This is a genomic window from Syntrophus buswellii, assembly GCF_046097065.1.
Classification (GTDB): Bacteria; Desulfobacterota; Syntrophia; order Syntrophales; family Syntrophaceae; genus Syntrophus; species Syntrophus buswellii.
In genome coordinates this window covers 1,726,384-1,783,783 of the sequence record NZ_CP175563.1, presented here as the reverse complement: position 1 = coordinate 1,783,783, position 57,400 = coordinate 1,726,384, and the positions used below count along the sequence as shown (strand labels likewise).

Genomic DNA, 57,400 nt, shown 5'->3' with positions numbered 1-57,400 from the left:
GGGAAAGGGTGCCTGCCGAACCCGCCCTGGTAATCATCGCCGTATACGCTTGGATCTGGCTTCGGTTCCGGCCGAGCCGGTTTGTCGTCCATCGCAGTGGAATCGAGGTGTGCTGGCCCCTCAAACGCAGAGGGATTCCGCGAAGGGACATCTCGAATGTGCGGCTGATCGACGGGGAGGAACTGAAGACGGAAACCGGCTGGTGCGTGCGGGTCGGATCAGGCGGACTCTGGGGAGGATTCGGTTGGCTGTGGACGAGGCGCCGGGGTGTCGTTCAGATGTATGTCTCGCGCACCGATGGTTACGTGTGGATCGAGCGTTCCGGCAAGCGTCCGTGGTTGATCACACCGGAGCAGCCCGAAGAACTCGTTCGTGCGTTGATGCGTTAGTGCGCGCTGGCATTCCCAGCCGGAGAATGCCTGTGCGCCGGTATAACCAGTGAACCGATACCGTCGCTATGGTGGGGATATCTGAGCCTGCAGGGGATATGAACCGCAATGTTCAGTCGGCCATCCGGGATTCGAACACACGATACTGGCGTTTGGTCCAGAAAAGGATAAAAAGAAAGGCCAGGGCATTGGCGAGGGGCTGGGCCATCCACACGCCGGTGATGCCGAAAAGGTGAGGCAGGCCGAACAGAAGGGGAAACAGGACCAGGGTGTCGCGGGCAACCAGGAGAAGCATGGCCGTGATTCCACGCCCGAGGCCGATGAACATGTTGATCCACATCAGGCTGGGGGCGGCGGTCAAAAGCATTAAAAAGTTGATGCGAAGGGCCGTTTCCGTCAGGGCCTGCAACTGCGGGTCGGGAGAGAAAAACGTTGCAATCGAATGTGCGAAGACTTCTACAGCCAGGCAACTCAGCACGGCGATGCCGACGGAGATTCTGACGGCGACCTTGACGGTCTCCAAAAGCCTGGAATAGAGGCTGGCCCCTTCACTGAAGCCCACCAGCGGCATCAGACCCTGCCCGAAGCCGTAGAGCATCATCATGATCAGACCATTTGTCCGGAAGATAATGCCGAGAGTGGCGACGGCCAGGTCGCTGTACCCGGCGAGGATGGAATTGTGCAGCAGCATGCCCAGGCTGACCACCAGATTGATGACGATAGAGGGAAATCCTGTCGAATAAATGGAGTAAATGATGGGGAGATTCGGGCGTAGATGTTTCCATTTCAGCCGATACTTTGAGCTTTTCTGCTGGAGGTAATAAAAGGACAGCAGAGCGCCCGAGATCTGGGAGATCACCGTGGCCAGGGCGGCCCCCTGTATTTCCAGGCGGGGGAAAGGCCCCAGCCCGAAGATGAGCAGGGGTTCAAGGATGGCGCTGACCGCGGCAATAAAAAAAACGGAAAGCATCGAGGCATTGGGCCTGCCTTCCGCCCGGAGGAGATTGTTGATCATCATGATCAGAAAAAGAAAAGGGACGCCGGGCATGACCGTGACGAGATAGAGGCGTGAAAGGGGGAGGATTTCGTCCGTGGCGCCGAAGAGTTTCAGAATCGGAGCCGGAGCGGCTAGAATCACCCCGGCAAGCAGAACGCCCAGAGCGGCTGAAAGAAAAAAGACCTGCCCCGCCGTCTGGCGGGCCTTGAGAAATTCCTCCGCTCCGAACATCCGGGCGGCGTAGGAACCGGCGCCTATCCCCGTTCCTACTCCGATGCCGCCAAAAACCAGCAGGATGGGAAAGCAGATGGTTAAAGCCGCCATGGCTTTAGAGCTTAAACGGGCCAGCCAGAAGGCTTCAATGAGGTTGAAAAACGCCATGATGAGCATGGCGGCAATGGACGGTCCGCTCATTCTGAGCAGCAGAGGCACAATGGGACCTTTTCCCAGATCAAGGATCTTGTCATTCATGGCGCTTTGATTTATAGGCAGAATCTGTTCAAGACAAAGGAAGCAAGGGGAGGAATCGCACGACGGGACATTCGGCCGTAATTTCTTTCTTCTCTTGCCCGGAGAAAGGTACCTGCTAACATTGAATACTCCAAAAGATCAAGATCATTTATTGACATGAGCAAAAATCTCATCGTCATCTTGGGCCCTACGGCATCGGGAAAAACAGGGCTGGCGGTCCGCCTCGCCCTTGACCTGAATACGGAAATCATTTCCGCGGATTCACGGCAGGTCTATCGGGGAATGGATATCGGAACGGGCAAGGATCTTGGGGATTACCGGATCGACGGAAGAAACATCCCCTGCCACCTGATCGATATCGTGGATCCTGATTACGATTTCAGCATGTTTGAGTATCAGGCCCGCTTTTACCGTTGTTTTGCGGAGATCTCGTCCCGGGGGATGATCCCCATCCTCGTGGGCGGTACCGGATTATACCTCTCCGCCGTTCTCGAAGAGTATCGAATGGATGCCGTTCCGGAAAACATCGAGTTGAGGGAATCCCTGAAGGAGAAATCGATCGAGGAACTTCGGCAGCGACTGCTGGCGCTCAATCCGACCTTGCACAATACAACGGATCTGCTCGATCGCTCCCGCATTCTTCGCGCCCTTGAAATCGCTGAATTCCCGCGGAACAGGGAGGCAGGCTCCACAGGGGAACGACCAGCCATCGATCCCCTGGTGATCGGTATCCACTGGGATCGGGAGTCGCTCCGCAGACGGATCACCCTCCGGCTGAATGAGCGGCTGGCCATGGGTCTGATCGATGAGGTGAAAGAGCTCAACCGGTCCGGGATCTCCTGGGAGAGGCTTCATTCCCTGGGCCTCGAATACCGGTATGTCGCGCTTTATCTTCAGAGGAAAATGTCCTGCACAGAAATGGTGCGAACCCTTACGAACCGCATTTTCCAGTTCTCAAAAAGACAGGGCACATGGTTTCGCCGAATGGAACGGCACGGCATCAAAATTTTCTGGGTTGAGGGAAGCGATTACGAATCCTTGGAAAAACTGACCCGCGGGATTCTGACCGCATGACTCAGCCCGGCTTCGTTTTCGACTACCTGACAAAGTGTCGCTACGAGTCCTCACACACCTTGAGCCCCGGTGAAGATTGTCTTCAGGGCATTCTGCAGGCCGTGGTCATTCCCGTTTTGGCTGAAAGGGGCCATCTTTTTTCGACACTGGCCAGCCTGGCCGGCAACGCCCCCGACAAGCTGGAGCGGACGCTGGTCATCTGCGTCGTCAACAACCGCCCCTGTCCCTACACAAGCGCGGAGGCGATTGAAAACAATCAACGGACCCTGGAGATTCTTCGGGAACTGGGAAGAGGGCGACTTCCCCCTTTCGAAGAGGGCGGAGGCTTCCTCATCGAAGACTGCCGGCGGATTCTCCAGGGAAGGCTGCGCCTGGCCTATGTGGATGCCTCTTCACCGGGAAGGGAGCTGCCCCTGAAACAGGGTGGGGTCGGTCTTGCGAGAAAGATCGGTCTCGATGCGGCGCTTTGCGTCATGGATTTTACCGGTTCCGATCCTGGTCTGCTCCTGTGCCTCGATGCGGATTCCCCCGTGGATCGAAATTATCTGTCCGCCGTACGCCGCTTTTATGAAGGCCGGAAACCGGGAGCTGCCGTCGTGCCCTATGCCCATCCCCTTCCCGCAAACCCGAAGCTGCTTGCCGCCATTGTCCGGTATGAGCTCTACCTCCGCTATTATGTCCTCGGGCTGAAATTTGCAGGATCCCCTTACGCCTTCCACACCATCGGTTCCACCATGAGCTGCAGCGTCCGCAGCTATGCTGCCGTCCGGGGGATGAACCGCCGCGAGGCGGGGGAGGATTTCTATTTTCTGAACAAGCTGGCGAAGCATTCTCCCGTGGGAACCATTTCAGGCACACAGGTGTACCCGTCTCCCAGGGTTTCCCGGAGGGTTCCCTTCGGCACGGGACAGCGGATGAACAGTTCCCTGGAGGGAACGGACCGGGAGGACATCTTTTATGATCCCCGGGCCTTCCGGGTTCTGAAGTCCTGGCTGAAGGGGATGACAACATGCATCGGTAACGGTGGGGATTTTACCCTGCGGATGGCAGAGGAGATCTCACCCCTTCTTCCCTCTTTCCTGGAACGGAATCAGTTCCCCCATGTCTGGACGAAGATCTGCAGGACGCACAGGAGTCCGGAAAAACGTCTCGAGCATTTTTCGGAGTGGTTTGACGGGTTCAGAACCATGAAATTCCTCCACCACCTCTCGGACACCGCCTATCCAGCGTGTACGATGGGACGGGCTTTACCGCTGCTACTGGAGTCGATGGAGCATCCTCTCGAGGAAGTCTGGCGGGCAAAACGAGACGGGAGCGATCCCGGGCTGGACGTGCAGATCGAAATGCTAAATAATCTGAGGCATTATGAGTTTCAGGGCGAAAAATAATCTTCGGAAATTTATTCGAATCACCTCTTGACCTTTACAGGCACTTTCCCTATACTTCGCCCACTTAATTGAAAAATCTGTCTTATCAGCATTAATGCATGAACATTCAAAGGAGATCATATGTCATCACCAAAGGACAAGGGAGTACGAGCCATTTTTTCAACAGCAATACTTTGCCTGAGCTTTTTACTGGCCTTCGGATTGACGGCCTGCCAGAAACAGGGGGAAAAAGAGACCGCTCTTAACGAAACAACCGGAAAGTCCAACGCATCCGATCCATCGAAACCTGCGAAGGATACATCGGTCGCCCTTGGACCCGGTGGGGCCGTCATTGAGGTGGATGGGGCGAAAATGACCAAGGCGCAGCTGGATGCGGAAGTGAACAGCAAACTGTCGGAGATTCAGGACAAAATACCGGCTGAAAAGCTCGACCAGGTCAAAGCCAACATTCAGAAGGGACTTGTTGAGGATTTTGTTGTCAAAACCCTGCTGAACAATGAGGTAAACCGCCTGAAAATCACCGCGACGAACGAGGAAATCGATTCGGCGATTGAAAAACTGAAATCAACCCTCCCCGCCAATATGACCCTGGAAGACCTTATGAAGAAGAACCATCTGACCAGGGAAAAAATGCGGGAAGAGATTCAGCTTGGAATCCGCATCAACAAGCTCATTTCCCCGCAGATCAAGAATCTGCCCGTGCCAACGGAGAAGGAAATCTCCGATTTCTACAAGAACAACCAGAATCGCTTCAAGGTGCCTGAGGCCGTACACGCAAGACATATTCTGATCGCCAAGGCCCCCGGAGACAGTGCTGCGCTTCTTGCCCAGAAAAAGGCAAAAGCGGAAGGCCTGAGAAAGCAGATTTCGGCAGGAGCCGACTTTGCCGAGCTGGCCAGGAGTCATTCAGACTGTCCAAGCAAAAGCAAGGGGGGAGACCTGGGTAATGTCACCCGGGGACAGATGGTAAAGCCCTTTGAAGACGCGGTTTTCGCATTGAAAAAGAATCAGATCGGTCCGGTTGTGGAGACGGAATATGGATTCCATGTAGTGCAGGCCCTGGGTGTGCGGCCGCCAAAGACCATCGCCTTTGACGAAAAGACCAAGGCGATGATTTCGGCTTATCTTCAGCAGCAGAAACAGCAGGATGTTTTCAAGAACATGATCAGGAGCCTCAAGGAAAAAGCAAAGATCGTGTCCTATCTCTCCTGAGGCACGCAGACAGATAGACAGAGAAATGCAGGGGGCCTCTCATCTGTTCCTGGATGAGAGGCCCCTTTTCGTTTCGAGAACAATCCGCGGATCGCCCATGAGGTGATTTTAGCGCCTTCTCTCTACATCTGATCGGTGTCTACCCCCCGCAGCAGATTCTTAAGGGCTTCGGCGCGTTCAGTCGAAAGACTCCCTTTCTCCACACCCAACTCTACGGTTAGAACGCCCATCTCCTGGTAAATGCGCAGAAAGTGGGGCAGCTTGAGGTAAAAGGCGTCCAGATGCTTCTGGACCGTACCCGTATCGCCGCGGGCGATGGGACCGGTCAGGGCCGAGACGGTGCCCTGGCGCTCGATGTTCCTGATCGTTCCCAGGACCAGGGGCCAAAAGGCCTCGATGGATTGTTCACGGGTCAATCCGAAAGAGGCATAAATGGTTTCCACAGTGTGCAGCAGCGTCGTCAGATAGTTGGACGCCATGCAGGCGGCGGCATGATACAGGGGCTTGTCCGCCTCACGGACCAGGAAGGGCTTCCCTCCAAGATCCCTTACCAGTTTTTCGGCCCAGCCGACGAGCTCTTCCTGGGCCGTAACGCCGAACGCGCTGCCCGGCAGGTTCTCAATAGCTCCCCCGATATCTGCAAAAGACTGGATTGGATGAATGCTGGCGACCAGCGCGCCTGAACGGCGGGCCGACTCCAAGAGATCGAGCCCCCCGGCGCCGCTCATGTGCACAACCTTATTCCCCGGCAAAATGGCCCCGGAATCGCTCAGGGTCCGGCATGTTCCGGCAATTTCGTCATCAGGGGTCGTGATCAGGATGACATCGGCCTTTCGGGCTGCTTCTTCAGGGCTGGAACAAGGCTGAGCCGACGTGTAGGAGAGAATGTCCACCAGGGCGGAGGGATTCCGATCCGAAACGGCAGCAACGCCGTAACCGGCCTTCTGAAGGAGATAGGCCATGGCCGTACCGACCTTTCCTGCTCCGATAATCGCTATTTGCTCAATGGAACCGTTCATGAATTTGAAGGAATCAGAAAATGTTCGCCATAAAAAACCCCGGAAAAGGATCTGCAAGACCGATCGATGGGTTTTTGGCCATCCGAGTTTTCATGCATTCAACCCCTTTCGTCTCAGTCCATTCCGTTGTGGATCCAAACGAATGTATTTCTAACACAGGGTAGAAAAAAATCAACCGAAATGACGTTTCTGCAGGCAGTCAGGCAGAGGCGGATCATGCCTTGTCATTCCGCAGCAATTTGGATATAGTTCGAACCATCTGCAACAGGAAGGATTTAGACGAACATGAAAGCCGTAGAGCTGATGATTTTCGATTTTGACGGCACGCTGGTCAATTCCGGCACCGATCTGGTGAATGCGGTCAATTACACGCTGAAGAGACTTTCGCTGCCCGAACTTCCCGGCGGGAAAATCATCAGCTTTGTTGGGGATGGAGTTCATAAGCTTCTGGAGCGCTCTCTGGGGCGCTTTTTCCCGGAATACTTCGATGAGGCGATGAAAATCTTCGACCTTTACTACACGGAACACCTGCTGGACCATACGGCAACCTATCCGGGAGTGGAGGCTGTCCTCACTCACTTTTCCGACAAAAAAAAGGTCATCATGACCAACAAGCGGCATCATTTTACCGTGGAACTCACGGACGCCCTCCATCTGACCGAATATTTCGACGAGATCATCGGGGCGGACAGCAGGCCTTATTGTAAACCGGACAGGCGTCTCGTCGATCCTCTTCTCGATCTCTACGGTATCCCTCGGGAAAAAGCCGTCGTTGTCGGTGACGGGATCAATGATGTTCTTCTGGCCAAAAACGCCGGCCTGATCAGTTGCGCTTTCTTGAATGGCCTGGGAAACCGGGAGGAACTCCTGTCCCTGCAGCCCGATTTTGTCTGTGAAGGCCTGCTTGAGATGATTTCGTTCTTCTGTTGAGGAGGGGCAGAGGGCGATGCTGAACAAGATCCGGCACAGCGTGCAAAAGTTCGGAATGCTGCAGGGTGGTGAGCACGTGGTCGTCGCCGTTTCGGGAGGGCCGGATTCCGTTTCGCTTCTGCAGGTTCTTGCGCTTCTAGCACCAGAGTACGGCCTGACGTTGACTGCAGCCCATCTCAACCATGGACTGAGGGGGGCGGAATCGGATGCCGAAGAGAGGCTGGTCTGCCGGTTATGTGGGGAAAGGGGGATTTCCTGCGCCGTCAAAAGGGTAAACCTCACGGAGCTTCGACAAAGGGGGCGCCGGAGGCGCTCCCTGGAGGATCTTGGGAGGGAGGAGCGCTATTCCTTCTTTTCGGCGCTGGGGGAAAGGGTCGGCGCTTCCCGGATTGCCCTGGGGCATCATCGGGAGGATCAGGCAGAGACCGTTTTGATGAATCTAATCCGGGGCAGCGGCCTGGAGGGGTTGAAAGGCATCCTGCCCTTTAGGGACGGGATCTTTATCCGCCCGCTCATCGAAGTCAGCCGGGAAGAGATTCTGACGTTTCTCCTGACACAGGGTATTCCCTTTTCCGAGGACAGCTCCAACACCCGGGATGTCTTCCTTCGAAACAGGATCCGTCACCAGCTGATTCCCCTCTTGCAGGCGCACTACAATCCCCGGATCGTCGATGCCCTGAACCGGACGGTCTCGATCGTCCGCCGCGAGGATGACTGCCTGGAGACGACGGCTCGCCGGATTCTTGACACCTGGCAGATTCCCGATTCAATGGCGGGGGAGGGGGCAGCGCTCGATATTTCCCGGCTGACGGGGATACCCGAAGCGCTTCAGCACAGAGTGGTAAAAGGCCTGCTTGAACATTTGCTCTCCGGCTCGTTCCGGATAACCTCACGGCATATCGGGGCGGTCATCGATCTCTGCAGGGGGGAGAAGCCAGCCGGCGATGTCCACCTGCCTGGACAGGCCGTGGTGAGGAGGGAATACGGGCGACTGATCCTGTCGCGCGGAAGGGAAGACACCCCGCCGGCAGAGACGGCGGGCACGGGGGGGAGGATCCCCGGCCAATTCTGTTATCCCATTGAATTTCCAGGTTGTGTCGAGATCAAGGAGCTTGGCAGAATCGTCAGAACCGCCTTTGTAGAAAAGGCTCACCGGGAAGCTGCAGGGGAAGGAAGCCTTGCCGTCTGCCTGGATTTCGACAGGGTGCAGATGCCCCTGACCATCCGGAATCGACGGGAGGGGGATCGCTTTCAGCCATCCGGCATGAAGGGAACAAAGAAATTGAAGAACTATTTCATCGACGAAAAGATCCCGCGCCGGCGACGGGATTCCATACCGCTGCTGGCGGATCGCCAGTCCGTGGTCTGGATTGCGGGGCATCGACTCAGTGAGCGTGTTTCGGTAAATAAAAATACGAAGCATATCGCAAAAATAGAAATTATTTGAAATTGTAAAAGGATTAATGTAATTGTGGCCGGAAACTTGATTTCTTGGACAATCTGCTTGATGGAAAGAACCTAACGTAGCCACTGGGAAATAAAAAGGAGCATCTTTATTGAATTCTTTGCAGAAAAATATTGCACTCTGGCTGATCATCAGCCTCGTCTTTGTGCTTGTGTACCATCTTTTCAGCCAGCCAAAAGGCCAGGAGGAAACGATCGTTTTCAGCGATTTTATCTCCTATGTCGACAAAGGTCAGATTACAGAAGTGACCATGCAGGGGGACAACATCACCGGAAAGATGACAAGCGGAAAAAAATTCAAGAGTTACGCCCCCAATGATCCGAGTCTCATTCCACTGCTGAAATCCAAGGGGGTGCGTATCACGGCCAAGCCGGAGGATGAATCCCCGTGGTTTGTGACGGTTCTCGTGTCATGGTTTCCCATGCTCCTGCTCATCGGCGTTTGGATCTTCTTTATGCGGCAGATGCAGGCCGGTGGCGGAAAGGCCATGGCCTTTGGCAAAAGCCGGGCGCGACTGATGACAGACAAGACAAAGAAAGTGACCTTTTCCGATGTCGCAGGGATCGATGAAGCCAAGGCGGAACTGGAGGAGGTCATCGAATTTCTCAAGGATCCCAAAAAATTCACCCGCCTGGGCGGGCGGATTCCCAAGGGTCTGCTTCTGGTAGGCCCTCCGGGTACAGGAAAAACGCTGCTTGCCAAGGCGATCGCCGGTGAAGCCGATGTGCCTTTCCTGAGCATCAGCGGGTCCGATTTTGTCGAGATGTTTGTCGGGGTTGGCGCCTCGCGGGTGAGGGATCTCTTCACCCAGGCCAAAAAGAATGCCCCGTGCATTATCTTCATTGATGAAATCGATGCTGTGGGTCGGCACCGGGGTGCCGGTCTCGGGGGAGGCCACGACGAGCGGGAACAGACGCTCAATCAGCTCCTCGTGGAAATGGACGGCTTTGAATCCAATGAAGGCGTCATCCTCGTTTCCGCGACCAACCGTCCCGACGTGCTCGATCCGGCGCTGCTCCGGCCGGGTCGGTTCGACCGGCAGGTGGTTGTCCCCCTTCCCGATGTCAAGGGGAGGGAAATGATTTTTCAGGTGCATTCCCGTAAAACAACCCTGGCGGATGACGTGGAATTTTCGATTCTCGCCAGGGGAACGCCGGGGGCGTCGGGAGCGGATATAGAAAACCTGGTGAATGAAGCGATTATTCATGCCTCACGCCTGGGAAAGGATAACGTGGAGCTTGCGGACTTCGATTTCGCAAGGGATAAAATCCTTATGGGCGCCGAGCGGAAAAGCATGGTCATCAGCGATGAAGAAAAACGGAACACCGCCTATCACGAGGCGGGTCACGCCCTGGTCGCCCGATTGCTGCCGGGAAGCGACCCCATCCACAAGGTGACCATCATCCCCAGGGGAAGAGCCCTGGGTCTGACGCAGCAGCTGCCCGTCGATGAAAAGCACACCTATCCAAAAAAGTTTCTCCTGACGAACATTACGATTCTCCTGGCAGGCCGGGCTGCAGAGGAGCTCACCCTCAATGACTTTACCACGGGTGCCGGCAACGACATCGAACGGGCCACCCACATAGCCCGAAAAATGGTATGCGAATGGGGCATGAGCGATGTCCTCGGGCCGCTCAGTTACGGGGGAAAAGAAGAGCAGATTTTTCTCGGCCGGGAGTTTGCCACCCACAAGGATTACAGCGAAGAAACAGCACGGCGGATCGATGAGGAGATATCCGCCATCGTGACAGGCTGCTATGAAAATGCCAAAAAAATTCTTCTGGATAACAAGGATACGCTCAATCGGCTTGCCAGTGAGCTGCTGGAAAAGGAAGTTCTGAACACCGCCGAGTTGGATGCCATCATCGGAATTCCGACGGCGGGGGTCGAGAAGGAAGGAGAACAGGGCAATCCTGCCGATGGGGAAGCCTGAGTCGCAGTGTTCCCTCCGCATTTCATCTCTCCAGTCGGCGTTTCAAGGGTAAGCTAAATGGGCAAAGCTCAAGAAGCAAAACGGTTCCGCCATCCCCTGAGATCCCTTTCCGGCTTCTCGCCGTCAGAGCTTGCAGCGCTTATGCAGAGCATGGGCGTCGATCCCTACGGGATCGACGCCATGCTTCCTAAAATGAGGCATCTCAATATCCTCATTGAGGGGCTGGAGTGCAAGGTTGCCAATATTCTCAAGCAGGAGATGCTTTCCGTAGGCGGAGATGCGGCCGTGTCGCGACAGTCCGTATCCTGTGCCGTTGAACGGACCGATGCCATCCTCATGGGAACGGAAAAGCAGCTGAGACGCCTTGCGGAGAAGATCTCCTGCCAGCCTTTCGGACTGCGGGCGATATCCGGGCGCCTGAAGGATCTTCTGGCCCGGGAGGCCCTGGAGTGGATTTCCCTGAAAACGGCAAAACGGGAACTGGTTTTCGGTGGAAAGACCCACATCATGGGTATTCTCAACGTGACCCCCGATTCATTTTCCGATGGGGGAAAATACCTTCCCCATGATCTGGCTGTCGCGCATGGGGTTCAACTGGCAGAGGCGGGGGCGGACATCCTGGATATCGGAGGGGAATCGTCGAGACCGGGTGCGGAGGCGATTTCGCTGAAGGAAGAGGCGGAGCGGATTCTGCCGGTAATCAAAAAACTGGCGCAGGAAATCGACATCCCCATATCCATTGACACAACGAAATCCGAAATCGCCCGGGAAGCCCTGGCGGCGGGAGCGGAAATCATCAACGACATCAGCGCAATGACGTTTGATGAAGCCATGAGTGAAGCGGTGAGGGATTCGGGGGCGGCCATCGTCCTTATGCACATGCGTGGGAAGCCGAAGGATATGCAGCTCGGCGACCTGACATACCGTTCCGTACAGGGAGATGTTTTCGCCTACCTGGAGGAGCGCATTGACCAGGCGGTTTCTGAAGGGCTCAGAAAAGAGCAGATGATCATTGATCCGGGATTGGGATTTGGAAAAACCCCTGCGGATTCTCTCAAGCTTCTAAAGCACCTGCGTGAGTTCCGAGCCCTGGGGCGGCCGATTCTCGTCGGGCCCTCAAAAAAGCGCTTTGTTGCCCTTGGGTCAGGCGGCCCGGAGTTCCTTTCCGATCCGCAGCAGCGGCTTGAGGGAACGGCTGCCGCCGTAGCCGCAGCCATTATGAACGGGGCCCACATCGTCCGGGTGCATGATGTCCCTGCGATGAAAAAAGTGGCCGCCATGACGGATGCCCTGCTCTCTGCGTAGCATTTCAACCCCCGGTATTTTCTAAGGAGACAAGAAAGGCCTTCAGGATGATTCATGGAACGGGAATTGATCTGGTCGATATTGATCGGCTGAAAACGATCATCGAGAAATGGGACAGACGATTTCTGGAAAAGGTTTATTCTCCACAGGAAATAAGCTACTGCATGAAAAGGGCCGTGCCGGCCGTTCATTTTGCAGCCCGGTTTGCGGCAAAGGAAAGCTTTCTGAAATCTCTGGGCCTCGGCCTAGGCATGGGAATCAGGTTGAAGGACATCGAGGTGCAGAACGACAGCCAGGGAAGGCCTGTTATGAATCTTTACGGAGCGGCAAGGGCCATCCTCAGTGAACGCGGCGTCACGACCACCCATGTCAGCCTTTCGCATGGCCGCATGCAGGCCTGTGCCATTGTCATCCTGGAGAAATGAGCTACCGGAATGGCAATGAAAAGGAATCGCCGGATCACCGGGGGGAGTATCGAGGAGCGGTCATGAAGAAGTGCATCCTTTCTCGCAGCAATGAGGAAACGCTCCTGATCGGAGAAATCATCGGCCGATGCCTCGTATCGGGAGATATTGTGGCCCTGATCGGGGACCTGGGAGCCGGAAAGACGTGCCTTACACAGGGTATCGCCCGGGGCTTGGGTGTGCCGAAATCCTATGCCGTTGCAAGCCCAACGTTTACCCTCATCAATGAATATCCGGGACGCCACGTCCTGTATCATCTCGATGTCTACCGTCTTTCAGGGTCAAAGGACCTGGAAGAGATGGGCTATGAGGATTATTTTTATGGAAAGGGAGTGTCCGTGATCGAGTGGGCGGAAAAAATAGCGGATATTGTTCCGGAAACCGCAATCACAATTTGTTTCGCATTTGTGGATGAGCATTTGCGCAGAATAGAAATTTCCGCACCGGAAAAGCGCTTGGCGGAAATTGCATCAGCTCTGACTGGGGGAGGATTTTAATTTATGGCGCTCGTTGTTCAGAAATATGGCGGTACCTCTGTTGCCAACCTGGAGAAGATTGAAAACGTGGCCAGAAGGGTCATTAAGGAACGGCAGGCAGGCAACCAGGTCGTCGTTGTCCTTTCGGCCATGGCCGGCGAAACGAACCGTTTGATCGAACTGGCTCAGCAGGCTGCGGAAGATTATGACATCCGGGAGTACGACACCCTGATCTCCACGGGGGAGCAGGTGACGGTTTCCCTGCTGGCCATGGTTTTAAAGGGGATGGGCTATCCCGCCCGATCCTTCCTGGGATTTCAGGTCAGGATCATGACGGATCAGGCTCACACTCAGGCGAGAATCCTCAGCGTCGAAGACGCCGCATTGCGCCGTGAGCTGGAGAAAGGGGTCATTGCCGTCGTAGCGGGATTTCAAGGCGTCGATAAGGACAATAACATCACGACACTGGGACGAGGCGGATCCGACACGAGCGCCGTGGCGCTTGCGGCGGCCCTTCAAGCCGATGTGTGTGAAATCTACACGGATGTCGACGGGGTATACACAACGGACCCAGGCATCTGCAGCAATGCGAGACTGCTGACGAGGATCTCCTATGACGAGATGCTGGAGATGGCAAGGGCAGGGGCCAAGGTGCTGCAGCCGCGGTCGGTGGAGTTGGCAAAGAAGTATGATGTGCCTGTGTATGTTAAATCTTCGTTCAAGGATGATGTGGGAACGCTGGTGACAAAGGAGGATAAGGAGATGGAGAGGGAAGTCGTATCGGGGGTAACGTATGACCGGGATCAGGCGAAGATCACGGTTATCCGCGTTCCCGACAAGGCGGGTGTCGCGTCGCGGCTGTTTACACCCCTTAGCGAGCACAATATTGTTGTCGATATGATCATTCAGAATGCGAGCCTGGAAGGATACACGGATCTCACCTTTACGGTATCGAGAAAAGATGTCAAGGAAACGAAGCGCCTAATCGAAGAGGCGGCCAGGGAGGTCGGCGCCGCCAGTGTGGAAGTGGACGATCAGGTAGCCAAGGTGTCCATCATCGGCGTGGGAATGATCAGCCATTCAGGCGTTGCTGCAAAGATGTTCTCCGCCCTGGCACAGGAGGGGATCAACATCATGATGATCAGTACCTCCGAGATCAAGGTGTCCTGTGTCATTCAATCGAAGTATACGGAACTGGCGGTAATGGTTTTGCATGACGCCTTTGGTCTGGAAAAGACGCCCTGAAAACCGCCCGGACTCAAAAAAATCCATCCCGGTCGTCATGAAGCGAGGCATCAGGAACAATCTTGGAGATAGCCAATGGCATGGGGCTGTTCTTGTTGCCTTGTCCGCACTCGTCATTCCTGCGCTGATCCATTTTTATCAGGAACATATCCGCCCGGCGCCGGTCATCCTCTCTGGACTGCCGGCTGAGGGCTGTCTTGCCGTTGAAGTGGACGGCGACGTTGAACAGAAGGGGATCTATTTCATCCGCAGGGGACAGAGGCTTTCCGACCTGTTAAGCATGCTGGGCATCGGCAGGTCTTCCCAGGCGCGCGACGCTTCGAGTCCCGATCTCTCCATGCCGCTGGATGACGGGATCAGGATCCATGTCACGACGGGAAACAGCCAGAGGTCTTCGATCGCCGTAGAAAGAATGGCGGCTTCAAAGAGGCTTGCCCTGAGCAGGCCCATTGATGTGAATCGCGCTTCTCTTGAAGAATTGATCCTAGTTCCCGGCATAGGAGAGAAGACAGCCCTGAAAATCATCGCGGCGAGAAACAGATCGGGAGGGTTCCGCCGGCTGGAGGATCTCATGAAAATCAAGGGGATAAAACGCAAAAGGCTGGCACGATTGAAGACGTACCTTTATGTGGAAGGTGTTTAGTTAACAAGGTCAAAAAACCTGCTTCAGCCTGCAAAGGAATTGACCCCATCCGCTGAAAAGTGCATCCGGATGCCCGCCATATTGAAAAGTGATCATCCACCGCTGTTCCGGTATTGATTGAGATAATGCAGAACGCGCTGAACGTAATTCTGCGTCTCTCGATAGGGCGGGATGGTGTTGTTGTAGCGGGCAACGGCGCCTTCACCGGCATTGTACGCGGCAAGGGCCAGGGAAAGATTCCCTTTAAACAACCGCAGCAGGTAACGCAGATAACGAACGCCCCCATCAATATTGTTCTCCGGATGGAATGCATCCTGAACCTGCAGGTCGGCCGCCGTTGACGGCATCAGCTGCATCAAGCCTTTGGCTCCCACCGGCGAAACCGCCCGGTGATTGAAATTGGATTCCGCTTTGATGACGGCTTTGATCAGCGCCGAGTCGATGTTGTACTTTGCCGAGGCTTTCTGGATGAGATCATCGTACCGGGTGATGTCGCGGGAAGAAACGGAGAAGATAATCCTCTGTTCCCTCATCACCAGATCGTATTTGACATTCGTCTGAACGGGTGCATTGGTCAAATGAATGACCCCGCTTTTGTCGACATATTTATAAATGTCGGGATACCCGTTGGCCGGGACGAGGAGGAGGATGGTGAAGAGCAGAACGAAATATCCCCTCCGCGGAAGGCGCGGTGAAGGGAACTGTCGGAAACCTCTTGGTAAAGAATTGAAGTGCATCTCGCTCATGTTACTGATTCATACGTGAATGTGATTTCGAATACAAGTTTTTTTGACAGGAATTATCCTTGACATCAATATTCTATAGTGATAATGACCTCACCTGTTTATCGGAATGGAATTCAAGTCGGGGCGTAGCGCAGCTTGGTAGCGTATCTGAATGGGGTTCAGAGGGTCGGAGGTTCAAATCCTCTCGCCCCGACCATGAATACTGAGGGGTTAGAGAAAGTGAAGTCGGTTTCTCTAACCCTTTTTATTATGAATTGTACGGATGAAAACGCATCCGAATCTCTCATCAGGCGCTTTTTGAGTTGCGGCAATCTTCTTCACGGAGGCCATGACCGCCTTTCCTAACGGGAATGGTTTTCACGATTTAAAGATTCCTAATGGGCGGAACTCCAAGCCGCCCGCGATAAAAAAGGTCATGTCTCTTGCGTGTTCAACATGATGGCGGCCATCTTTTTCATTCCTGCAGTATCGAAATCGTAAACAAGAAATGTGCCCGAACGCCTGAATGCGCCAACTCCAATCCCCTTCGCATTGGAATGATTTGTCGTTCAGGTGGCTCCCACATGCCCCTCGTAAGCGGGGCTGAAAGTAAAGGGGCTTTGAAAGAGGGGCACCTTTTCCAGGACAGGAACGCAGGTCGCCACCGGAAAAGGAGTGGGGAACGCAGGGGAGTCCTCCGGAGCGGTTTGGCAGAAATCGCCTCCGGTGCGGAGTTCGCTGTACCGTCTGTTCAATACAATAGCCGTTGACAATTCAACATCTAGTTAATATATACTGCCTTAGATTATCAGCGAGAGTGGCGGAATTGGCAGACGCACTGGACTTAGGATCCAGCCCGCCCGGCGGATAGGGGTTCAAGTCCCCTCTCTCGCACCATATGAAAGAGCGCATGGCCTGTTTTTAAATATCTTGATTAAGGAGTCAATATTGTGAGTGAACTGAGCGCTGCGGTGAAGGTTGAAGAAATCAGTCCTGTAAAGAAGAAGCTGACCATCGATGTACCCTGGACGGATGTCAAAAAGGAAAGGGACGCCGTATACCGTAATTACAGCAGAAAAGTAAAGATCAAGGGCTTTCGGCAGGGGAAAATCCCGAGGAAGATTCTTGAAGTTCATTATAAAGACTATGTAGAGGAAGAAACGATCTCGAATCTTGTCAATAAATTCACCGAAAATGCTCTCAAGGAGCACGAGATCAAGGCGGTCGGTCAGCCGGAGATCGATGAGAAGGGGATTGAAGAAGAGAAGGGCTTTTCTTTTTCCGCGACCTTCGAAGTGGAGCCGGATATCGACCCTCAGGGTTACCTGAACATGAATCTCGAGAAAGAAGAGCTGGTCGTCACAGACCAGGAGGTGGACAGCCGTCTTGACGAGATCAGAAAAATGTTCGGTACGCTGGAGGAGGTAACCGTTGACAGGGAAATACAGACCGGAGATTTCGTCACGATCGATTTTGAAGGCTCCGTCGAGGGTGAAACTCCCGAAGAGATGAAGAGGAACGACTATTTCCTGGAAATCGGCTCTAAAACAATGGTTCCCGGATTCGAAGATCAACTCATCGGAGAGAAGGTCGGAACTACAAAAGGAATAAAAATTGTATTCCCTGAAGATTACCAAGTCCGGAATGTCGCCGGAAAAGAGGCGGAATTTACCGTCACGATCAAAACCCTCAAGGAGAAAAAGCTCCCGGAACTCGATGAAAACTTTGTCAAGAATTTTGAGAAATATGAATCACTGGATGCTCTGAAAGCAGACGTGAGAAAGTCCATCTTCGAGGAGCAGGGGAAAAAGATCAATGATGACCTGGCCAAGCAGATCGTGGACAAACTGCTCGCGCAGAATGCCTTTGACGTGCCGGCAGCCTATGTCGAGCAGCAGATCTATTTCATGATCATGGAGGCGCAGAAACGGCTCATCTCCACAGGGATGGATCCACAGATGATCGCCCAGGTGAGTTCTTCATGGCGCGACAAATACCGGGAAGAAGCCGAGAGGATTGTAAAATCCTCCCTCCTGCTGAAGAATATCGCCAAAAAAGAGGCACTGGAGGCAACGGATGAGGAACTGGAAGCGCGCCTGAGAGAAATCGCCCAGCAGTATTCGCAGGACTATGAAAAAGTGGTCGAGTCTTTTGACGACAACATGAAAGAAAACGTCAAAAGTGACATCCTCAACAAGAAAATCTTTGAGTATATCGAACAGAAAGCCGATATAAAAATGGTTCAGAAGAGGGATTCCTCAACAGAGGAGGAAAAATAATGAATCTCATTCCAATGGTAGTCCAGCAGGATGGTCGAGGCGAACGGGCATACGATATCTACTCACGGCTTTTAAAGGATCGGATTATCTTTCTCGGAACTCCGATCGATGACGAAGTGGCGAACCTCATTATTGCTCAGCTGCTCTTTCTCGAGTCGGAAGATCCGGACAAGGAAATCTTTTTTTATCTGAATACCCCCGGCGGCCACATCAGTTCCGGAATGGCGATCTATGATACGATGCAATACATCAAGCCTCCTGTCGCCACGGTCTGTGTCGGTCAGGCGGCCAGTATGGGAGCTCTGCTGCTGGCGGCAGGAGAGAGGGGAAAGCGATCCGCACTGCCGCACTCAAGAATCCTGATCCACCAGCCCCTTGGCGGGTTTCAGGGCCAGGCAACCGATATCGACATTCAGGCGAAGGAGATTCTTCGATTGAAGGACGAACTGAGCATCATTCTCTCGGATTTGACGGGGCAGCCCCTGGAGAGGATCAAGACCGATACGGAGCGGGATTATTATATGACGAGCCGGCAGGCTAAGGAATATGGAATCATTGATGAAATTATCCTGAAGAGGACTTAATCCAACGAGGAAGACGTAATGGGTAGAAAAACAGACGGTTATTCCAAGGGACAGGAGATGCTTTTTTGTTCCTTCTGCGGGAAAACGCAAAGTGAAGTCAAAAAGCTCGTTGCCGGCCCGACGGCTTACATTTGCGATGAATGCATCGAGCTTTGCCGCTGCATCGTTGAAGAGGAGCGCACGACGGATTTAGGGCTGGACATTTCGAAAAGCATACCCCAACCACGGATGATCAAGGAGTTTCTGGATCAGTATGTCGTCGGCCAGGAGAGGCCCAAGAAGGTTCTTTCCGTTGCCGTGTACAATCACTACAAGCGGCTTGCCTCGCCAAGCGACAATGACGGGGTGGAGATTCAAAAAAGCAATGTCCTGTTGATCGGCCCCACCGGATCAGGGAAAACCCTCCTGGCAAAGACCCTGGCGAAGCTGTTGAATGTTCCCTTTACGATTGCCGATGCGACGACGCTGACCGAAGCCGGATACGTCGGGGAAGATGTGGAAAACATCATTCTCAGCCTCCTGCAGAATGCTGATTATGATGTGGAAAAGGCGTCGAAGGGCATCGTCTATATTGATGAAATTGACAAGATCGCCAAAAAATCGGGAAATCCCTCCATCACAAGAGACGTGTCGGGCGAGGGTGTTCAGCAGGCCCTGCTGAAAATCATCGAAGGGACAATGGCCAACATCCCGCCAAAAGGGGGAAGAAAACACCCTCAGCAGGAATTCATACAGGTTGATACAACGGGCATCCTTTTCATCTGCGGGGGCGCTTTCAACGACCTGCCCGATATCATCGCAAAGCGCATCGGGGTCAATGCCATGGGATTCGGGGCGGACATCAAAGGCAAAAGGGATCGGAAGGTCGGAGAACTGCTTTCAGAAGTCCAGCCCGAGGATCTGCTCAAGTGCGGCCTCATCCCCGAGTTCGTGGGGCGATTGCCGGTCATTGCACCGCTGAACGAACTGCATGAGGATGAATTGATCCGGATTCTGGTGGAACCCAAGGATGCCATCATCAAGCAGTACACAAAGGCTTTTGAGCGTGAAAATGTGAAGCTCCGATTTACGGACAGCGCCCTTCGCACCGTGGCCAAATTGGCCGTGGAAAGAAAATCCGGGGCCAGAGGGCTGCGGGCCATTCTGGAAAACGCCATGCTGGATGTCATGTACGACATCCCATCTCAGCAGGAGGTGCGTGAATGCGTCATCAATGACGATGTCGTGCTGAACAGGGCACAGCCCATCCTGCTTTTTGAAAAGAAATCGGAATCGGCCTGAGCCGTTTTGAAACAATAAAGATAAGAATAAAAGGCGAGAAAGACTAAAATGTTTGATTTTATAAAGAACAAGGAAAAAAATAATGTCATTTTCCTTCCTCTTCTGCCCCTGAGGGATGTGGTGGTGTTTCCGCACAGCATCGTTCCTCTTTTTGTCGGGCGGGAGAAATCCATCGCGGCACTCGAATCCGCCATGAAGGAGGAGAAGGGCATTTTCATGGTAGCCCAGAAAAATGCCAAGAAGGATGATCCTGTTGAAGAAGATATCTACAGGATCGGAACGGTAGGAATCATCATCCAGTTATTGAGACTTCCCGACGGTACGGTCAAGGTATTGGTGGAAGGCAAAAAACGGGCGCTCGTTAAGGAGTACATGCCGAATGAGGAATACTTCTATGTGCATGTCGAAGAGATTGATGAATCTGAAAATCAGGATGTCGTCAGGACGGAAGCCCTGGTGAGAAGCATCAATACGGCATTTGAGAATTATGTGAAGCTGAGCAAGAAGGTGCATGTCGAAATGGTGGGTACGATTGCCGCCATTGATGACCCTTCAAAGCTGGCCGATGTGGTTGCCTCCCACATCAACCTGAAGCTTGAGGAAAAGCAGAAAATCCTTGAAATATTTGACATTAACGAGCGTTTAGAGGCCATCTACGCGATGATCCTTTCTGAGATTGAAATCCTTGAAGTCGAAGAAAAAATCAAGAGACGCGTCAAAAAGCAGATGGAGAAAACTCAGAAGGATTATTATCTCAATGAGCAGATGCGGGCCATCCAGAAGGAAATGGGCGAAAAAGATGAGTTTAAGAATGAAATCGCCGAGTTGGAAAAGCGTCTGAAACAAAAGAAGTTATCTGAGGAAGCGGCCAAGAAGGTGCGCCAGGAAATCAAGAAGCTGCAGATGATGGCGCCGATGTCAGCCGAAGCCACCGTCGTTCGAAATTACATCGACTGGATCCTGGATATGCCATGGGCGGAACGGACGGAGAACGCCTATACCCTGAAGCAGTCGGAGGCCATCCTCGAAGAGGATCATTACGGACTCGAAAAGGTGAAGGAGCGGATCCTTGAATACCTGGCCGTTCAGACCCTGGTCCGAAAAAACAAGGGTTCCATCCTCTGTCTCGTCGGGCCTCCCGGTGTTGGCAAAACATCCATCGCCAAGTCCGTGGCAAGGGCTACGAACAGGAAGTTCGTTCGACTTTCTCTCGGGGGAGTCCGAGACGAAGCGGAAATCCGCGGCCACCGGAGAACCTATATCGGCGCACTGCCGGGCAAGATCATCCAGCTTCTGAAGAAAGCCGGATCAAACAATCCTGTTTTCTGTCTGGATGAAGTGGACAAGTTGAGCTCGGATTTTCGAGGAGATCCATCCTCCGCCCTGCTGGAAGTTCTTGATCCCGAACAGAACTATGCCTTCAACGACAATTACCTGGAGGTCGACTACGATCTCTCCGATGTGATGTTCATCACCACGGCCAATGTGCTGCAGACCATACCGGCTCCTCTGCAGGACCGGATGGAGGTGATTCGGATTGCGGGGTACACGGAACCGGAAAAGATGAACATTGCCAAGAGATTCCTGGTCAGCAAGGAAATGGAGGCGAACGGACTGAATTCCGAACAGATCGAATTTACCGATGGCGCCCTCCAGAGCATTATTCGCCAATACACACGGGAAGCCGGGGTCAGAAACCTTGAGAGGGAAATCGCCTCGATCTGCAGAAAAGTCGCCCGTGAAATCGTAACGAACGGCGGAAAGGGAAAGATTCGGATCACCTCGAAGGTCGTTACCAAGTATCTGGGGGTTCCAAAGCATCGACATGGCGAAGCGGAGGGGAAGGATGAAATCGGGATTACGGTAGGTCTCGCCTGGACAGAGGTGGGAGGAGAGCTCCTTGTGGTGGAGGCTTCCATTGTCAAGGGGACCGGCAAGCTCATCATGACGGGCAAACTGGGCGAGGTCATGCAGGAATCCGCACAGGCCGCTTTGACCTACGTCCGCTCCCGGGCTGACGTCTTTGGATTGGCCGAAGACTTTTACAAGGACGTGGACATCCATGTTCATGTCCCTGAGGGAGCCATACCGAAAGACGGACCATCCGCCGGAATTGCCATGGTGACGTCCATGACGTCGGCCTTCGCCAGGAGAAAGGTTCGCGGTGATCTGGCGATGACCGGAGAGATCACCCTGCGTGGCCGTGTCCTTCCCATCGGAGGATTGAAGGAAAAGCTGCTCGCCGCCCATCGGGCAAACATCAAGACCGTCGTCATTCCAAAGGACAATGAAAAGGATCTCGATGAAGTGCCGGCGAATATCTTAAAGTCGCTGGAGGTTATACGGGTCGATCACGTGGATGAGGTCCTGAAGGTTGCTTTGCTCAAGGAGGAAAAAGGCTCGGCTCCGGAATTTTCCGGAGAGCCCCCCTGCTTTGACACGTCCAAGATGTCGACCGTTAATCCGCCGCAGCTGGCGAGCTGACGGCTCCAGCGCTTGAGAAAGGGATCTCGGGAAGAATAACTTTTTGTGAGCCTATTTATCGCTTGACATTGCCGGGCTTTGCTGTTAGAAATCCAACCCTGCGATAGGCAAGAGCAAGGGCGGGTAGCTCAGCTGGGAGAGCGCCACGCTTACACCGTGGATGTCACAGGTTCGAGTCCTGTTCCGCCTACCATGAAGCATGGTGGGAATGCAACGAAAGAGCAGGCGAGTTGTATAAAATAGCGGGGTCGTAGTTAAGTTGGTTATAACGCCGGCCTGTCACGCCGGAGGGCGAGGGTTCGAGTCCCTTCGGCCCCGCCAGATCATAGAGAAAGGGGCCAATGAAAAGTTGGCCCCTTTCTTGTTTCATTCAATGGAAATTATCGATCCAGTATCCTCCCTCCGTGATTTTATGTGAAATAATACGATGCCTGCTGCCGTCATTTTTCCGCAACAGGAATCGAGGAAGGTAACGCCCCGTTCATCATGGGGAACAAGGAATTCAATAAAAAAGGTGATGCCATGAAATATGAAGGATCCATTTATCGTCCACCAAGCGAAGCTTATAGCTTATTGATTCAAGTCTCTACGGGCTGTTCACATAACAGGTGCACATTCTGTCCCTGTTTCAAGGACAAGAAATTTCGAATCAAGAGTTATGGTGAAATCGAAGAGGATATTGTCGAGGCCAGCCGCTATTCTTCCGTCGGAAAGGTATTCCTCTGCGATGGCGATGCCTTGATCATACCGCAGAAAAAACTCGTTCCTATTTTTGAAGCCATCAACAGCCGCCTCAGGGGTGTGGAGCGGATCGGGCTGTATGGGAACGCCAAGAGCATTCTGCGAAAAACATCCAACGAATTGAAGAAGCTCAAAAGTCTCGGATTGCAGATCGTTTATCTGGGCGTCGAGACTGGAAACGAGGAGATATTGAGGGATATCCGAAAGGGTGTGACCTATGCTCAGCTTGTTGAGGCGGGGCGCAAAATCAAGGATGCTGGCATCCAGCTTTCCGTAACGGTTCTACTGGGCATTGGAGGCGTGGAAAAAAGTACGGAGCACGCAGTCGACACCGCCCGGATCTTGACGGACATCGATCCTGATTATGCCAGTGCGTTAACGGTTATGATCGTCCCCGGCACACCCTTGTATGAGGACTATCTTCAGGGAAGATTCGTCCTCCCCGACGAGTTCGGATGCCTGAAGGAGATCGAGCTCATGATCGATCAATCCAGCTTTACGAAATGTTTCTTTGCATCAAATCACGCATCCAATTATTACCCGGTAAAAGCCAACCTGCCTGAAGACAGGGAAAAGACGCTGCGCCTTCTTGCCGACGTCATTCAGAGGGGACAGCGCAGTATGCTGCGATCCGAACATTTGCGCGCCCTGTAACGTGTTCAGTTTGCGAAGGCGCCAATAATGAGCCCGGGAACTCAACGGGCCGTTCCAGAGGACGAGGGTATCCGGCGGTCTTTCGACCGCAGGGATTCCCGGCTTTCGAATGGAGAGAATGCAATGCCGTTGAGCGTGGCACAGAGACGCCGAGGTAGAAATTAGACGTGAAGTTTTTAAACGAGTTGCTTTCAAGACCATCCATTCCGGCCGCCCTGCTGTCAAGTCTGCTCCTCCTGCTGTCCTTCCCAAAATTCGGTAACGGCCTTCTGGCATGGATTGCCCTGGTTCCGTTTTTTTATTCCCTGCGCGGAAAAACCGTTGCCCAGGGAGCAAAAACAGGCTTTTCCGTCGGGATGATCTTTTATGTCGGCCTCATCTATTGGATCGCCTACGTCATTGTCGTTTATGGAAATCTTCCCTACTTTGTCGGCATCGCACTGATGCTCCTGCTGTCAGCTTATCTGAGCCTTTATTTTGCCTTGTTCGCGGCAGGCGTCATTTATCTGAAAAGCAGAGATATCCCCCTGATTCTTTCCGCTCCGCTCCTGTGGGTCGTTCTCGAATTCGTAAAATCGAATCTTCTTGTCGGGTTCCCCTGGGAAAACCTCGGCCATTCCCAATATCTGCATTCCCGGCTCATTCAGATCGCCGATCTGACAGGCGGATACGGAATTTCGTTCTTGATCGTTCTTATCAATGCCATCGTCTATGATCTCTTGACCTTACGAAGGGAACGAAAGAAAGTTCTCATTGAAGTGGGGATGGGCGTGGTGCTGATGGCTTCCGTATGCCTCTACGGGATCCTGCGGGAAAGGCAGGTTCACGAAGCTGTCACAATGTCTCCCGCAACGCAGGTCTCACTGATACAGGGAAATGTCGATCAGAGCGTGAAATGGAGCCCGCTGTATCAGAAAGAAACGATGGAGATTTACCGCGCTCTGTCTCTGGCCGCTAAAAACGGTTCCTCGCCTGGCATGCTCGTCTGGCCGGAGACCGCCGTCCCCTTCTATTTCCAGGATGTGGACGACATGCACCTGAGGATCGTGTCCCTGGCCCTGCAAACGGGAAGCTGGCTGCTTTTCGGTAGCCCCAGTTACGCTGATGGTGAGGCCGGCCCAACCTTTTCGAACAGCGCATTTCTCCTGTCCCCCGAAGGGGAAACCGTCGCTCGATACGACAAAGTGCACCTGGTGCCCTACGGGGAATATGTTCCCTTGCGGCGTTTTTTCCCTTTTATTAAAAAGCTCACGGCTGGCATCGGGGACTTCAAGTCTGGAGAAGGCTTTTTCCCCATGGAGGCAGGCGGAAGAAAAATCGGGGTCCTGATCTGCTACGAAGGCATTCTGGCCGAGGCAGGCAGAGCCTATAAGCGGCAAGGGGCCGAACTTCTCGTTAACATTACCAACGATGCCTGGTTCGGAAAAACGTCAGCGCCCTATCAGCATCTGTCCATGACCGTTTTCCGCGCCGTTGAAAACCGGTTGTTTCTCGCGAGGGCCGCCAATACGGGAATTTCCGCCATTATCGATCCTGCGGGAAACATATTGAAGCAATCGGGAATTTTTGAGAGAACGATTCTGCAGGATGAGATTAAATTTGCAAAAATACCGACCTTGTATTCCAGATACGGGGATCTGTTTGTCTATATCTGCTTATTTCTATTGGTATCCATTTATTTCATATCGGAAAAAAGGAGGAAAAAATGCTCGAAAGTCTGCCAGCAAACATAGCCGAAATGGATAGAAAAATCCGTTATCTAGGGGAGTGTCTTTGACATCCCTGAGAAAGAAAAACGGATCAAGGAGCTTGATGCGGTTTCGCAGAAAGAGGATTTCTGGAGTGATCATGAGAAGGCCACTGCGATTCTGAAGGAAAAAAACAGCCTGGCGTCGGCCGTGGATGACTGGAATTCAAAGCGGAAGACCGTTACCGAGATGCAGGTCATCTATGAAATGGCTCTGGAGGAGCAGGATGAGGCCGCGCTGGAAGATATAGCCGGGGAATTGGAGGCCTTGGCAAAATCCGTCCGGGAAGCGGAGTTGAAGCTGATGCTTGGCAGCGAACAGGACCCCATGAATGCCATCATCTCAATCCATGCCGGAGCCGGTGGAACGGAAGCCCAGGACTGGGCGGAAATGCTGATGAGAATGTATCTCCGCTGGGCGGAAAAGCGAAGGTTCAAAACAACCATCATCGATTATCTTCCCGGCGATGAGGCGGGCATAAAAAGTGTTTCATTTACCCTCGAAGGGGAGTACGCCTACGGTTACGCCAAGGCGGAGGTAGGCATCCATCGGCTGGTCCGCATTTCGCCCTTTGATGCCGGAGCACGGAGGCACACATCCTTTGCCTCTGTTTTTGTCTATCCCGAGATTGATGATGAAATTGTCGTAGAGATCGATGAAAAGGATTTGCGGATCGACACTTACAGGTCTACAGGAGCCGGCGGCCAGCATGTCAACAAAACGGATTCAGCCGTTCGAATTACTCATGCCCCCACAGGGATTGTCGTTCAGTGCCAGAATGAGAGATCCCAGCACAAGAACAAAGCCATGGCCATGAAATACCTGAGGTCCCGGCTCTATGAGCTGAAGCTCCGGGAGCAGAATGAAAAGATGTCGGAGATCAACAAAACAAAGAAAGAGATTGCCTGGGGAAGTCAGATACGCTCCTATGTCCTTCAGCCTTACAAAATGGTCAAGGACCACAGAACCAATCTCGAGATCGGAAATGTGGGAAGGGTTCTGGACGGAGATATCGATGACTTGATAGAGGCTTACCTGATCCAGTAGGGTGGTAACCCGGCTTTTTTTTCATTGAAATGGCACCTTTTTGGTGAAATATCCGTGTAATGATGCGGATTATGCTTAGAAGTAATAGAAAAAATGTGGTATAGGATCACCACCATCAACAGTGATCCCACCGGCCAACGGATTCGGGTCATGTCAGAAAACAAAGGTCAGCTGGAAAGTTGACTTCAATCGCTGCTGTTCCAGAAAGGAGTTCACCCGCATGAAAAAGGCAATTCACAATACGATGACCTCCCTTTTCTTTATTCTTTTCCTGTCGCTGCTTCTGGCGCAGACGATTTGCGCCCAATCAAAGAATGAACAGGAGAGCCGGAATGAAGGGGCCCAAAAAGGCTTCTTCTTTTCGTTTTTTGGTGATCAGAAGAATTCGGGCAACAAGGTGCAGGATGCAGGTGATCAGGAGATCAAAAGCAGGAAGTCTTCGTATGCGGAGGTGTCAAGTCAGTCTTCCAATGAAGGGAATGACGAGGAGGGGAAGGAAGATGAGCGGGACCTCATGGAAGAAGCCCTCACCTACCTGAATTCATCGCAGAAGTTCTGGGAGCAGGGTGACATTGAAAAAGCGCTGGATTTTCTCGATCAGGCCTATACGCTGCTTCTGGAGACGGATGGGGACATCGAAATAGCCCGTCAGAAGGATGACCTGCGGCTGATGATTTCGAAAAGGCTGCTGGCCATTTACTCGTCGACACAGTCGAGGACCAAGGGAAGCCGTAGCGAGATCCCCCTGGTCATGAACGCCGATGTTGAAAGGGAAATCCGCTCTTTTCAGACCTGCGAGCGGGACTTTTTCATTTCATCCTATCAGCGTTCGGGGATTTATCGGGAGAGCATTCAAAAAGAGCTGAAAAAAGCCGGTTTGCCCGAAGAACTGGTATGGCTGCCCCTGGTTGAAAGCGGCTTTAAAATAGGGGCCTTATCAAAAGCGCGCGCCCTTGGGCTGTGGCAATTCATTCCGTCCACGGGATATGCATACGGCTTAAATCGCGATGAATGGATCGATGAGCGAATGAATGCCGACAAGTCGACCCAGGCGGCAATCAGTTATTTGAAGGAACTGCATGGCATGTTCGGAGACTGGCTGACCGTTCTGGCCGCTTACAACAGCGGTGAAGGCAGGGTGATGAGAGTCATTTCGCGGCAGCACATCAACTATCTGGATCGCTTCTGGGATTTGTACCATCAGCTGCCCAACGAGACCGCACGCTACGTGCCTCGTTTCCTGGCCACACTCCACATTATCCGTGATCCTGGAAGATATGGCTTCGATTTGACAGCGGATGCGCAGCTCAAGCCCTGCGAATTCAAAGCGGCAAAATCCTACCGGCCGATGAAACTTCAGGATGTGGCCTTTTTCACCGGCGTTCCGGAAGAGGTATTGATTGGGCTCAATTCGGAATTGCGTCACAGAATAACACCGGACAAGGAATACGATCTGAAGCTTCCGGTGGAAGCCGCTGAGAAGTATGCGCAGGTTGTCGATTCGATTCCACAAGCGGAAAGGCCCACCCTTTCCTTCCTGTCTTCAAGTTCAACTCCAGGCAGGGAAACGCACAAACCGGAGCGTATTTCGGACAGCAGGAAAAGCCGGGTGAAGTATGTAAGCCACAGGGTCAAGCGTGGGGAATCCATCGGCTCGATAGCAAGGCGGTATAAGGTGTCGCCCCGGAGATTGGCGTCCTACAATTCAATTTCTGCGAGAAGGTCTTTGAAGTCCGGGCAGAGTATCCGAATTCCCATCGGCAATGAGGAGAGTCTCGATAAGGCGCCTGTTCGTTCAGCAAAAGCGGATCATTCCAGCAGAAAGGGGACAAGGATCAGCTATAAGGTAAAGCGGGGAGACTCCATTTCTTCCATTGCGCGAAAATTCGGAACCAGTGAATCGGAAATAAAAAAGCTCAACGGCCTTAAAGGGAAAAAGCTGGTCCTCGGCAAAGTCATTAAAATAAGCCGCAACGGGGGAGATCAGGACGATCTTTCCGAGGTCATCGAGCCGAAAAAGGATCTGAAGAAAAAAGGGAAGAAGCGGATGAGCCAAACGGAAAAGAGAAAGACCTATATGGTTAAAAGGGGTGACAACCTTTCCCGGATCGCACAGAAAAACAGCATCGATCTGGCCCGGCTCAAGGAAATGAACGAAATCGACGATGCAAACGAGCTTCGTCCGGGACAGACGTTGATCGTGCAGTAGGTGGAATCACAGTCCACCCGTTAAAAGTCAAAGATCCAGCGGGTAGCCATGGAGCAGGAAGAAGAGTTCCTGCTCTTTTTTTTGCATCTCTTGTGTCCGGTCGGGATCCGGATGTTCGTGATCGTAGCCCAGGATATGCAGGAGTCCGTGAATGAGCAGAAAGTCCAGTTCATCCTCCAGAGGAATCCCCCCCTTTTCAGCATCCCGGAGAGCCGTTTCAACAGAGATGACAACATCGCCCAGAAGGCCGGGATTGATGCCGGAGTATTCTCCTTCCAGAAACGAAAAGGAAATGACGTTGGTGGGATAATTCCTGCCCAGGTAGCGCTCGTTGATCCCGGTTATTTCATCGTCATCGGTCAGAAGAAGGCTGATATCGCTGTCCGCACAATCCACATGGAGAAGAAGCTTTTTCAGGGCCCGCCGCAATCGCCGCAGATCAATTTTTGCCTTTTTCTGATGGTTTTGAATCGATATGGCCATTGGCATCCTTTCGATGAGCGCTTTCCCGGTCGCTTTGTTCGGGGTAATTAACGCGGTGATGAAAGATCCCGTTTAAGATCCGTATAAAAATTTCCGCAATCCTGCTCAGGTCGCGCATGGTCAGCTCGCATTCATCGAGCTGCCCGTCCATGAATATTTTCTCAATCCGGTCATGAACGAGATTGCTGATTCTGGACGGCGTAGGGTTGGACAGAGTCCGAGACGAAGCTTCAATGGCGTCTCCCAGCAGGACAAGCCCAGCCTCCTTGGTCTGCGGTTTCGGCCCCGGATAACGGAAATCGCTTTCAGGGAGGGAACTGATGGAGGTGTCCTTGTCCTTTTTGGCCTTGTCATAGAAAAAGCGAACCAGTCCCGTGCCGTGATGTTCTCGGATGATATCGGTAATTTCCTTGCCCAGTTTTGCCTGCTGCGCGATTTCACATCCGTCTTTAACATGAGAGATGATCACCAGGCCGCTCATTCTGGGGGAAAGCTTATCGTGCCTGTTGTCGCCGTTTCTCTGGTTTTCAATGAAGTATAGTGGCTTTTTCAGCTTGCCGATATCGTGGTAATAAGCGCTGACCTTGGCGAGCAGCGGGTTCGCGCCGATGGCTTCGGCGGCCGCTTCGACAAGGGAGGCAACAACGACGCTGTGATTGTAGGTTCCCGGTGCCTCCATCATCATTCGCTGGAATATCGGTGAATTCAAATTGGCTAATTCCAGAAGTTTGATGTCCGTCGTGTAGTTGAAAATGGATTCTAAAAGCGGGGTCAGACCGGCGACCAGGATGCCGGAAAGAAGGCCTCCTGCAAGTCCCATGGCCAGTCGGGCTATGAGATCAATGGAAAGGGGGGCTTTGAACACAAGGCTGAGACAGATAATCACGGCCATGTTGAAGAACCCCAGGAAGAGGCCGGCTTTGAAAAAAGCGGAGCGCTGGCGGCAGCTTACAACATGGTACGAGGCGGCGACGCTTCCCAGAAAGCAAAAGAGGCTCATTTTGATGTCATAGTCAAACAGGAAGGAAACGAGAAACGATAGGAAAATGGTCAACACGAGAGCCAGATTCCGATTGGTCAACACGGCGACGAGCATGGCCCCTGCAGCAAAGGGGATGGCATAGAGGAAGGCCTCGGTGGAAAGAGTGGGGAATGCCCGGTTGACGGCATCGGAAATAAAAATTCCCGCCTTGACCATAAGGATTGAAAAAACAGAGATCGTGGACAGAAATAGGCTGTTGACGATGCTTCGCTCCTGCCTCTTGGGCCAGTTCCTTGTGCGCCAGAAGTAAAGAACGAGAGAGAGAATGACAATGGTCAAGAAAATCCCAAGCAAAACAGAAAAATCTGCAAGGGATTCCTGTCCCTTTCTGCTGTAGAATGCATCCAGCTTTTCCTTGTCGAGTTCGGAAATTTTCTGGCCCTCACGGACGATCATTTCATTTTTCTGAACAAGGAAAAAGACGGGTTTGACGGTATCCAGGGTTTCCGCCTTCTTTTTCTCCGTCGCATTTCGGTTGAACGTCACATTCGGCTGGATCAGCCTCTTGGTGAAGGAAAGAACCGTCTGTCGGACCTCTTTTTTCTGACCCTGCAGAAGAGCCCCGGCCTCTTGAATCAAAAGATCGTAGGCATTTTCCAGAGAAAGAAGATCTGACAAGTCGGCCAGGTTCTGTTCCTGTTGGGTCCGGACGTTTCGAAGTGTGATTCCCAGGGACATGTCCTGGGCCAGCAATCTGGTATTGACAAAATATCGATTGACATAGACGGCACGAAGAAGCTGTACGATCTTCTCTTCGAGGCTCTCGGAAAAATTTTCCTGAAGGAGAATTCTCAACTCCTGTTCGGAGAGCTTGATTCCAAGGCTTTGCTGAAATTGGTTAATGGCCCCGTGGAAGGCCTTATTGCTGAAAGGTGAGGGGAGTCCGGTCAGGCCCTCGTTTGCTGGATCCTTCAGAAAAATCCGCATTTTGGAAAAAGCTGAGGAAGCAGATGACACAAGATGTTCCGCCAGGGCATTGTCATAGTCGTAAACGGATTTCGTGCCCTGGATGCTTTCCCGCTTCTTCTGCTCGGTAGAGGCCCTGTCTTCAACGAGCAAATCCTTGTCCGCTTTAATGTCCTTGGGAGCGATGGAGCCGATCTTGAACTGCGGATGGCTGATGTAGAATTCCGGTGTGATCAGAAAGGAAAGAATGACGGCGACGATCACGAGGACGGCCATCCGCTGGAACTTCACGTTTTTGGCCAGCGCCGGCATGTCCGGTATCTTCGCCGCCAGTTCCCGGGACAAACTGCGGAAATAATCCTTTGTCAGATCGATTATCTTCATGATTCCCGGTGAGCTGAAGAGCCCTTGACTTTCGAGCTTTGAAAATGGCCGTAGGCCTTGATGACTTCCTGCACCAACGAGTGCCGGACCACATCCACCTCCGTAAAATGGATGAAGCGTATTCCCGGTGTTCTGCCGAGAATCTGTTCGGCCTCAACAAGGCCGGAGACTTTGTCGGCAGGAAGATCGATCTGCGTGATATCACCCGTAATAACGGCTTTAGAGCCGAAGCCCAATCGGGTGAGAAACATTTTCATCTGTTCCGAGGTCGTATTCTGGGCTTCGTCGAGAATCACAAAGGCATCATTGAGGGTTCTTCCCCGCATGAAGGCAAGGGGGGCAACTTCGATAATCCCCTTGGTAATAAGGCCCGTTGCCCTGTCAAAATCCATCATATCGAACAATGCGTCATACAGGGGTCTCAGGTAGGGATTGACTTTCTCGGCCAGGTCGCCCGGAAGGAATCCCAGTCTTTCTCCTGCCTCGACAGCGGGCCGGGCCAGAACGATCCGCTCCACTTTCTTGTCCAGCAGAAATGATACGGCCATGGCCATGGCCAGGTATGTTTTGCCTGTCCCTGCAGGACCGATGCAGAAGGTCATGTCGTGGGTCCGTATGGCGTCGATGTATTTTTTCTGGGCGATGCTTTTGGGGGTGATGATCCGCTTCTTGGACGAAATAAAGACCGTGTCGAGAAAGATTTTTTCCAGGGAGAGGGACTTGTCCCCGGCCAGGATGCGATGGGCATAATCGATGTCTGAGGGAAAGACGGGATAGCCCCGCTGGATCAGTTTGTAAAGCTGCAGCAGAAGGGTTTTCACCAGCTCGACGGAAATCGCGTCTCCCGAGACGGAAACGGTGTTTCCCCTTGCGGCCAGCTTGACGGGCTCCAGTTTCTCTATGAGATGAATGTTCCTGTCCTGCTCACCGAGGAGATATTTCAATGTGTCGTTATGCGTGAACGTCAGTTTTTCAACGACATCGGATTCAAGTGCGGTTTTCGATACCATGGGTTTCCTTGAAAAAATAATAATCAAAATAACGGTGAAAACGCTAACACTATACAAAAACGTTTTCAACGTCTTTGTAGGGGTCTTTTATTTCTGTAAAAACAGATGGGCAAAGACTTTTGCATTGCCAAGCATGGTGTCCAGGCTGCAACACTCGTTGGGCTGATGGGCTTTTTGCCCCACTTTTGACCACACGGCGACAGGGTAACCCTGTCGCCGGAAATGAGCCGCCACGGTTCCGCCTCCTATCCCGCGAGGAAAGGCATCCAGGGAATAGATTTCCGAGATGGCCTTCTTCAATGCTTGAACGACGGGGGCATTTTCCGGCGTGGGCAAAGAGGCTTCAGTCTCCTGAACGGCCGTTATGTCGATCTTCACCCCGAAATCCTGTTCGATGGAGTCGGCTGTCTTCCTGATCTGTTGCCAGACGCCGGCAAGGCTGTAATCCGGGAGAACGCGGCAATCCATGAAAAAGACGTCCTCTCCCGGGATGGTGTTGACATTCGGGACGTTGGCGTCCTTTCGTGTCGGTTCGAAGGTGCTTACCGGCGGCTCAAAGAGCGCGTCGCTTCTGCTGAACAGGTTGTACAGTTCCGTCAGTTTCACAATGAGATGGGAGGCGGCCAGAAAGGCATTTCTTCCCAAATGAGGCTTGCTTCCGTGGCATTGCTTTCCCGTTGTCTTAACCCGAAGCCAGAGGATGCTCTTCTCCGCGATCTCGATCAATGACCCTTCCTCGTTGCCTGCATCGGGCACGACAATGAGGTCCGTCTTCCGGAAGGGATTCCGAGAATCCTTGAGGATAAAATCCAGGCCGAAAAGGCTTCCCGTTTCTTCGTCGGCGACAAAGGCCAGGCCGATGGAAGACTCCGGTTCTATTCCCTCATCCACCAGGGATCTGGCCGCGAAGAGGGACGCGATGAGGTCCTGCTGATTGTCTTCCGTGCCCCTTCCGAAGACGAGCCTGTCCGTGACGACGACCTGATAGGGGTCGTGGCTCCAGAAGCTCAACTCCCCGGGAGGAACGATGTCCAGATGGGTCAGAAGCCAGACTGTTTTCTCCGTATCCCTGCCCGGGAGCGTGACCAGCAAATTGGAGCGGATGCCCGAAGCCACTCTTGGATCGGGTGCGTTTATCTCAGAGGTATTCTTGAAGCCCCATTCCTGAAGGATCGATTTCAGAAAACCTGCCTTCTCGTATTCACCCTGCCCCCCGCTCTCAGGGGACAGGGCTGGAATGGCCGTCAAGGACCGCTGCATTTCAATCATTGCCTCTTCATAGGAATCAATTCTGCGGCATAATTTCTGGAACGCCTTCCGATCAATCATTGCCATTTATTCATCATCTCCCTCATGTGTTATAAATATCCCCCTGGGTAAAAAGGAACGCCCATCGTAACGGGTCGGAAACCAGCCGCTCGCTAAAAGGCGTCTTCCCGGTTTACCGTTCCGAACCTGGAAAGGGGGGCATCGAATTCCTTTTCCGGACCAAGCACGAGAATCACCGATTTCTGCGGATCAAGATATGCTGCCGCGACCCGCCTGACATCTTCGGCTCCGACGGCTGCAATCCTGTCGGGGTATTCCTCCAGAAAACTGCCGGGAAGACCTTTGTATTCAAGCATCATCTGTTGAAGGGCCACATCATCCGCGGTTTTGAACGTAAAAATGAAATTGTTGGCAATGGCGTTTTTGGCCCATTGCAATTCCCCGGTGCCGACCTCTTTTTCCTGGAACTCTCGTATAATCTCCTTTATCAGACCCAGGACTTGAGCGGTGGATTCAGCCTTCGTGAAGACATAGGCCTCGAAGATCCCATAATCCCTTCTCGCCTGATAAAAGCTTCCCGAACTGTATGCAAGCCCGCGATTGGTTCGAATCTCCTGAAACATCCGGGATTGAAAGCCGCCGCTTCCCAGAATGAAATCCAGGACGGTAAAGGGATAACAGTCCGGGGAGGATATCGGGGGGGCGAAAGAGCCATAAATAATGACGGATTGCGGCGTCTCCTTGGGAAGGAGCGTCAGGGATGCCTCGGTCTCCCTTCGAGGCGGGGGAAGGGCCGTCATGCCGGGATTGATCTCCTGCCAGTCGCCCAAACAGCGATTCAGCAGGGACAAGGCTTCCTTTACGGTGATGTCGCCGGAAACAGACAGCAGGATGTTTCCCGGGGTGAAATGAGCCCGGTGGTAGTTCAGGAGATCTGTTCGGGCAATCCTTTCAAGGGATTGAAGGGTTGAAAGTCTGCCCCGGGGATCGCCCCTGTACAGGAGCTTGCGATAGGTACGAAAGGCGAGATTCTGAGGATCGTCAGGTATCCTTCTCAGTTCCTCGATGTCCAGGTTTTTGGCCGTTGCAAACTTTTCTTTCTCAAAAACGGGATTTCTCAGGATCGATGCAAAGATCTCAAGAGCCCTGTCCAAATCCTTCCTCAGGACGGAGAGGGTCAGGAGGGTGTATTCCAGGTAGACGCCGCAGTCAATATCCGCAGCCATAAAGGCAAGCGCTTCATCGATTTCATCCCCGGAGAGAAGCTGTGTGCCGCCCGTCAGCAGCACACCGCCCACGAGATCGGCAAGACCTTCCTTCCCCGACGGATCGTGAGCGATTCCAGCCCTGACCAGGGCCGTCAGTTTTACGAGAGGCAGCTCATGATCCTCGGCGATGTAAAGGGGGATGCCGTTGGCCAGCGCCGCTATTTCCGCCCGGGGAATCTGAAACTTGAGAGGCGCATAGTGCAGACGCTCCGGGGGAATCAGAGTGTCGGGCTCGGCGGACGAGGCCGGGGCGACGCCATGGCAGGTAAAGGTGATTACGAATATCATGTTCAGGATCAGTAAGAGTGTTTTCATGGCTGAAGGTTGTTCATTCTAAGGGGTTTTTGAAAGCAAGGCGATGGTTTTGTTGTTCTGCGTAAAATACTGCCTGGCCACTCTCATCAGGTCATCCGGGGTGATATTGTCTATGATCTTCAGGTGATCAACAATGTAGCGATAGTCTCCGGCAACCGTTTCGAAATAGGAGAGCATGCTGGCCAGTTCCGCATTCGAATCCAGGCTGCGCACAAATGAGGCTTTGAGGGAATTTTTAATACGCTCCAGTTCGCGGTCTGAAACCGGTTCCTTTTTCAGCCGCTCCAGTTCGATCATCAAGGCCTCCTCCAGTTCAGCGAGGGAATGGGGATGACGAGGCGTGGCGAACAGTGTAAATAGATTCGGATAGCGGGTCCCCGGCATGCTGCTTGCCGAACGGACACTTTCCGCCACAGCCTTTTCCGCCACCAGGACCTTGTGGAGCCGAGAGACCCTTCCATCGGTCAGAAGTGCCTGGATCACGTCGAAGACATAATCATCATGCGACGGAAGGGTGGGTTTGTGAAATCCCATGACCAGTCTTGGATTGGCGTCAAATGAAACGGCGATTCTTCGTTCCCCCAGTTGCGGGGGCTCCTCCGTAATCCGTGATTCGGGTGGTTCCCCGGCGGGGATCGGCCCGAAATAGTTTGTAATCAGCCGCAGGACATCCTGATGGTGAATATTTCCGACGACGGCAATGACGGTGTTGCTGGGAGTATGGTATTGTTTCAGGAAGCCATCCAGATCTTTGATGCTCAGATAGCTCATGTCGTAAGGCCAGCCCAGAATCGGCCGCCCATAGGGATGGGCTATAAAGGCTGCTGCGAGAAACTGCTCCATGAGCTTTCCGTCGGGGTCGGACTCGATGCTCTGCCGGCGCTCTTCCATGATGACCTTCCGCTCGGCGTAGAACTCCCGAAACACCGGCGCCATCATCCGTTCCGATTCGATCCTGGCCCAGAGCTCCAGTTTATTGGCCGGTAAACTGACCTGGTAGGTCGTGACGTCCTGGCTTGTCGAAGCATTAAGCGCCTCAGCGCCGTTTTCGGAGTAGAGCCGGTCTATCTCGTTGGAAAGGACAAGGGTCCGCTGCTCATTCTCAAGCTCGTCCAGTCGGATCTGAAAAGAGTTCATCTTGGAAGGGTCCCCCTTTTCTCCCTTTCTTCTCTCCTGGTCCAGGGCGTCTCCGGTCCGGGCGATTTCATCGAGGATGCGTTTTTCGCGCCCGTAATTCTTCGTGCCTATGGTGCGGGTGCCCTTGAAAAGCATGTGCTCCAGGAAATGGGCGGTCCCTGTCTTTCCGCTCTGCTCGTCAGCGGCCCCGACCTTATGGCGGATGTACAAGGAGACGGTGGGGCTGAAATCCCTTTTCACCATCAAAATCCTCAACCCGTTTTCCAGGGTATATGTTTTAACCTGCTTTTCGAGGTCATAGGCGCAGGAAGAATCAGAAAGACAAAGAAGAAGCGCCGGGCAGCAAACCACGGCGGAAAAGAGGAAGCTGTAAAGACGGGTTCGGGCGATTCTATTCATCACGGTTTGATCCCCTTTTTTTGATGAAGGTGACAATGCGGAAAACGGAAAAAAGCAGGCCGGTGAAGCTGATCAGGATAATCAGGTTCGACGAGAAAAAGTATACAATAAACATGTGCGGATTTGTCAACGAATAGGCATGGATCAGATTGTCTATTCCCATGAGGAAAAAAAACAGTGAAGCACAGCCGACGCACACCGTTTTCAGCCAAAAGGTCAGCATGGGACGATTGTCTCCAAAATAGCCCGTAAACGCTCCCCTTTCCCTTGGAGATGCTTTTCCGCGGGACTCCTTCCTGTTGTTCGTTGCCGCATATCATAAATGGTGTATACTATCCGGGATTTTGTTCAAGAGCAACAGGAAAAATGAAGGGAGACAGGAGCAATCCTTTCAGCGAAGGATCACAGGGCGGCAAGAGGCGGAGAAACCGTCTTCCCGTAGGACCGAATCATGGATTTCAGCCTTCGGTAGTCGTCATAGGTAAAGTGTTCATGGCGGCAGGGAAGAAGGGTGTTGTTGTGAAAGAGGGGTTCGTTGACGAGATCGTAAGGCGAGGCGGAAACGGATCGGTTCCATAAACCGGTTCCGGGAATCGGCGAGAATTCAGCCAGTATGGGCTTCGCACCGTAGGAAAGAACAAAACGGATGCTTTCCTCCACCTCCTGGGCTGTCTGCCCCGGCAGTCCGCAGAGGAGATACATCCCGATCTCTGAAGCCTTGTACCCGGCTTGCTTGAGGCAGGACACGGCCCTCTCCAGATGTGCGTTCGATACTTTCCCCCCGGTTCGAACCTGCTGACCGGCGTCGGACGTTTCGAAGCCGAAGCGGAGGGTGCGGAAACCCGAGCGGAGCATCAACCTGCCGATTTTCTCATCGATACTGCGCAGGTGAAGGCCGTTCGGGCAATGGAACTGGCAGGACAGCCTCATTCGGATCAGCTCTTCCATCAGGGGAACGGCCATTTCCTCTGGATCCATCAGAAAGGCGTCGTCATAAAAGGAAAAGTGTGAAATCCCGAATCGACGGTTCCAGAAAGCGATTTCCTCGGCCACCCGTCCGGGGGAGCGCCGCCGGAAGCCGCTGTTCAGGATGTGGGAGGCGCAATACACGCAGCGGAACGGGCATCCCCGGGATGTCATGATGGGAAGCTGGCCTTTGTAAGGCAGCAAATCGAAAGCGGGATAGGGCAGCGTGTCCAGGTCGGCTGGATCCGGGAGGAATGTGATCTCCTGTCGAAGCAGTTCCTCAATGATGAATCGAAGATGCTGCTCCCCTTCTCCTGGAAGGACGTGATCGGCACCCGAACGCAACGCATGCTCCGGACAGAGGGTGGCATAGTTGCCACCGAGGAGAACGGGAACTCCGGGAAGAAGTTCCTTGACAATCCTGATGACATCGAACACCCCCGGATACCAGTACGTCATCATGGAGGAGACCAGAATCAGATCGGGAGAGGCGCAGGAATGCAGCTCCTGCCTTAAAAGACGCGGTGAAATGCCATAGCGGTGATAGTTGCGCGGTATGCCCTGCAGGGGGTCGGGTTTGGCGATGACCTCCCTGGGATACTGACCCTGTCCGAAGCCTTTTCTTTTCGGTTTCCTGATACCGCTGTCGTCACTCAATCCTGGATGGAGCGGATTCAGGCAGTCGATGAGCTGGACAGAAATGGAATTTTTCCGCAGGATGCCGGCCAGGTACAAGAGACCCAGCGGCTTGCTCCAGAAGTCATAGGCGGCAAAGTCATAGATCCAGGGGTTGATCAGCAGGACGTTTGCGTTTCTCATGACGTCGGTTTTGGAGGAAACGTTATAGAAGATGACGGTTTTTGTTTCATGTCTTATTCCCGATGTCGGCGCACCCCGGTTCCGAAACTCAGGAAGACCGGGATGAACACCCCATGACCATCAGATCCCTTGAAGAAGATAAGGCGTGATTTAAGCATAACCGACTGCCTGAGGACAAGATGAAAATGTCCCTTCTGGTTCGAATCGAAGCCGATCGGTTACAGGAGGGAGTTCACGTAACGAAGGCGGTTCGAGATCCGGATTGGTTGAACCGGCGGATCCCTTTACAGAACGAGACGCGTCGGTGATCAGGCGAATAATTCCTTGAACTTGCCACCTAGAACTGCTATAGTCTGATTTCTGTAAATATACGTAATTACGGGTACTTATTAGAGGGATCGACAAAAATGCTGAAAAACAGGAAAATCATACTGGGAATAACCGGGGGAATCGCAGCCTATAAAGCTGCGGAGCTGACCAGGCAGCTGGTGAAGGGGGGAGCGGAAGTCAAGGTTGTCATGACCCGCCATGCCCGGGAATTCATCACTCCGCTCACGATGCAGACCCTGTCGGGAGGCCCCGTGTTTCTGGATATGTTTGATACCATTAAAGATTATGAGATTGCGCACATCGCCCTAGCCGATTATGCGGATCTTTTGGTCATCGTTCCGGCAACGGCCAATGTGATCGGGAAGATCGCCTCGGGAATCGCCGATGACCTCCTGACAACGACGGTCATGGCCACAAGGTCGCCGGTCTTGATCTGTCCGGCCATGAATGTCAACATGTATGAGAACGCCATCGTCCAGGAGCAGGTCCGGAAGCTGGCCGGGTACGGATATCATGTCCTGGAGCCCGCGGCAGGCGAATTGGCCTGCGGCACATCGGGAAAGGGCAGACTTCCGGAAATTCCGAAAATCCTGGAGGAAATCGAATCTCTGTTGACGGTCAAGGATATGGTCGATGAGCATGTCCTGGTCACGGCAGGGCCTACCCGGGAACCTTTTGATCCCGTCCGCTTCATTACCAACTACTCTTCCGGAAAAATGGGCTATGCGGTCGCCACAATGGCCCGTCGGAGGGGGGCAACCGTGACCCTCGTCAGCGGCCCGGTGCAGCTGCCTATTCCTGCCGGAGTTTTCCATGTCTCCGTCTCGTCGGCAAGGGAAATGCGGGATGCCGTAATGGCTGCCCTTCCGGAAGCGACGGTGGTGATCAAGGCCGCAGCGGTGGCCGATTACAGGCCGGCGGTCAGGCAGGATCAGAAAATCAAGAAAAAAAATGAAGACTTGACCGTGAAGCTGGAACGAAACCCCGATATCATTCATGAAATCGGAGCAAAGAAGGAGGACCGGATCCTGGTCGGATTTGCCATGGAGTCCGAACATCTTGTTGAACACGCCATTGGAAAGATGGTGGCCAAGAACATGGACTTCATCGTGGCCAATGACGTCACGAAAGAGGGGGCCGGCTTTCAGGGAGATACCAATATCATCACGATTCTGGACCGGGATGGGGAGATGCAGGAGCTGCCGCTGATGGATAAGATGGAGGCGGCTGGAGTCATCCTGGACAAAGTCCGGGAAATTCGGGAACGCCGCCGCAGTCAACCCGAACAGAAGACGGAGTCCTTATTGTCTCTCTGGAAGACCGCCGGCGGGAAAAACAGGCTTCAATAAGATCATTTTGATGATGGAATCCGATCGTTTAAGAGAGGAGCTGTTGATGCTCGTCCGGTCACTCAAGAGCCAGCTTGAGCTTGAGCGGGATCTGCATCGCCCCCTGTCATGGCTGGCCGTGGGGGCAGAGAAAACGACGCCGCCCGGGAAAGAGCCTCCTGTTCCCGAAAAAGAAACGTCTGCAGTGCCGGGTGCATTGAGCATCGGGGAAGGATCAGCTCAAAACGGTCGATCTCTCGATGAGATATTCCGGGATGTGGAACACTGCTCCCTCTGTTCTTTGGGAAAAACAAGAAGGAATCTCGTCTTCGGAGAGGGGAGTCCCTGCGCGGAGCTGGTCTTCGTGGGGGAGGCGCCGGGCGCTGAAGAGGATCTGCAGGGAAGGCCCTTTGTCGGACGTGCCGGAAAGCTTCTGACCCGGATTATCGATGCCATGGGGCTGAAGCGGGAAAACGTCTACATCTGCAACATCCTGAAATGCCGCCCTCCGGGAAACCGGAACCCCCTGCCGGAGGAAATCGCGGCCTGTGAGCCCCATCTGGTGCAGCAGCTGGAGGCTATCCGCCCCCGGGTTATCTGTGCCCTGGGAACCTTCGCGGCCCAGACACTGCTGAAAAAGAAAGGCACGCCCATTACCGTGCTGCGTGGTCGCTTCCATGATTATCACGGAATCCCACTGATGCCGACCTACCATCCCGCCTATCTTCTGCGGAATCCGGCGGCCAAAAAGCAGGCGTGGGAAGATGTGCAAAAGATCATGAAAGTCCTCGGAGAGGAGAACTCAGGTGAAACATAAAGCACGGTTTTTTTTGATCCTGTGGCTGATCCTGGGAGGGACGGGTTTCCTGTCTGCCGCGGAAAGGCAGCCTGTCTATGACGTTATTCGCATCGATTCCGCCATTACGCCTCCTGTTGCCGATTACATTCTGCAGGGCATCGACGGGGCGGCAAAATCCGGATCAAATGGACTGGTTGTTCTTCTGGATACTCCCGGCGGACTGGACCTCGCGATGCGGGACATTGTAAAAGGCCTTCTGGGGGCGCCGATCCCCGTCATTGTGTATGTTTCACCCTCGGGAGCCAGGGCCGCATCAGCGGGGATGATCATCACGATGGCGGCCCATGTGTCGGCCATGGCCCCTGGTACCAACATCGGCGCGGCGCATCCTGTCGGCATCGGCATCGGGGGGGGAGGCGACAAGGTCATGATGGAAAAGGTGGAAAACGATGCCGTTGCCTATGCGATCAGCATTGCCAGGCAGAAGGGGAGAAACGAGGAATGGGTGGAAAGGGCGGTGCGCAAGAGCGAATCGATTCCAGCCGATCAGGCTCTCCAGGCGCGGGTCGTTGATCTGGTTGCCAAGGATTTGACCGAGCTGCTCGAGCAGCTTTCCGGCCGAGAAGTCCGGGTTGGCGAAAATGTGCGGGTTCTGGAAACAAAAGGGGCCATGCTCCGGGAAATTCCGATGAACCTTCGGCAAAAGGTCCTCACGACCCTCAGTGATCCCAATATCGCCTATCTCCTGTTTCTTCTCGGTGTCGCCGGCCTTTACTTTGAACTGGCGCAACCAGGGGCGATTCTTCCTGGCGTGATCGGCGGCATCTCCCTGATCATGTCTTTTTTCGCCATGCAGACCCTTCCTGTGAATTATGCGGGCATTGCCCTGATCCTTTTTGCCCTGATTCTCTTTATCGCGGAAATAAAGATCATCAGTCACGGGCTCCTGTCGGTGGGCGGCGTCATTTCCCTGCTGCTGGGTTCGCTTCTGCTTTTTGACTCTCCTGAACCGGCCTTGCGGGTATCCTTCAAGGTCATGATCCCCACTCTGGTGATTGTTTCCGCTTTTTTTGTCTTTGTTGTCAGTCTGGTTGTCAAGGCACAGATGGGGAAAAAGCACACCGGTTACGAAGAACTGATCGGTGCGGAGGGCGTTGCTGTGACGGACATTCACCATGCCGGCAAGACCTTTATAAGGGGGGAATACTGGGACGCATGGAGTGAGAAGCCTGTGGCGAAAGGGAAAAAAGTCACGGTAGAGGGCATTGAAGGGATGAAGATGCAGGTCAGGGAAATATAACCAAAAAAAGGGAGGGTGAATCATGTACGTGCCAATCGTTCTTGTCGTTCTGGTGGTGATGTTTCTGGCATCGGCCATTCGTGTTCTCAATGAATACGAACGGGGAGTGATCTTCCGGCTTGGGCGGATTCTCAACGTCAAGGGTCCGGGGCTTATTATTCTCATTCCCGTTATCGACCGGATGGTCAAGGTTGACATGCGGACTATCACCATGGACGTGCCGCCGCAGGACGTCATTACGCGGGACAATGTATCGATCAAGGTGAATGCCGTCGTTTATTTCCGGGTGATGGACGCCAACTCCGCGGTTATTCAGGTGGAGAACTACCTCTATGCCACCTCTCAGCTTTCACAGACCACCCTTCGGAGCGTCTGCGGACAGGTCGAACTGGATGAGCTGCTGTCGGAGAGGGAAAAGATCAATCTTCAGCTGCAGGAATTTCTGGACCGCAGCACGGACCCCTGGGGAATCAAGGTCTCCCTTGTGGAGGTCAAGCATATCGATCTGCCTGAAGAGATGAAACGGGCCATGGCCAAGCAGGCTGAAGCGGAACGAGAGCGGCGGGCAAAGATCATCTCCGCGGAAGGAGAATTTCAGGCGGCCCAGAAGCTCATTGAGGCGGCGGCTCTGATGAGGACCCAACCGATCTCCGTCCAGCTGCGTTATCTTCAGACCCTCAGTCAGATCGCCTCGGAGAACAACTCGACGACGGTTTTCCCGGTTCCCATTGAAATGTTCAGCCATTTTATAAAGGAAAAGGAATAAAAGGGAAGAGAGTGAACGGTGCCTCAGGAATGGACAGAAACCGGATCCTGATCTTGTGTGATTTTGATGGAACAACGTGCAGCAATGACATGGGCAATACGATCATGAACCGCTTTGCCGAGGGATGGCGGGAGATTGACCGGTCCTATTACACCAATGTCATCGGTTCACGGCTTGCCTACCTGCAGATTCAGCCGCTGTTCAAGGGGACAAAAAGGGAGATGGTCGATTACGCCCTGGGGGAGGAGAAGCTGGACCCCTATTTTCTGTCCTTCTATGCTTCCTGCAGAGAAAAGGGCATCGATCTGAAGATCCTTTCGGACGGCCTGGACTTTTATATTTCCTCCATTCTTCAAAAGCACGGATTGCAGGAGATAGAATTTTACTCGAACAGGGTTGTCTTCCGGGACGATGCCACCGTATCCATCGAGTTTCCGTCACCCCGAAACGGATGCGATCTTTGCGGGACCTGCAAGAGCACGATACTCGAAGCCCATCGGGAGGCCTACGATTTGATCATTTACGTAGGCGACGGTTATTCCGATGTATGCCCGTGCCAGAAGGCCGACCTGGTCTTTGCAAAACCGATCCTCTCAGAGAAATGCAGGAAGAGGGGGAAGGCCTGCATCGCCTATGAGAATTTCCGGGATGTGGGTGAAATCCTTGACGGAATACTGGCGGATACGGAAGATGCTGCGGGAAGTTCGCCAAGGCGCCGTCGGTGACTCAGGAGGCCCGTCCCGGCATGCCCCCTTCGTTCGTCGGTGAAGGCAGCGGTTCGCCCTGATTGGCCAAGAAGGCCGTCACCATTCCGACTGTCCCTCTGGACGGGGAAAATATTTCTTCCGGTACGCCCGTAGAATTTGCGCCGGCAAATGACCTGCTCCCTTTGGATAAGTAAAGGGATACAGGCGGTGAGGAAAACGATGCCGTTGCCTGCTGAAGAAAAATTTCGATGCGATCTCCTCTCGTGGGGTAGGATCATCAAGGATTCACAGAAGCTCTCGCGTATCATAAGGGATTCGGGATATTGTCCCGAGATCGTCGTCGCCATCGGCAGAGGCGGCTATGTTCCTGCCCGGATTCTCTGCGACTGCCTCCTCGTTCATGACCTTGCGTCGATAAAGGTCGAACATTGGGGAACCGCGGTCATGAACGAAAAGGCCTTCGTCAAGTATCCGCTCTGCGCCGAGATTCGGGGCATGAAGGTCCTGCTGGTCGATGACGTGACGGACACCGGCGACACCCTCCGGGTATCACTCCAGCACCTGGAAGCTCTTCAGCCGCGGGAGATACGGACCGCTGTCCTGATACACAAGACCTGCTCCACGGTGATTCCCCATTACTATCTCAGAAAAATCATAAAGTGGCGATGGGTCATTTTCCCTTGGCATACCCGGGAAGATCTGACGGAGCTCATTAAAAAGCTCAAAGCCGGGGGCATCTGCGATGAGGAGCATCTGAGGCGGAGCATGAAGGAAAAATATCGTATCGATCTGCCGATCCAGACGCTCCGGGAAATTAGTTCGATGATCGGATGACCACTTCAGCGGCGTTGAAACGTATCTGCCGAAGAGGCCGTCCGATGAGGGATGGAATGACGACAGAATTCTTCGAAGAAGAATCAATCCGCAGCGTTTGGATGGAGGAGGAACCCGCAGGTGGCTGGAAAAGAATTGAATTGCATCTATGGCATCTGTAACCTGATCGATACGCCGGGCATTTTCATGGAGGAGATTCTCCAGGAAACGGTTCAACTCCTGCCTTCCGCTTTGCGGTATCCTTCCATGGCCTGTGCGCGAATTCTCCTTGAGGGTCATCCTTACGAGACGGCGGATTATCAGGAGAGCAAATGGCGCCTGGAAGCTGACATCAAGGTGAAGGACAACGTATCGGGGATCATCGAGGTGAATTACCGGCAGGAACCCCCGGAAGACGGCGATGCTCCTTTTCTGCAGGAAGAAGTCAAGATGCTCGATATCGCGGCCAATTACCTGGGGCTGGTCATCGAGCGGAAACGGGCGGAGGAAGAGATAGCGCACCTGGCGACCCATGATGCCTTGACGGATCTTCCGACACTCCTGCTGGCCAGGGATCGTCTTGGAATGGCCATCAGCCTGGCTCGGCGGAATAAAACAGCCGTGGCGGTGATGTTTTTAGATCTTGATGGATTCAAGGCCATCAACGAGAGCCTCGGCCATGAAGCGGGAGATTACATCCTGATCAGAACGGGGCAGAGGCTCCTTGCCTGTGTTCGCGAAAGCGATACGGTGGCCCGCGTCGGGGGGGACGAATTTCTCATTATTGCTTCGGGGATTCATGACCTCGGGAATGCGGAGAAGATTGTTGAGCGAGTCCATGCCCTCATCTCCCAGCCAATCCTTTTCAAGAGGAACAGGACCATCGTCGGAGGCGCCAGTATCGGGATCTCCCTGTATCCGGATGACGGCGCCGAAATGGAGGCGCTGATCAAGCGGGCTGAAGAGGCCATGCATACCGCCAAGAAGAGCGGCAGGAAACCGTTTCGCATTGCCGATTCTTCGGTGTCCGCATGAAGGCCCCCCGCCTTTCAGGGTAGGGGTATCGTTTAAAGCAGTGCAAAGGCATCGGCCAGGGCCATGCCTGTCCGAGTCGGCTGCAGCCGGCCATCGGCGATTCGAAGATGACCCGCAGAAAGAAGCGGCTTCAAAAAATCTTTTTTGCTCGCCCGAAGATCAACCCCGAACCTCTCGGAAAAGGCTCCAAGGTCGATGCCCGCCTTGGTTCGAAAGCCCAGAAAAAGGGTCTCAAGCTGCAGCTCCTCGTTCGTCAGCTCCTCGCAGCTTTCAACGGGAAGCTCGCCTCTCTCCAGTCGCTGGAGGTAGCATTCCAGGGAGCGGACATTTTCCCAACGTTTACACCCGTCAAAGGAGTGGGCCGCCGGGCCCAGCCCGAGATAGGGGATGTGCCGCCAGTATTTTGAATTATGGCGGGAAACGAAGGACTCACCGAGGGCGAAGTTGGAAACCTCATAGTGGGTGTATCCCGATGATTCGAGAAATTCGGAGGTGTCCATGAAAAATTCAAAGAGTTCATCGTCATCGGGAATTTTGAACAGGCCCTGAGCGCAGCTTTTGCCGAGGGGCGTGTCCTGCTCCAGGGTGAGCTGGTAGCAGGAAAGATGGGGAATGTTCAGGGATGCCGCATACTCCAAAGCCTTCTTCCAGGCCTGACGCGTCTGTCCCGGTATTCCATAGATCAGGTCGATGCCGACATGATCGAACCCGGCCTGCCGGGCCGCCATGATGGACTGAATCGCCTGGTTGCCGTCGTGCCTTCGTCCGAGGAAGGCAAGAAGGGTATCGTCGAAGGACTGCACCCCGATGTTCAGTCGGTTGATTCCCAGGGCGCGCATCTGCGCGAGCACAGGCAACCCCACATCCGCTGGATTGACTTCCATGGTCACTTCGGCGTCTTCACAGATGTCATAGGTCTTCCGCAGATGGGAAAAAAGTTCGGACAGCTGGAAGGGGGCAAGAAGGGAGGGGGTGCCGCCGCCGATATAAAGGGTGTCGAAGGAGCCGATCCCCCCCCCCTGGAGGAGGGCTTCTTTGAACAGCGCCTTCAGGAAGCGGGGGATCTCGGAGACCTTCGTGACGGAAAAGAAGTTGCAGTAACGGCACTTGGCTGTGCAGAAGGGGATGTGCAGATAAAGGCCGGGGCGCTGCTCCTCTGTGCGTCCGCGATGGGCATTTCCCTCCTTGATTTTCCCAGCCTGCACCGGCGGCGATCTCAGGACCCGTTTCTGCATGGTGCGTTTACCTTCCTGATGGGCTCTCAGTCGGCGTCCGACTTCAATACGGAGAGAAAGGCGCTCTGGGGAATGCTGACCTGTCCGATCATCTTCATGCGCTTCTTGCCTTTTTTCTGCTTTTCCAGAAGCTTGCGCTTCCGGGAGATATCTCCCCCGTAACATTTGGCGATGACGTCCTTGCGAAAAGCTGAGATGGTGGTCCGGGAAATGATTTCCCCCCCGATGGCCCCCTGGATGGCGATCTTGAACATCTGGCGCGGGATCTCCTCCCTGAGCCGTTCGCAGGCCTGCAGACCGCGGGCGCGGGCGCGGTCCCGGTGGACAATCTGCGACAGGGCATCCACCCGTTCCCCGTTGACCAGGATATCCAGCAGGACCAGTTGGCCTTCCCGGTAGTCGATCACTTCATAGTCGAAGGAGCCGTATCCCTGGGTAACGGATTTGAAGCGGTCATAAAAATCGTAGATCACCTCGGCAAGAGGCAGTTCGTAAATCAGTTCGACCCGGCCGGGGCTTGGATAGTTCAGCGTCGAGTTCGTCCCCCGTTTTTCCATGCATAATTTCATCACCGCACCGAGGTACCGTTCCGGCAGCATCAAGGTGGCGCGGATATAGGGTTCTTCGGACAGCTCGATGGAAGAGCTTCCCGGATAGTGGGCCGGATTGTCTACATAGAAGACGGACCCGTCCTTCAGGGTAAATCGATAGCGGACACTGGGGACGGAAAGAATGATCGACTGGTCGTATTCCCGTTCCAGCCTTTCCTGGACCACTTCGAGATGAAGAAGGCCGAGGAACCCGCAGCGGAATCCCTGCCCAAGAGCGGCGGAAGAATCCTTCGTGTAGATGAATGAGGCGTCGTTCAGCTGGTATTTTTCCAGGGCGGTCTTGAGATCTTCATAGTCGTCGGAGGCAATGGGATAGATGGAGGCGAAAACCACCGGCTTGACCTCGCGGAAACCCGGAAGAGGATGGGAGCAGGGATTTTCATCCAGGGTAATCGTGTCCCCCGTGCGAACATCGGAGACGGTCTTGACCCCGGCAATGATGTATCCCACTTCACCGGCGCACAGGGCCTGTCGTTTTTCTCTCTGAAGCAGGAAATGACCCGTTTCCTCCACCCGATAGGTGGCCGAGTTGGACATAAAGCGGATGGTGTCGCCGCTTTTCACCGTGCCGTCCATGATCCGGCAGTGGATGATCGTCCCGCGGAAGGCATCGTAATGGGCATCGAAGATCAAAGCCGCCAAGGGGGCTTCAGGATTTCCTTTCGGCGGCGGAATGCGATGAACGATGGCTTCCAGGATTTCCTCAATGCCGGTTCCCGCCTTGGCGGAACATTTCAGATGCCCTTCGGAATCCAGCCCGAGTTCATCGTCAATCTGCTCGATCACCCGCTCCACATCGGCCGAGGGCAGATCGATCTTGTTGATTACCGGGATGATTTCCAGATCGTGTTCCATGGCAAGATAGAGATTGGCCACCGTCTGAGCCTGAACCCCCTGGGCCGCGTCAATAAGCAGCAGGACGCCTTCGCAGGAGGCCAGGGCACGGGAAACCTCGTAGGAAAAATCCACATGCCCCGGCGTATCAATGAGGTTCAGGCTGTAGGTTCTGCCGTCCCTTGCCTTATAGGGGAGGGTAATGGCCTGGCTCTTGATCGTGATTCCCCGTTCCCGTTCTATGTCCATATTGTCGAGCATCTGGTCCTTGAAGGTCCGTTCGTCGGAGACGCCGGTAAACTGGATCAAACGGTCTGCCAGCGTGGACTTTCCGTGATCGATATGGGCTATGATGCTGAAATTGCGTATATAATCCATCTCTAATTCTGATTCGTCCTTGAAGGTTGATTTACGTATAACGCTTAACAATCCTGTCCGATAGCCTTTTGCGCCGGCTTCAGATAAAAAAGCCTTCCGGAATATCTGGAAGGCTTTTTTTTAGCAAAAAAGAGAGAAGATGAACCTCAGGAAAGTTTACTGAGCAGATCCTCGGATACTTCCTTCACTCCAGGAAGACCGTCAACTTCGATGACCTTGACCCTCTCCTTGAAGAAATTCACCGCAGCCAGGGTGCCCGTTTTGGGGTCATAATAAATGTCATGCCGTTTGCCGATGGCTTCCTCGTCCTGATCGTCGGCGCGGGTCGTCAACTTGTCGCTGCCGCAGACCCGGCAGACCATTTTACCGTCTTTTTCAACCGGCTTGATGGCGTCGATGAAGATGTTGTTGGGATGGTTGTTGTCAACGGCGCAGAGCCTTCGTCCCATGATCCTGTTCTTCGATGTCTGCCGGTCGAGAACGATTTCAATGACATTGTCCAGATTGATTCCTTCCTTCTGCATGGCATCCCACATGGCTTCGGCCTGGGCCAGGTTGCGGGGGAAACCGTCAAGCAGCCAGCCGCTCTTGCAGTCGTCCTGTTTGATCCGGTTGAGGATCATGGGGATGGTGATGCTGTCTGGAACCAGATCCCCGCGGTCGATATAGGCCTTGGCCTCTTTTCCCAAGTCCGTTCCCTTGGAGATGTTTTCCCTGAAAATAACCCCGGTTTCAATATGGGGAACATTAAATTTCTTCTGTACGATCGCGCCCTGCGTTCCTTTACCACTCCCATTGGGTCCAAAAATGAGAATATTCATGCCCCTGAAGCTCCTTTCATGTGAAAATGCAATTTGTCAGAAAACTGCCCCCTTATAATGGATAAAATTTCTTTTGGCAACGATAAAATCATGATCCGCCTCAATGCGGTGCGTAATGACGTAGGGGGACGTCCAGTTCTTTCCCGGACAGGAACCTTAAGAGGAATCGGTTAGAATACGGGGCCGGATTGGCGGGAAGGACTCCGGCGTGCCGATTTTCCGGCATCGTGGTCATTGTTCATTTCCCAGCGACACGCTGATCAGTTTATACCCCTTTTCCGTCCTTAAGAAATCAAAATGGTCCTGCCGGAAATGCCCTTCCCTGTTGCGATTGATGACGACACTCATCACCGGATACCGCCACGGCTTCGGTTCCCCGCAGTTGTTGAAGTAACCTGCAAATTCAGACCCTTCAAAAATAAAGGGATTCAGGCCGTCCATTGAAATGAAATAATCGGCCTTTTCACGAAGAATGTCCGAAAGTCGGCCCCTGATGAGCTCGAAGTTTCTTTCGACAAATTGGGGGCTCCTTTCAGATGTCCAGCCATCCGGTTCTTTCCAGAAATAAATGGTTCCGTATGAACAATCCAGGAGCGCCTTTCTGGAAAGGCCGTTTCGTATCAAATCGTTGAGCCATGAAGAAAATTCCTTCTTGTAGTCGAGAAAGGAGTAATATCGGCCGTCCACACCAAGGAAGGTTCGTTGATTGGGGTCCTCGAGAGGATGATCTGTGATTCTCAATGAGAAAAAGTCCAGGTGCGGATCAAGGTTGAAGGGATCGATCAGGATGTGATCATGTGTATTGACAAGAATTTCTTTTCCTCCAGCCCAGCTGTAGTGACCACACCCACGGATGTCGTCGCCATCCCAGTATTTCTTCTCTGCGCCTTTCAGGGCCGCGACCAGTCCATTCCGGACATTGGTAAGATCGTCATATTCCGCGGGGATCGCCACATTTCCCTGGCTGTCATAGAGACCCGCCTTGCCCGTTGTGCGATCCCGGAATCGGATAAAGCCTTCACTTTCGCAGTCCGGTCCGTTGTCGATCATATAGACATTGCCCCGTCCGACGACTTTTCCGGATTTCGTCAGATAGGATGTCTCGAACCCGCCGTTTTTCTGCTCCATGACGGCGAGAATCTTTTCGAATGTTCGGGCCGTTGAAAAGTGCGCATATCTGGGGGCGATTCTTATGCGATCCTCAGAATCCTTAAATCCCATCAGCGTTGAATCCTCATTCCAGAATGGCGTCCAGGAACGGTTCTCCTGAACGGGCATTGAACATCCCGAAAGAAAAAAAAGGATGACGAAGAGGATTTTCTTCATGGGCTCGAAATTTCCGGCGATCACGGCCCTGAGGGGCTGCCGGACACGATTGGATGAAGGCGGGCGCTCCGATGGCAGACCGCCCGGGGATGAAAAGATCCGGGTCATGATCCCCCGTTGAAAGAGGGCCCACGAGAAGCTGCGGCAGCCTGCCGCATCCGTCAGGTCGATCACGTCGAGCAGGAAGAAGAGGAGCATGTGGAGCAGCTGGAGGAGGAGGTGCTCCCGGAAGTTCCTCCGAAGACGGACATGAGTTTTTCAACCTCGTCCGAGTTGCAGTCCGGACAAAGGACTTCCCGTTTTTCTGAAATGGAGAAAAAGAGGACTTCAAAGTCCTTCCCGCAAGATTTGCAGCGAAATTCATAAATCGGCATAAAAATTCCTCCGGAAACAAAAAAGACACGGGTCAGGATTTCCACCACCGTCCCGCGCAAAGGCCGCCTGAAAATGCTTCTCAATTCTATAAATAACCTGTTGTCCCTTTGTCAAGACAATCCGGCCAATCCTTCGGGAGGCCGATGAATGTCCTGTTGACGACATCCAGGGGCTGTGTTAACTACATCGTCAGCCGTAGAGATATGTTTCCTCAAAATACAAATTATCGCTGAGAGCCTTGGGAGGGAAGGGGATATGCCGGTTTCGAAGAAGATTCAGGGAATGCTTTCGCGTTCATCTTGGATTCGAAAGATGTTTGAGGAGGGTCTGCTTCTTAGACAGAAACTTGGGCCTGAGAACGTGTTCGATTTCAGTCTCGGGAATCCCAACGTGCCGCCACCGATCGAGTTTGATTCCGCCTTGAGGGACGTGGCCGGCCAGACTCTTCCCGGCCAGCATGGGTACATGCCGAACGCCGGCTACCCTGAAACGCGTGAGGCGATCGCCGGCTATCTGGGCCGTAAATTCAAGGTGCCCCTCACCTTTGAGCACATCATCATGACCTGCGGCGCGGCGGGCGCATTGAATGTGACCATGAAAACGATTCTCGATCCGGGAGACGAAGTCATTATCCCGACGCCGTATTTTGTCGAATACGGGTTTTATGTGGACAATGCCGGGGGAGTCGCCCGCCTGGTCCCCACGAAGGAGGATTTCGGCCTGGACCTGGAGGCGATTCGATCGGCCTTTACTGAGAGAACCAGGGCCGTGCTGATCAATTCGCCGAACAACCCCACGGGACGGGTCTATGACGCGGAAACCATCCGCGGACTCGCCGCCATTCTCGAGGAAAAGGAGAGGCTCTACAACCGGGCCGTCTATCTGGTTTCCGATGAGCCCTATAACGAAATCGTCTACGACGGCGTCGAGCTTCCCAGCATCATGGAGTTCTGCAGGAACAGCATCATTGCCTATTCCTATTCCAAATGCCTGTCGGTGCCGGGTGAGCGCATCGGGTACCTCGCCCTTCATCCGGAGCTTGCCGAATTGAAGGATGTCCTTGGCGGAATGATCTTCTGCAACCGGATTCTGGGGTTTATCAATGCCCCGGCCCTGATGCAGCGGGTTATCTCACGGATTCAGGGGGTGCAGGTCAACGTTGGCGAGTATCAGTGGAAGAGGGATCTGCTCTGCGAGGGATTAAGATCTTGCGGGTACACCTTTGCCAAGCCGGAGGGCACTTTCTATCTCTTTGTCCGATCGCCTGTGGACGACGATGTGGCGTATGTCCGCGCACTTCAAAAGCGCGGAATTCTCACGACGCCCGGGGTCGGATTCGGGGGGCCGGGCTATTTCCGCATCGCCTATTGTGTTGATGATGCCACGATCCGCAACGCCCTGCCGGGCTTTGCGGAAACGATGATGGAATCCGGAGGACGCTAGCCCCGTTGACGCCGGCGCCTTCCGCTTTCGGGATGGCGGTTATTCGTAACGGATGCTGAAATCGCTGAATTCTCCGGTGTAGGGTTCATCGAGAACGCTGAGCTCCTCCACGACGGCATGGGGAGGGCCGCGGCGGCACCAGTCGACCAAAGCGGCCACATTCTGCCGCTTTCCCTCGAAGAGCGCCTCGACCTGTCCGTTGGGCAGATTGCGAACCCAGCCATGGACATGAAATCCGAGGGCTGCCCCTTGGGTGTGGGCACGAAAGAAAACCCCCTGAACCCTCCCTTTGACAAAGACGCGGACACGCTTCATGATTTATCCTCTGCCGGCCATGGCCAGGAATTCCTCCTCGCTGAGGACGGGAATGCCCGATTCCTGAGCCTTTTTGAGTTTGGAGCCGGCTGCAGCGCCTGCAACCACGTAATCGGTATTTTTCGTAAGGGAACTCAATGCCTGGCCGCCAAGGGATTCAACGATCTGTTTGGCTTCGATCCGTGTCATCCGGGTCAATGCCCCCGTGAAGACGAAATTTTTTCCCGTAAGGGGCGCGGAGAGAGGCGATTCGGAGGGGCTCTCCACCGGGGTCACCCCGGCGTCCTTGAGCTTTTCAAGCACCCGGCGGTTTGACTCGTTGCGGAAAAACTGAAAAATACTGCTGCCGACTTCAGATCCGATGTTCGGGATGGACAGAAGATCCTCTTCCGAGGCATCCATCAAGGCGTCAAGAGTCTGATAGTTCCGTGCCAGGATCTTCGAGAGATGCTCCCCGACATGGCGGATTCCCAGCGCATAAATGAGCTTGTCCAGGGGGGGGGATTTGGACCGCTCAATGGCGGCAAGGAGATTCGTTACGGACTTTTCCGCCATGCGCTCCAGGTTCAGCAAGCTGTCACGCTTAAGGAAATAGAGATCTGCGGGATCGCGGATGAGCCCCGAATCCACCAGGTTCAAAACAAGCTTTTCTCCAAGGCCTTCGATATCCATTCCACCACGGGAGGCGAAATGAATGATGTGTCCACGAATCTGGGCCGGGCAGGAAATGCCGATGCAGCGATGGGCGGCCTCGCCTTCGATTCTGACAACCTCTGACCCGCATTCCGGGCAGTGGGCTGGCATCTTGAAGAGTCTTTCCCTGCCGGTCCGTTTTTCCTTGACCACCACGACAACCTCGGGGATGACATCGCCCGCGCGCTGAACGAGAACCGTATCACCGATGCGGATATCTTTTTTGTCGATTTCATCCTGATTGTGAAGCGTCGCCCGGCTGACGGTGACGCCGCCGACCAGAACGGGGGCCATGAGGGCGACGGGGGTCAGGGCGCCGGTTCTTCCTACGTTGACGAGGATGTCTTCAATCCGGGTCGTTGCCTGTGTCGCGGCAAACTTGCAGGCCAGCGCCCAGCGCGGGCTGCGTGATACGGCTCCGAGGCGTTCCTGAAGGGCCAGGTCGTCCACCTTGATCACCATCCCGTCGATCTCGTAGGGAAGGTCCTTTCTCCGATCCTGAAGTTCCCGATAGAAATCGATGCAGCCTGAAATGCCGTCGACCCGCCGGATCAGGGGATTGACGGGAAACCCCCAATGGTTCAGGGCGCCAAGCACTTCGTGGTGATGGGTAAAGATTCGCCCTTTGACGAGCCCCACGGCGTAACAGAACATTTTCAGGGGCCTTTGGGCAGTTATTGAGGAGTCCAGTTGCCTCAGAGATCCGGCGGCGGCATTGCGCGGATTGGCGAAGGGGGCCTCATTCCCGGCAAGGCGGCGTTCGTTTAACATGCGAAACGATTCGGATTCAATGTAGATTTCTCCGCGGATCTCGATCTCTTCCGGCGCCGTGCTTTCAGGCGTCGACAGGATCCTCAGGGGGATGGAATGTATCGTGCGGATGTTCCGGGTGACATCCTCTCCGGTAGCTCCGTCACCGCGGGTGGCGCCGCTGGTGAGAAAGCCGTCGAGGTAGGTCAGATTGACGGCGACGCCGTCAATCTTCGGCTCAACGACAAAGGAGAGGCTTGCCGTGTTGCCGAGAAAGCGATTCAACCGCTCCTGAAATTGCAGAATTTCACCTTCTGAGAAGGCGTTGGCGAGGCTCAGCATGGGCGTCCGGTGCGCGGCAGGGGCAAACTTGCTCAGCGGGGCCGCTCCGATTCGCTGACTGGGAGAATCCCCCGTACGCCACTGAGGGAACTGATCTTCCAGGCGGATGAGCTCCCGGAGAAGAAGGTCATATTCTGCGTCCGAAATGACGGGATCATCCAGCTGGTAATAGCGGCGATTGTGGTATTCAATCCGGGCTTTCAGGTCTTCAATGTTCTTCCATGCGGTTTCAGCATCCATCACTTGATCCGGCGGAGCATCGGCCTGCCTTTCGAGGCAACCGGTTTTTCCTGTTCCTCGCTCTGGCGCTGCATAAGCAGAATCTGGTCGTTGAAGATCCGGTTCTTCACCCGGACGGCGTTGATAATAAAGAAAATGATGACGGATTTTTCCCATTCCTTTGACGTTTCAAAGTGCTCCATCCGGTATTTGTACTTTTCCCAGAGGCTGGAAAGGGAGGCCTCATCCAGGCTCAGAATTTTTTCCGCTATTTTATCCAGTGATGAATCCAGCATGATCAATCTCCAGGAAGCGTCTTTGTCCTTAATGTAAAACAGACGGAAACGGATTGTCAATTTTAAAGAGTCTCTACGTCTGTTTTCTTCAAGCCCTCAGAATCGGCCTTGATCGTTTCCAGGCATATAATGCTTGTATTTGGCTGACGTATATCGGATATAAGCCGGGTGCTGCTTTCACGAATCAAGGAGGGTTCGCCTGTGCGCATCGGCGTCATTTCGGATACCCATCTGCCGGCCTGCAATGAAACCTTGAGGAAGATCGTTGACCGATATTTCCTCGATGCGGACTTGATTGTCCATGCGGGGGATCTCGTGAATCTCGACGTTCTGGAGGCGTTTGGAAGCAAGCCCTTTCAGGCCGTATGCGGGAACATGGATCCGGCCTCCGTCAGAAGGATGCTGCCGGATCGTTTCATTCTTGAAATCCAGGGATTCCGTCTGGGAGTGATGCACGGATGGGGAAGCGCCGGGCATCTTGAAGAGAAAATCCTCGCGCTCCTGGGGCCAGTGGACTGCGTCATCTATGGCCATACGCATTATCCGGCCAATTGGAGAAGGAATGGTGTGCTCTTTTTCAATCCCGGTTCCGCCCTGGACAAACGCTTTGCCACGGACACCACCGTTGGAATTCTGGACGTGGGAGACACCATCACAGGGAAGATCCTTAAAATTGAAATTGAAAAAGAGCCATGAATACCGTAAGAGATAATGGAGGCTTCACGAGGGAAGAAGCATGAGCAGCCATCCTCATCAGGACGGGAAAGGACAAAAGGTTATGAAATCAATCTATGCCCCTTGGCGCATGGCCTATATAAAAAGCGGGAAAGCGGCGGGATGCGTGTTCTGCAGGGAATCGCTCCGTGATGAATCCTACGTTCTCCTGGATGGAAAAACGGCCTTTGTCATGATGAATGCCTATCCCTATACGAACGGTCATTTGATGATCATTCCCTTTCGCCACCTCAGCAGACTGGAAGACCTGGATCAGGAGGAGAGACTGGAGATTTTTTCTCTCCTGGATTTTTCCGTCCGGGTTTTAAAGGAGGCTCTGAACCCCGACGGCTTCAATATCGGAATCAACCTTGGAAGGGCGGCGGGGGCAGGGATCGATGATCATCTTCACATTCATGTTGTCCCGAGATGGAACGGCGATACAAATTTCATGAGCGTTGTGGGAGACATCCGCGTCATTCCAGATGATATCTTGAAAAGCTGCGAAGAACTCAAGGGATATTTCAGCAAATACCGGCAGGAGGAATGAAATGAAAATTATTTATACCGTTATTATCGTTGCCTTAATTCTCTTCGTGGTGACCTTTTCCCTGCAGAATACCCTTTCTGTGCACCTGGTATACTATGATGTGCTGGATGTTGTGCTGCCTGTTTACATGCTGATCTTTATCGTGTTCATCATAGGATTGGTCTTTGCCGGATTGATGGGCATTGTGGAACGCTATCGGCTGAATCGAACCATCAATCGCCTGAATCGCATGGTGAGGGATTTGAAGAGGGATGTGCGGGAGAATGAACCTCCCGTCGTTCTCGATGAGACAAAAACAACCGAATCGGAGCGGCCGGTCTGATCGCCCGATGATGACTTCCGCCGCCGGGACATCCCTGAAACGGCACTGAGGCACAACCGGTTGGGATGACGATTGAAGAGGACGCAACATTTCTGGCCGATATAAACCTCGGGCGCCTTTCCAAATGGCTGAGAATCCTCGGCTATGACGCAGTTCTGTATCGGGGAAGGGCGGATCACGCCTTTTTAAGGAAGGCAAAGGGAGAAAACCGGGTCATCTTGACGCGGAAAGGGGATCTGGCAAAGCGGGCGTTCCCGGGAATGCTCATCGTCATCGAAAACGATCGGGTGGAAAGGCAGGTGGAAGAGGTCTTCGAAAAACTTGGCCTGGAGCTCTC

51 protein-coding genes and 4 tRNA genes (2 of these 55 running past the window's edge) are annotated in these 57,400 nt (G+C 53.5%); 36 read left to right on the top strand and 19 right to left on the bottom strand.

Annotated elements, in window-relative coordinates; all coding sequences use genetic code 11:
* On the top strand, window positions 1-389 hold the 3' portion of the coding sequence (locus ACJ77P_RS08040; RefSeq protein ID WP_408997941.1) for a PH domain-containing protein. The gene continues 118 nt to the left of window position 1, outside the view; 389 of the gene's 507 nt are visible here — the last part of the coding sequence; its start codon lies off the left edge, out of view; it ends in the stop codon at window positions 387-389.
* Between the two features lie 112 nt (window positions 390-501).
* On the opposite strand, the gene ACJ77P_RS08035 is transcribed toward ACJ77P_RS08040, so the two are convergent.
* On the bottom strand, window positions 502-1,857 hold the full coding sequence (locus ACJ77P_RS08035; RefSeq protein ID WP_408997940.1) for an MATE family efflux transporter: 1,356 nt from the start codon (window positions 1,855-1,857) through the stop codon (window positions 502-504).
* A gap of 156 nt (window positions 1,858-2,013) precedes the next feature.
* Between ACJ77P_RS08035 and miaA the strand changes: the two genes are divergently transcribed.
* From miaA to ACJ77P_RS08020, 3 genes are all read left to right on the top strand, one after another.
* Window positions 2,014-2,931 (top strand): tRNA (adenosine(37)-N6)-dimethylallyltransferase MiaA, encoded by a 918-nt coding sequence (miaA, locus tag ACJ77P_RS08030; protein WP_408997939.1) that lies wholly within the window; start codon window positions 2,014-2,016, stop codon window positions 2,929-2,931.
* Window positions 2,928-4,319, top strand: coding sequence for a hypothetical protein (locus tag ACJ77P_RS08025; protein WP_408997938.1), 1,392 nt, complete (start codon window positions 2,928-2,930; stop codon window positions 4,317-4,319). Before miaA ends, ACJ77P_RS08025 begins: the two co-directional genes overlap by 4 nt.
* A 120-nt stretch (window positions 4,320-4,439) precedes the next feature.
* On the top strand, window positions 4,440-5,531 hold the full coding sequence (locus ACJ77P_RS08020) for a peptidylprolyl isomerase (RefSeq protein ID WP_367359118.1): 1,092 nt from the start codon (window positions 4,440-4,442) through the stop codon (window positions 5,529-5,531).
* A 122-nt stretch (window positions 5,532-5,653) separates the two neighbouring features.
* Here ACJ77P_RS08020 and ACJ77P_RS08015 read toward each other — a convergent pair whose 3' ends face one another.
* Window positions 5,654-6,550 (bottom strand): Rossmann-like and DUF2520 domain-containing protein, encoded by an 897-nt coding sequence (locus tag ACJ77P_RS08015; protein ID WP_408997937.1) that lies wholly within the window; start codon window positions 6,548-6,550, stop codon window positions 5,654-5,656.
* Window positions 6,551-6,835: 285 nt separating this feature from the next.
* On the opposite strand from ACJ77P_RS08015, the gene ACJ77P_RS08010 reads away from it, so the two are divergent.
* From ACJ77P_RS08010 to ACJ77P_RS07975, 8 genes are all read left to right on the top strand, one after another.
* On the top strand, window positions 6,836-7,480 hold the full coding sequence (locus tag ACJ77P_RS08010) for an HAD family hydrolase (protein WP_367359120.1): 645 nt from the start codon (window positions 6,836-6,838) through the stop codon (window positions 7,478-7,480).
* A gap of 16 nt (window positions 7,481-7,496) precedes the next feature.
* Complete coding sequence (gene tilS, locus ACJ77P_RS08005; RefSeq protein ID WP_408997936.1) at window positions 7,497-8,927, top strand: tRNA lysidine(34) synthetase TilS; 1,431 nt, start codon at window positions 7,497-7,499, stop codon at window positions 8,925-8,927.
* Window positions 8,928-9,036: 109 nt separating this feature from the next.
* A complete protein-coding gene (gene ftsH / locus ACJ77P_RS08000; RefSeq protein WP_367359122.1) occupies window positions 9,037-10,878 on the top strand; it encodes an ATP-dependent zinc metalloprotease FtsH in 1,842 nt (613 codons plus the stop codon).
* A 57-nt stretch (window positions 10,879-10,935) separates the two neighbouring features.
* Complete coding sequence (gene folP, locus ACJ77P_RS07995) at window positions 10,936-12,183, top strand: dihydropteroate synthase (RefSeq protein WP_367359123.1); 1,248 nt, start codon at window positions 10,936-10,938, stop codon at window positions 12,181-12,183.
* Window positions 12,184-12,230: 47 nt separating this feature from the next.
* Entirely contained in the window at window positions 12,231-12,608 is a 378-nt protein-coding gene (acpS, locus tag ACJ77P_RS07990; RefSeq protein WP_367359124.1) for a holo-ACP synthase, read from the top strand.
* Window positions 12,605-13,144 (top strand): tRNA (adenosine(37)-N6)-threonylcarbamoyltransferase complex ATPase subunit type 1 TsaE, encoded by a 540-nt coding sequence (gene tsaE / locus ACJ77P_RS07985; protein ID WP_367359125.1) that lies wholly within the window; start codon window positions 12,605-12,607, stop codon window positions 13,142-13,144. Before acpS ends, tsaE begins: the two co-directional genes overlap by 4 nt.
* A 3-nt stretch (window positions 13,145-13,147) precedes the next feature.
* Window positions 13,148-14,368: an aspartate kinase gene (locus ACJ77P_RS07980; RefSeq protein WP_367359126.1), complete on the top strand. Its 1,221-nt coding sequence runs from the start codon at window positions 13,148-13,150 to the stop codon at window positions 14,366-14,368.
* Window positions 14,337-15,011 carry a ComEA family DNA-binding protein gene (locus ACJ77P_RS07975; RefSeq protein ID WP_408997935.1) on the top strand — a complete coding sequence of 225 codons (675 nt, stop codon included), beginning with the start codon at window positions 14,337-14,339 and terminating at the stop codon, window positions 15,009-15,011. The genes ACJ77P_RS07980 and ACJ77P_RS07975 overlap by 32 nt, the downstream gene beginning before the upstream one ends.
* 92 nt (window positions 15,012-15,103) lie before the next feature.
* Here ACJ77P_RS07975 and ACJ77P_RS07970 read toward each other — a convergent pair whose 3' ends face one another.
* Window positions 15,104-15,757 (bottom strand): transglycosylase SLT domain-containing protein, encoded by a 654-nt coding sequence (locus ACJ77P_RS07970; protein ID WP_367359128.1) that lies wholly within the window; start codon window positions 15,755-15,757, stop codon window positions 15,104-15,106.
* A 119-nt stretch (window positions 15,758-15,876) separates the two neighbouring features.
* On the opposite strand from ACJ77P_RS07970, the gene ACJ77P_RS07965 reads away from it, so the two are divergent.
* The 12 genes from ACJ77P_RS07965 (at window position 15,877) to ACJ77P_RS07910 (ending at window position 28,763) form a co-directional block, all read left to right on the top strand.
* Window positions 15,877-15,953 (top strand) — tRNA-Pro (locus ACJ77P_RS07965).
* A 594-nt stretch (window positions 15,954-16,547) separates the two neighbouring features.
* A tRNA-Leu gene (locus ACJ77P_RS07960) sits at window positions 16,548-16,633 on the top strand.
* Between the two features lie 53 nt (window positions 16,634-16,686).
* Complete coding sequence (tig, locus tag ACJ77P_RS07955; RefSeq protein WP_367359129.1) at window positions 16,687-18,015, top strand: trigger factor; 1,329 nt, start codon at window positions 16,687-16,689, stop codon at window positions 18,013-18,015.
* Window positions 18,015-18,599 carry an ATP-dependent Clp endopeptidase proteolytic subunit ClpP gene (clpP, locus tag ACJ77P_RS07950; protein ID WP_367359130.1) on the top strand — a complete coding sequence of 195 codons (585 nt, stop codon included), beginning with the start codon at window positions 18,015-18,017 and terminating at the stop codon, window positions 18,597-18,599. The genes tig and clpP overlap by 1 nt, the downstream gene beginning before the upstream one ends.
* Window positions 18,600-18,617: 18 nt before the next feature.
* Window positions 18,618-19,880, top strand: coding sequence for an ATP-dependent Clp protease ATP-binding subunit ClpX (clpX, locus tag ACJ77P_RS07945; RefSeq protein ID WP_408997934.1), 1,263 nt, complete (start codon window positions 18,618-18,620; stop codon window positions 19,878-19,880).
* A gap of 48 nt (window positions 19,881-19,928) precedes the next feature.
* Entirely contained in the window at window positions 19,929-22,364 is a 2,436-nt protein-coding gene (lon, locus tag ACJ77P_RS07940) for an endopeptidase La (protein ID WP_367359132.1), read from the top strand.
* Between the two features lie 117 nt (window positions 22,365-22,481).
* A tRNA-Val gene (locus ACJ77P_RS07935) sits at window positions 22,482-22,557 on the top strand.
* A gap of 51 nt (window positions 22,558-22,608) precedes the next feature.
* Window positions 22,609-22,685, top strand: a tRNA-Asp gene (locus tag ACJ77P_RS07930).
* Between the two features lie 201 nt (window positions 22,686-22,886).
* Window positions 22,887-23,759 carry a radical SAM protein gene (locus ACJ77P_RS07925; protein WP_367359133.1) on the top strand — a complete coding sequence of 291 codons (873 nt, stop codon included), beginning with the start codon at window positions 22,887-22,889 and terminating at the stop codon, window positions 23,757-23,759.
* Window positions 23,760-23,926: 167 nt separating this feature from the next.
* A complete protein-coding gene (lnt, locus tag ACJ77P_RS07920; RefSeq protein ID WP_408997933.1) occupies window positions 23,927-25,492 on the top strand; it encodes an apolipoprotein N-acyltransferase in 1,566 nt (521 codons plus the stop codon).
* Window positions 25,465-26,554, top strand: a protein-coding gene (prfB, locus tag ACJ77P_RS07915) for a peptide chain release factor 2 (RefSeq protein WP_367359135.1) whose coding sequence is annotated in 2 segments (ribosomal slippage) — window positions 25,465-25,533 and window positions 25,535-26,554 — 1,089 coding nt in all. Because the reading frame shifts where the segments join, the coding sequence is not laid out codon by codon here. The genes lnt and prfB overlap by 28 nt, the downstream gene beginning before the upstream one ends.
* Before the next feature lie 220 nt (window positions 26,555-26,774).
* Entirely contained in the window at window positions 26,775-28,763 is a 1,989-nt protein-coding gene (locus ACJ77P_RS07910) for a LysM peptidoglycan-binding domain-containing protein (RefSeq protein ID WP_367359136.1), read from the top strand.
* A 27-nt stretch (window positions 28,764-28,790) separates the two neighbouring features.
* On the opposite strand, the gene ybeY is transcribed toward ACJ77P_RS07910, so the two are convergent.
* The 8 genes from ybeY to ACJ77P_RS07870 all read right to left on the bottom strand — a co-directional run bounded on the left by ybeY (window position 28,791) and on the right by ACJ77P_RS07870 (window position 38,761).
* Window positions 28,791-29,246, bottom strand: a complete 456-nt coding sequence (gene ybeY / locus ACJ77P_RS07905) for an rRNA maturation RNase YbeY (RefSeq protein ID WP_367359137.1) — start codon at window positions 29,244-29,246, stop codon at window positions 28,791-28,793.
* Window positions 29,203-31,578 (bottom strand): HD family phosphohydrolase, encoded by a 2,376-nt coding sequence (locus ACJ77P_RS07900; RefSeq protein WP_408997932.1) that lies wholly within the window; start codon window positions 31,576-31,578, stop codon window positions 29,203-29,205. The genes ybeY and ACJ77P_RS07900 overlap by 44 nt, the downstream gene beginning before the upstream one ends.
* Window positions 31,575-32,588, bottom strand: coding sequence for a PhoH family protein (locus ACJ77P_RS07895; RefSeq protein ID WP_367359139.1), 1,014 nt, complete (start codon window positions 32,586-32,588; stop codon window positions 31,575-31,577). The genes ACJ77P_RS07900 and ACJ77P_RS07895 overlap by 4 nt, the downstream gene beginning before the upstream one ends.
* A gap of 87 nt (window positions 32,589-32,675) precedes the next feature.
* Complete coding sequence (locus tag ACJ77P_RS07890) at window positions 32,676-33,923, bottom strand: M20 family metallo-hydrolase (protein ID WP_367359140.1); 1,248 nt, start codon at window positions 33,921-33,923, stop codon at window positions 32,676-32,678.
* 86 nt (window positions 33,924-34,009) lie between these two features.
* Window positions 34,010-35,440, bottom strand: a complete 1,431-nt coding sequence (locus ACJ77P_RS07885; RefSeq protein WP_408997931.1) for a M16 family metallopeptidase — start codon at window positions 35,438-35,440, stop codon at window positions 34,010-34,012.
* An 18-nt stretch (window positions 35,441-35,458) separates the two neighbouring features.
* A complete protein-coding gene (locus ACJ77P_RS07880) occupies window positions 35,459-36,976 on the bottom strand; it encodes a M16 family metallopeptidase (protein ID WP_408999411.1) in 1,518 nt (505 codons plus the stop codon).
* Window positions 36,969-37,199 (bottom strand): hypothetical protein, encoded by a 231-nt coding sequence (locus ACJ77P_RS07875; RefSeq protein ID WP_367359142.1) that lies wholly within the window; start codon window positions 37,197-37,199, stop codon window positions 36,969-36,971. The genes ACJ77P_RS07880 and ACJ77P_RS07875 overlap by 8 nt, the downstream gene beginning before the upstream one ends.
* Window positions 37,200-37,378: 179 nt before the next feature.
* Window positions 37,379-38,761: a B12-binding domain-containing radical SAM protein gene (locus ACJ77P_RS07870; RefSeq protein WP_408997930.1), complete on the bottom strand. Its 1,383-nt coding sequence runs from the start codon at window positions 38,759-38,761 to the stop codon at window positions 37,379-37,381.
* A 407-nt stretch (window positions 38,762-39,168) separates the two neighbouring features.
* Between ACJ77P_RS07870 and coaBC the strand changes: the two genes are divergently transcribed.
* The 7 genes from coaBC to ACJ77P_RS07835 all read left to right on the top strand — a co-directional run bounded on the left by coaBC (window position 39,169) and on the right by ACJ77P_RS07835 (window position 45,839).
* Window positions 39,169-40,440: a bifunctional phosphopantothenoylcysteine decarboxylase/phosphopantothenate--cysteine ligase CoaBC gene (gene coaBC, locus ACJ77P_RS07865; RefSeq protein ID WP_367359144.1), complete on the top strand. Its 1,272-nt coding sequence runs from the start codon at window positions 39,169-39,171 to the stop codon at window positions 40,438-40,440.
* A 10-nt stretch (window positions 40,441-40,450) separates the two neighbouring features.
* Window positions 40,451-41,236: a uracil-DNA glycosylase family protein gene (locus ACJ77P_RS07860; RefSeq protein WP_408997929.1), complete on the top strand. Its 786-nt coding sequence runs from the start codon at window positions 40,451-40,453 to the stop codon at window positions 41,234-41,236.
* Window positions 41,226-42,518, top strand: a complete 1,293-nt coding sequence (locus ACJ77P_RS07855) for a nodulation protein NfeD (RefSeq protein ID WP_367359146.1) — start codon at window positions 41,226-41,228, stop codon at window positions 42,516-42,518. Before ACJ77P_RS07860 ends, ACJ77P_RS07855 begins: the two co-directional genes overlap by 11 nt.
* Before the next feature lie 22 nt (window positions 42,519-42,540).
* On the top strand, window positions 42,541-43,284 hold the full coding sequence (locus ACJ77P_RS07850; RefSeq protein WP_367359147.1) for a slipin family protein: 744 nt from the start codon (window positions 42,541-42,543) through the stop codon (window positions 43,282-43,284).
* 29 nt (window positions 43,285-43,313) lie between these two features.
* Window positions 43,314-44,009 carry an MtnX-like HAD-IB family phosphatase gene (locus ACJ77P_RS07845; RefSeq protein ID WP_408997928.1) on the top strand — a complete coding sequence of 232 codons (696 nt, stop codon included), beginning with the start codon at window positions 43,314-43,316 and terminating at the stop codon, window positions 44,007-44,009.
* Window positions 44,010-44,210: 201 nt separating this feature from the next.
* On the top strand, window positions 44,211-44,825 hold the full coding sequence (locus ACJ77P_RS07840; protein ID WP_367359450.1) for a phosphoribosyltransferase: 615 nt from the start codon (window positions 44,211-44,213) through the stop codon (window positions 44,823-44,825).
* Between the two features lie 120 nt (window positions 44,826-44,945).
* A complete protein-coding gene (locus tag ACJ77P_RS07835) occupies window positions 44,946-45,839 on the top strand; it encodes a diguanylate cyclase domain-containing protein (RefSeq protein WP_408997927.1) in 894 nt (297 codons plus the stop codon).
* Window positions 45,840-45,871: 32 nt separating this feature from the next.
* Here ACJ77P_RS07835 and hemW read toward each other — a convergent pair whose 3' ends face one another.
* The 5 genes from hemW to ACJ77P_RS07810 form a co-directional block, all read right to left on the bottom strand.
* Window positions 45,872-47,074, bottom strand: coding sequence for a radical SAM family heme chaperone HemW (gene hemW, locus ACJ77P_RS07830; protein WP_408997926.1), 1,203 nt, complete (start codon window positions 47,072-47,074; stop codon window positions 45,872-45,874).
* Window positions 47,075-47,100: 26 nt separating this feature from the next.
* A complete protein-coding gene (gene lepA / locus ACJ77P_RS07825; RefSeq protein ID WP_367359151.1) occupies window positions 47,101-48,897 on the bottom strand; it encodes a translation elongation factor 4 in 1,797 nt (598 codons plus the stop codon).
* A 146-nt stretch (window positions 48,898-49,043) separates the two neighbouring features.
* Window positions 49,044-49,718, bottom strand: a complete 675-nt coding sequence (locus ACJ77P_RS07820) for an adenylate kinase (protein ID WP_367359152.1) — start codon at window positions 49,716-49,718, stop codon at window positions 49,044-49,046.
* Between the two features lie 231 nt (window positions 49,719-49,949).
* Complete coding sequence (locus ACJ77P_RS07815) at window positions 49,950-51,242, bottom strand: WG repeat-containing protein (RefSeq protein ID WP_408997925.1); 1,293 nt, start codon at window positions 51,240-51,242, stop codon at window positions 49,950-49,952.
* Window positions 51,215-51,418 (bottom strand): zinc ribbon domain-containing protein, encoded by a 204-nt coding sequence (locus ACJ77P_RS07810; protein ID WP_367359154.1) that lies wholly within the window; start codon window positions 51,416-51,418, stop codon window positions 51,215-51,217. The genes ACJ77P_RS07815 and ACJ77P_RS07810 overlap by 28 nt, the downstream gene beginning before the upstream one ends.
* A 256-nt stretch (window positions 51,419-51,674) precedes the next feature.
* Between ACJ77P_RS07810 and ACJ77P_RS07805 the strand changes: the two genes are divergently transcribed.
* A complete protein-coding gene (locus ACJ77P_RS07805) occupies window positions 51,675-52,862 on the top strand; it encodes a pyridoxal phosphate-dependent aminotransferase (RefSeq protein ID WP_408997924.1) in 1,188 nt (395 codons plus the stop codon).
* A gap of 39 nt (window positions 52,863-52,901) precedes the next feature.
* Here ACJ77P_RS07805 and ACJ77P_RS07800 read toward each other — a convergent pair whose 3' ends face one another.
* From ACJ77P_RS07800 to ACJ77P_RS07790, 3 genes are read right to left on the bottom strand one after another with little or no spacing between them, the layout of a single operon-like run.
* Window positions 52,902-53,177: an acylphosphatase gene (locus tag ACJ77P_RS07800; protein WP_408997923.1), complete on the bottom strand. Its 276-nt coding sequence runs from the start codon at window positions 53,175-53,177 to the stop codon at window positions 52,902-52,904.
* Between the two features lie 3 nt (window positions 53,178-53,180).
* A complete protein-coding gene (gene ligA / locus ACJ77P_RS07795) occupies window positions 53,181-55,202 on the bottom strand; it encodes an NAD-dependent DNA ligase LigA (RefSeq protein WP_367359157.1) in 2,022 nt (673 codons plus the stop codon).
* A complete protein-coding gene (locus ACJ77P_RS07790) occupies window positions 55,202-55,477 on the bottom strand; it encodes a hypothetical protein (protein WP_367359158.1) in 276 nt (91 codons plus the stop codon). The genes ligA and ACJ77P_RS07790 overlap by 1 nt, the downstream gene beginning before the upstream one ends.
* A gap of 168 nt (window positions 55,478-55,645) precedes the next feature.
* On the opposite strand from ACJ77P_RS07790, the gene ACJ77P_RS07785 reads away from it, so the two are divergent.
* From ACJ77P_RS07785 to ACJ77P_RS07770, 4 genes are all read left to right on the top strand, one after another.
* Window positions 55,646-56,173: a metallophosphoesterase gene (locus tag ACJ77P_RS07785; RefSeq protein WP_367359159.1), complete on the top strand. Its 528-nt coding sequence runs from the start codon at window positions 55,646-55,648 to the stop codon at window positions 56,171-56,173.
* 82 nt (window positions 56,174-56,255) lie between these two features.
* On the top strand, window positions 56,256-56,741 hold the full coding sequence (locus tag ACJ77P_RS07780) for an HIT domain-containing protein (RefSeq protein WP_367359160.1): 486 nt from the start codon (window positions 56,256-56,258) through the stop codon (window positions 56,739-56,741).
* Between the two features lies 1 nt (window position 56,742).
* The gene (locus tag ACJ77P_RS07775; protein WP_367359161.1) at window positions 56,743-57,063 is read left to right on the top strand and encodes a lipopolysaccharide assembly LapA domain-containing protein; all 321 of its coding nucleotides are present in this window, start codon (window positions 56,743-56,745) and stop codon (window positions 57,061-57,063) included.
* Window positions 57,064-57,128: 65 nt separating this feature from the next.
* On the top strand, window positions 57,129-57,400 hold the 5' portion of the coding sequence (locus ACJ77P_RS07770; protein WP_408997922.1) for a Mut7-C RNAse domain-containing protein. It continues 217 nt past the right edge of the window; 272 of the gene's 489 nt are visible here — the first part of the coding sequence; it begins with the start codon at window positions 57,129-57,131; its stop codon lies beyond the right edge, outside the window.

Bases quoted from the DNA above. Each gene is read 5' to 3' on its own strand.
- ACJ77P_RS08035 (WP_408997940.1), bottom strand. From the start codon at position 1,857: ATGAATGACAAGATCCTTGATCTGGGAAAAGGTCCCATTGTGCCTCTG.
- miaA (WP_408997939.1), top strand. From the start codon at position 2,014: ATGAGCAAAAATCTCATCGTCATCTTGGGCCCTACGGCATCGGGAAAA.
- ACJ77P_RS08025 (WP_408997938.1), top strand. From the start codon at position 2,928: ATGACTCAGCCCGGCTTCGTTTTCGACTACCTGACAAAGTGTCGCTAC.
- ACJ77P_RS08020 (WP_367359118.1), top strand. From the start codon at position 4,440: ATGTCATCACCAAAGGACAAGGGAGTACGAGCCATTTTTTCAACAGCA.
- ACJ77P_RS08015 (WP_408997937.1), bottom strand. From the start codon at position 6,550: ATGAACGGTTCCATTGAGCAAATAGCGATTATCGGAGCAGGAAAGGTC.
- ACJ77P_RS08010 (WP_367359120.1), top strand. From the start codon at position 6,836: ATGAAAGCCGTAGAGCTGATGATTTTCGATTTTGACGGCACGCTGGTC.
- tilS (WP_408997936.1), top strand. From the start codon at position 7,497: ATGCTGAACAAGATCCGGCACAGCGTGCAAAAGTTCGGAATGCTGCAG.
- folP (WP_367359123.1), top strand. From the start codon at position 10,936: ATGGGCAAAGCTCAAGAAGCAAAACGGTTCCGCCATCCCCTGAGATCC.
- acpS (WP_367359124.1), top strand. From the start codon at position 12,231: ATGATTCATGGAACGGGAATTGATCTGGTCGATATTGATCGGCTGAAA.
- tsaE (WP_367359125.1), top strand. From the start codon at position 12,605: ATGAGCTACCGGAATGGCAATGAAAAGGAATCGCCGGATCACCGGGGG.
- ACJ77P_RS07980 (WP_367359126.1), top strand. From the start codon at position 13,148: ATGGCGCTCGTTGTTCAGAAATATGGCGGTACCTCTGTTGCCAACCTG.
- ACJ77P_RS07975 (WP_408997935.1), top strand. From the start codon at position 14,337: ATGACGCCTTTGGTCTGGAAAAGACGCCCTGAAAACCGCCCGGACTCA.
- ACJ77P_RS07970 (WP_367359128.1), bottom strand. From the start codon at position 15,757: ATGAGCGAGATGCACTTCAATTCTTTACCAAGAGGTTTCCGACAGTTC.
- clpP (WP_367359130.1), top strand. From the start codon at position 18,015: ATGAATCTCATTCCAATGGTAGTCCAGCAGGATGGTCGAGGCGAACGG.
- clpX (WP_408997934.1), top strand. From the start codon at position 18,618: ATGGGTAGAAAAACAGACGGTTATTCCAAGGGACAGGAGATGCTTTTT.
- lon (WP_367359132.1), top strand. From the start codon at position 19,929: ATGTTTGATTTTATAAAGAACAAGGAAAAAAATAATGTCATTTTCCTT.
- ACJ77P_RS07925 (WP_367359133.1), top strand. From the start codon at position 22,887: ATGAAATATGAAGGATCCATTTATCGTCCACCAAGCGAAGCTTATAGC.
- ACJ77P_RS07910 (WP_367359136.1), top strand. From the start codon at position 26,775: ATGAAAAAGGCAATTCACAATACGATGACCTCCCTTTTCTTTATTCTT.
- ybeY (WP_367359137.1), bottom strand. From the start codon at position 29,246: ATGGCCATATCGATTCAAAACCATCAGAAAAAGGCAAAAATTGATCTG.
- ACJ77P_RS07900 (WP_408997932.1), bottom strand. From the start codon at position 31,578: ATGAAGATAATCGATCTGACAAAGGATTATTTCCGCAGTTTGTCCCGG.
- ACJ77P_RS07895 (WP_367359139.1), bottom strand. From the start codon at position 32,588: ATGGTATCGAAAACCGCACTTGAATCCGATGTCGTTGAAAAACTGACG.
- ACJ77P_RS07890 (WP_367359140.1), bottom strand. From the start codon at position 33,923: ATGGCAATGATTGATCGGAAGGCGTTCCAGAAATTATGCCGCAGAATT.
- ACJ77P_RS07885 (WP_408997931.1), bottom strand. From the start codon at position 35,440: ATGAAAACACTCTTACTGATCCTGAACATGATATTCGTAATCACCTTT.
- ACJ77P_RS07880 (WP_408999411.1), bottom strand. From the start codon at position 36,976: ATGAATAGAATCGCCCGAACCCGTCTTTACAGCTTCCTCTTTTCCGCC.
- ACJ77P_RS07875 (WP_367359142.1), bottom strand. From the start codon at position 37,199: ATGCTGACCTTTTGGCTGAAAACGGTGTGCGTCGGCTGTGCTTCACTG.
- ACJ77P_RS07870 (WP_408997930.1), bottom strand. From the start codon at position 38,761: ATGAGAAACGCAAACGTCCTGCTGATCAACCCCTGGATCTATGACTTT.
- coaBC (WP_367359144.1), top strand. From the start codon at position 39,169: ATGCTGAAAAACAGGAAAATCATACTGGGAATAACCGGGGGAATCGCA.
- ACJ77P_RS07860 (WP_408997929.1), top strand. From the start codon at position 40,451: ATGATGGAATCCGATCGTTTAAGAGAGGAGCTGTTGATGCTCGTCCGG.
- ACJ77P_RS07850 (WP_367359147.1), top strand. From the start codon at position 42,541: ATGTACGTGCCAATCGTTCTTGTCGTTCTGGTGGTGATGTTTCTGGCA.
- ACJ77P_RS07845 (WP_408997928.1), top strand. From the start codon at position 43,314: ATGGACAGAAACCGGATCCTGATCTTGTGTGATTTTGATGGAACAACG.
- ACJ77P_RS07840 (WP_367359450.1), top strand. From the start codon at position 44,211: ATGCCGTTGCCTGCTGAAGAAAAATTTCGATGCGATCTCCTCTCGTGG.
- hemW (WP_408997926.1), bottom strand. From the start codon at position 47,074: ATGCAGAAACGGGTCCTGAGATCGCCGCCGGTGCAGGCTGGGAAAATC.
- lepA (WP_367359151.1), bottom strand. From the start codon at position 48,897: ATGGATTATATACGCAATTTCAGCATCATAGCCCATATCGATCACGGA.
- ACJ77P_RS07820 (WP_367359152.1), bottom strand. From the start codon at position 49,718: ATGAATATTCTCATTTTTGGACCCAATGGGAGTGGTAAAGGAACGCAG.
- ACJ77P_RS07815 (WP_408997925.1), bottom strand. From the start codon at position 51,242: ATGCTCCTCTTCTTCCTGCTCGACGTGATCGACCTGACGGATGCGGCA.
- ACJ77P_RS07810 (WP_367359154.1), bottom strand. From the start codon at position 51,418: ATGCCGATTTATGAATTTCGCTGCAAATCTTGCGGGAAGGACTTTGAA.
- ACJ77P_RS07805 (WP_408997924.1), top strand. From the start codon at position 51,675: ATGCCGGTTTCGAAGAAGATTCAGGGAATGCTTTCGCGTTCATCTTGG.
- ACJ77P_RS07800 (WP_408997923.1), bottom strand. From the start codon at position 53,177: ATGAAGCGTGTCCGCGTCTTTGTCAAAGGGAGGGTTCAGGGGGTTTTC.
- ligA (WP_367359157.1), bottom strand. From the start codon at position 55,202: ATGGATGCTGAAACCGCATGGAAGAACATTGAAGACCTGAAAGCCCGG.
- ACJ77P_RS07790 (WP_367359158.1), bottom strand. From the start codon at position 55,477: ATGCTGGATTCATCACTGGATAAAATAGCGGAAAAAATTCTGAGCCTG.
- ACJ77P_RS07780 (WP_367359160.1), top strand. From the start codon at position 56,256: ATGAAATCAATCTATGCCCCTTGGCGCATGGCCTATATAAAAAGCGGG.
- ACJ77P_RS07775 (WP_367359161.1), top strand. From the start codon at position 56,743: ATGAAAATTATTTATACCGTTATTATCGTTGCCTTAATTCTCTTCGTG.